The 57,628-nt window shown below is 71.0% G+C and carries 51 protein-coding genes and 1 riboswitch (1 of these 52 cut by a window edge); of the genes, 17 read left to right on the top strand and 34 right to left on the bottom strand.

Annotated elements, in window-relative coordinates; translation table 11 throughout:
• Positions 1–78 precede the first annotated feature (78 nt).
• The gene (locus tag DX116_RS20125; protein ID WP_199715987.1) at positions 79–294 is read left to right on the top strand and encodes a hypothetical protein; all 216 of its coding nucleotides are present in this window, start codon (positions 79–81) and stop codon (positions 292–294) included.
• On the opposite strand, the gene DX116_RS10095 is transcribed toward DX116_RS20125, so the two are convergent.
• A complete protein-coding gene (locus DX116_RS10095; protein ID WP_119703956.1) occupies positions 263–1,858 on the bottom strand; it encodes an AMP-binding protein in 1,596 nt (531 codons plus the stop codon). The genes DX116_RS20125 and DX116_RS10095 overlap by 32 nt on opposite strands.
• Before the next feature lie 182 nt (positions 1,859–2,040).
• Here DX116_RS10095 and DX116_RS10090 point away from each other — a divergent pair, with 182 nt between their 5' ends.
• Positions 2,041–2,559 (top strand): calcium-binding protein, encoded by a 519-nt coding sequence (locus tag DX116_RS10090; protein WP_158591967.1) that lies wholly within the window; start codon positions 2,041–2,043, stop codon positions 2,557–2,559.
• A 37-nt stretch (positions 2,560–2,596) separates the two neighbouring features.
• On the opposite strand, the gene DX116_RS10085 is transcribed toward DX116_RS10090, so the two are convergent.
• The 4 genes from DX116_RS10085 to DX116_RS10070 form a co-directional block, all read right to left on the bottom strand.
• Complete coding sequence (locus DX116_RS10085; RefSeq protein WP_119703954.1) at positions 2,597–4,021, bottom strand: sugar transferase; 1,425 nt, start codon at positions 4,019–4,021, stop codon at positions 2,597–2,599.
• On the bottom strand, positions 4,021–4,962 hold the full coding sequence (locus DX116_RS10080; RefSeq protein WP_158591966.1) for a glycosyltransferase family 2 protein: 942 nt from the start codon (positions 4,960–4,962) through the stop codon (positions 4,021–4,023). The genes DX116_RS10085 and DX116_RS10080 overlap by 1 nt, the downstream gene beginning before the upstream one ends.
• Before the next feature lie 2 nt (positions 4,963–4,964).
• On the bottom strand, positions 4,965–5,408 hold the full coding sequence (locus tag DX116_RS10075; protein WP_233556641.1) for an adenylyltransferase/cytidyltransferase family protein: 444 nt from the start codon (positions 5,406–5,408) through the stop codon (positions 4,965–4,967).
• A 113-nt stretch (positions 5,409–5,521) separates the two neighbouring features.
• Positions 5,522–6,853, bottom strand: coding sequence for a sigma-70 family RNA polymerase sigma factor (locus DX116_RS10070; protein WP_158591965.1), 1,332 nt, complete (start codon positions 6,851–6,853; stop codon positions 5,522–5,524).
• 414 nt (positions 6,854–7,267) lie between these two features.
• Between DX116_RS10070 and DX116_RS10065 the strand changes: the two genes are divergently transcribed.
• On the top strand, positions 7,268–8,560 hold the full coding sequence (locus DX116_RS10065; protein ID WP_119703951.1) for a Wzz/FepE/Etk N-terminal domain-containing protein: 1,293 nt from the start codon (positions 7,268–7,270) through the stop codon (positions 8,558–8,560).
• Between the two features lie 95 nt (positions 8,561–8,655).
• On the opposite strand, the gene DX116_RS10060 is transcribed toward DX116_RS10065, so the two are convergent.
• From DX116_RS10060 to DX116_RS10025, 8 genes are all read right to left on the bottom strand, one after another.
• Positions 8,656–10,155 (bottom strand): lipopolysaccharide biosynthesis protein, encoded by a 1,500-nt coding sequence (locus tag DX116_RS10060; protein WP_119703950.1) that lies wholly within the window; start codon positions 10,153–10,155, stop codon positions 8,656–8,658.
• Entirely contained in the window at positions 10,148–11,449 is a 1,302-nt protein-coding gene (locus DX116_RS10055; RefSeq protein WP_119703949.1) for an O-antigen ligase family protein, read from the bottom strand. The genes DX116_RS10060 and DX116_RS10055 overlap by 8 nt, the downstream gene beginning before the upstream one ends.
• On the bottom strand, positions 11,446–12,189 hold the full coding sequence (locus DX116_RS10050; protein WP_233556639.1) for a CDP-alcohol phosphatidyltransferase family protein: 744 nt from the start codon (positions 12,187–12,189) through the stop codon (positions 11,446–11,448). Before DX116_RS10050 ends, DX116_RS10055 begins: the two co-directional genes overlap by 4 nt.
• On the bottom strand, positions 12,186–15,071 hold the full coding sequence (locus DX116_RS10045; RefSeq protein ID WP_119703948.1) for a delta-60 repeat domain-containing protein: 2,886 nt from the start codon (positions 15,069–15,071) through the stop codon (positions 12,186–12,188). Before DX116_RS10045 ends, DX116_RS10050 begins: the two co-directional genes overlap by 4 nt.
• 133 nt (positions 15,072–15,204) lie before the next feature.
• A complete protein-coding gene (locus tag DX116_RS10040) occupies positions 15,205–15,594 on the bottom strand; it encodes a DUF779 domain-containing protein (protein WP_119703947.1) in 390 nt (129 codons plus the stop codon).
• Between the two features lie 10 nt (positions 15,595–15,604).
• A complete protein-coding gene (gene exaC, locus DX116_RS10035; RefSeq protein WP_119703946.1) occupies positions 15,605–17,128 on the bottom strand; it encodes an acetaldehyde dehydrogenase ExaC in 1,524 nt (507 codons plus the stop codon).
• A gap of 95 nt (positions 17,129–17,223) precedes the next feature.
• Positions 17,224–18,510 (bottom strand): GAF domain-containing protein, encoded by a 1,287-nt coding sequence (locus DX116_RS10030; RefSeq protein ID WP_119703945.1) that lies wholly within the window; start codon positions 18,508–18,510, stop codon positions 17,224–17,226.
• A gap of 84 nt (positions 18,511–18,594) precedes the next feature.
• The gene (locus DX116_RS10025) at positions 18,595–20,436 is read right to left on the bottom strand and encodes a glycosyltransferase family 4 protein (RefSeq protein ID WP_158591964.1); all 1,842 of its coding nucleotides are present in this window, start codon (positions 20,434–20,436) and stop codon (positions 18,595–18,597) included.
• Between the two features lie 471 nt (positions 20,437–20,907).
• Between DX116_RS10025 and DX116_RS20120 the strand changes: the two genes are divergently transcribed.
• Both DX116_RS20120 and DX116_RS10020 read left to right on the top strand, forming a co-directional pair.
• Positions 20,908–21,297: a hypothetical protein gene (locus DX116_RS20120; RefSeq protein ID WP_199715986.1), complete on the top strand. Its 390-nt coding sequence runs from the start codon at positions 20,908–20,910 to the stop codon at positions 21,295–21,297.
• Positions 21,294–22,883: a glycosyltransferase family 2 protein gene (locus DX116_RS10020; protein ID WP_199715985.1), complete on the top strand. Its 1,590-nt coding sequence runs from the start codon at positions 21,294–21,296 to the stop codon at positions 22,881–22,883. Before DX116_RS20120 ends, DX116_RS10020 begins: the two co-directional genes overlap by 4 nt.
• A gap of 6 nt (positions 22,884–22,889) precedes the next feature.
• On the opposite strand, the gene DX116_RS10015 is transcribed toward DX116_RS10020, so the two are convergent.
• From DX116_RS10015 to DX116_RS10005, 3 genes are read right to left on the bottom strand one after another with little or no spacing between them, the layout of a single operon-like run.
• On the bottom strand, positions 22,890–23,594 hold the full coding sequence (locus tag DX116_RS10015; RefSeq protein WP_119703942.1) for an acyltransferase: 705 nt from the start codon (positions 23,592–23,594) through the stop codon (positions 22,890–22,892).
• A complete protein-coding gene (locus DX116_RS10010; protein WP_119703941.1) occupies positions 23,594–24,412 on the bottom strand; it encodes a hypothetical protein in 819 nt (272 codons plus the stop codon). The genes DX116_RS10015 and DX116_RS10010 overlap by 1 nt, the downstream gene beginning before the upstream one ends.
• Entirely contained in the window at positions 24,409–25,338 is a 930-nt protein-coding gene (locus DX116_RS10005) for an ATP-binding cassette domain-containing protein (RefSeq protein WP_119703940.1), read from the bottom strand. The genes DX116_RS10010 and DX116_RS10005 overlap by 4 nt, the downstream gene beginning before the upstream one ends.
• 41 nt (positions 25,339–25,379) lie before the next feature.
• On the opposite strand from DX116_RS10005, the gene DX116_RS10000 reads away from it, so the two are divergent.
• Complete coding sequence (locus DX116_RS10000) at positions 25,380–26,222, top strand: tryptophan 2,3-dioxygenase (protein ID WP_119703939.1); 843 nt, start codon at positions 25,380–25,382, stop codon at positions 26,220–26,222.
• Between the two features lie 110 nt (positions 26,223–26,332).
• On the opposite strand, the gene DX116_RS09995 is transcribed toward DX116_RS10000, so the two are convergent.
• From DX116_RS09995 to DX116_RS09925, 15 genes are all read right to left on the bottom strand, one after another.
• A complete protein-coding gene (locus tag DX116_RS09995; RefSeq protein ID WP_119703938.1) occupies positions 26,333–26,992 on the bottom strand; it encodes a methionine ABC transporter permease in 660 nt (219 codons plus the stop codon).
• Positions 26,992–28,020, bottom strand: a complete 1,029-nt coding sequence (locus DX116_RS09990) for a methionine ABC transporter ATP-binding protein (RefSeq protein WP_119703937.1) — start codon at positions 28,018–28,020, stop codon at positions 26,992–26,994. Before DX116_RS09990 ends, DX116_RS09995 begins: the two co-directional genes overlap by 1 nt.
• A gap of 73 nt (positions 28,021–28,093) precedes the next feature.
• Positions 28,094–29,029 carry a MetQ/NlpA family ABC transporter substrate-binding protein gene (locus DX116_RS09985; RefSeq protein WP_119703936.1) on the bottom strand — a complete coding sequence of 312 codons (936 nt, stop codon included), beginning with the start codon at positions 29,027–29,029 and terminating at the stop codon, positions 28,094–28,096.
• 335 nt (positions 29,030–29,364) lie between these two features.
• Positions 29,365–30,996: a chaperonin GroEL gene (gene groL / locus DX116_RS09980; protein WP_119703935.1), complete on the bottom strand. Its 1,632-nt coding sequence runs from the start codon at positions 30,994–30,996 to the stop codon at positions 29,365–29,367.
• 180 nt (positions 30,997–31,176) lie between these two features.
• Entirely contained in the window at positions 31,177–31,740 is a 564-nt protein-coding gene (locus DX116_RS09975; RefSeq protein WP_119703934.1) for a dihydrofolate reductase family protein, read from the bottom strand.
• A gap of 21 nt (positions 31,741–31,761) precedes the next feature.
• Positions 31,762–33,003 (bottom strand): hypothetical protein, encoded by a 1,242-nt coding sequence (locus DX116_RS09970; RefSeq protein WP_119703933.1) that lies wholly within the window; start codon positions 33,001–33,003, stop codon positions 31,762–31,764.
• Complete coding sequence (locus tag DX116_RS09965) at positions 33,000–33,464, bottom strand: cupredoxin domain-containing protein (protein ID WP_119703932.1); 465 nt, start codon at positions 33,462–33,464, stop codon at positions 33,000–33,002. Before DX116_RS09965 ends, DX116_RS09970 begins: the two co-directional genes overlap by 4 nt.
• Positions 33,461–33,652 (bottom strand): hypothetical protein, encoded by a 192-nt coding sequence (locus tag DX116_RS09960; RefSeq protein ID WP_119703931.1) that lies wholly within the window; start codon positions 33,650–33,652, stop codon positions 33,461–33,463. Before DX116_RS09960 ends, DX116_RS09965 begins: the two co-directional genes overlap by 4 nt.
• The gene (locus tag DX116_RS09955; RefSeq protein ID WP_119703930.1) at positions 33,649–35,502 is read right to left on the bottom strand and encodes a hypothetical protein; all 1,854 of its coding nucleotides are present in this window, start codon (positions 35,500–35,502) and stop codon (positions 33,649–33,651) included. Before DX116_RS09955 ends, DX116_RS09960 begins: the two co-directional genes overlap by 4 nt.
• A gap of 102 nt (positions 35,503–35,604) precedes the next feature.
• A complete protein-coding gene (locus DX116_RS09950; protein WP_119703929.1) occupies positions 35,605–35,805 on the bottom strand; it encodes a cold-shock protein in 201 nt (66 codons plus the stop codon).
• A gap of 119 nt (positions 35,806–35,924) precedes the next feature.
• A complete protein-coding gene (locus DX116_RS09945) occupies positions 35,925–36,203 on the bottom strand; it encodes a MoaD/ThiS family protein (protein ID WP_119703928.1) in 279 nt (92 codons plus the stop codon).
• A gap of 26 nt (positions 36,204–36,229) precedes the next feature.
• Positions 36,230–37,513 carry a threonine synthase gene (thrC, locus tag DX116_RS09940; RefSeq protein WP_119703927.1) on the bottom strand — a complete coding sequence of 428 codons (1,284 nt, stop codon included), beginning with the start codon at positions 37,511–37,513 and terminating at the stop codon, positions 36,230–36,232.
• 10 nt (positions 37,514–37,523) lie between these two features.
• A riboswitch (SAM riboswitch) is annotated at positions 37,524–37,638 on the bottom strand.
• A 104-nt stretch (positions 37,639–37,742) separates the two neighbouring features.
• Positions 37,743–38,588: a trehalose-phosphatase gene (gene otsB, locus DX116_RS09935; protein ID WP_119703926.1), complete on the bottom strand. Its 846-nt coding sequence runs from the start codon at positions 38,586–38,588 to the stop codon at positions 37,743–37,745.
• 8 nt (positions 38,589–38,596) lie between these two features.
• Positions 38,597–39,169: a LytR C-terminal domain-containing protein gene (locus DX116_RS09930; protein WP_119703925.1), complete on the bottom strand. Its 573-nt coding sequence runs from the start codon at positions 39,167–39,169 to the stop codon at positions 38,597–38,599.
• Between the two features lie 7 nt (positions 39,170–39,176).
• Positions 39,177–39,473: a DUF3263 domain-containing protein gene (locus DX116_RS09925; RefSeq protein WP_119703924.1), complete on the bottom strand. Its 297-nt coding sequence runs from the start codon at positions 39,471–39,473 to the stop codon at positions 39,177–39,179.
• Between the two features lie 81 nt (positions 39,474–39,554).
• Between DX116_RS09925 and DX116_RS09920 the strand changes: the two genes are divergently transcribed.
• The 3 genes from DX116_RS09920 (at position 39,555) to DX116_RS20425 (ending at position 46,552) form a co-directional block, all read left to right on the top strand.
• On the top strand, positions 39,555–40,550 hold the full coding sequence (locus DX116_RS09920) for a Gfo/Idh/MocA family protein (RefSeq protein WP_119704223.1): 996 nt from the start codon (positions 39,555–39,557) through the stop codon (positions 40,548–40,550).
• A 29-nt stretch (positions 40,551–40,579) separates the two neighbouring features.
• Entirely contained in the window at positions 40,580–42,007 is a 1,428-nt protein-coding gene (locus DX116_RS09915; RefSeq protein WP_119703923.1) for an alpha,alpha-trehalose-phosphate synthase (UDP-forming), read from the top strand.
• 216 nt (positions 42,008–42,223) lie between these two features.
• A complete protein-coding gene (locus DX116_RS20425; RefSeq protein WP_199715984.1) occupies positions 42,224–46,552 on the top strand; it encodes a phosphodiester glycosidase family protein in 4,329 nt (1,442 codons plus the stop codon).
• 84 nt (positions 46,553–46,636) lie between these two features.
• On the opposite strand, the gene DX116_RS09905 is transcribed toward DX116_RS20425, so the two are convergent.
• Complete coding sequence (locus DX116_RS09905; RefSeq protein WP_119703922.1) at positions 46,637–48,274, bottom strand: ABC-F family ATP-binding cassette domain-containing protein; 1,638 nt, start codon at positions 48,272–48,274, stop codon at positions 46,637–46,639.
• Between the two features lie 44 nt (positions 48,275–48,318).
• Between DX116_RS09905 and DX116_RS09900 the strand changes: the two genes are divergently transcribed.
• From DX116_RS09900 to DX116_RS09875, 6 genes are read left to right on the top strand one after another with little or no spacing between them, the layout of a single operon-like run.
• Positions 48,319–49,659 carry an MFS transporter gene (locus DX116_RS09900; RefSeq protein WP_119703921.1) on the top strand — a complete coding sequence of 447 codons (1,341 nt, stop codon included), beginning with the start codon at positions 48,319–48,321 and terminating at the stop codon, positions 49,657–49,659.
• A complete protein-coding gene (locus DX116_RS09895) occupies positions 49,646–51,073 on the top strand; it encodes a pyridoxal phosphate-dependent decarboxylase family protein (protein ID WP_119703920.1) in 1,428 nt (475 codons plus the stop codon). Before DX116_RS09900 ends, DX116_RS09895 begins: the two co-directional genes overlap by 14 nt.
• Positions 51,070–51,564 carry an ASCH domain-containing protein gene (locus DX116_RS09890; RefSeq protein ID WP_119703919.1) on the top strand — a complete coding sequence of 165 codons (495 nt, stop codon included), beginning with the start codon at positions 51,070–51,072 and terminating at the stop codon, positions 51,562–51,564. The genes DX116_RS09895 and DX116_RS09890 overlap by 4 nt, the downstream gene beginning before the upstream one ends.
• A gap of 36 nt (positions 51,565–51,600) precedes the next feature.
• Positions 51,601–52,101, top strand: coding sequence for an ASCH domain-containing protein (locus tag DX116_RS09885; protein ID WP_119703918.1), 501 nt, complete (start codon positions 51,601–51,603; stop codon positions 52,099–52,101).
• 23 nt (positions 52,102–52,124) lie between these two features.
• Complete coding sequence (locus tag DX116_RS09880; RefSeq protein ID WP_119703917.1) at positions 52,125–52,724, top strand: GNAT family N-acetyltransferase; 600 nt, start codon at positions 52,125–52,127, stop codon at positions 52,722–52,724.
• Positions 52,725–52,741: 17 nt separating this feature from the next.
• The gene (locus tag DX116_RS09875) at positions 52,742–53,779 is read left to right on the top strand and encodes a GNAT family N-acetyltransferase (RefSeq protein ID WP_119704221.1); all 1,038 of its coding nucleotides are present in this window, start codon (positions 52,742–52,744) and stop codon (positions 53,777–53,779) included.
• 54 nt (positions 53,780–53,833) lie between these two features.
• Here DX116_RS09875 and DX116_RS09870 read toward each other — a convergent pair whose 3' ends face one another.
• The gene (locus DX116_RS09870) at positions 53,834–54,301 is read right to left on the bottom strand and encodes an Lrp/AsnC family transcriptional regulator (protein WP_233556635.1); all 468 of its coding nucleotides are present in this window, start codon (positions 54,299–54,301) and stop codon (positions 53,834–53,836) included.
• 133 nt (positions 54,302–54,434) lie between these two features.
• Here DX116_RS09870 and ald point away from each other — a divergent pair, with 133 nt between their 5' ends.
• On the top strand, positions 54,435–55,544 hold the full coding sequence (gene ald, locus DX116_RS09865; protein ID WP_119703915.1) for an alanine dehydrogenase: 1,110 nt from the start codon (positions 54,435–54,437) through the stop codon (positions 55,542–55,544).
• A gap of 86 nt (positions 55,545–55,630) precedes the next feature.
• On the opposite strand, the gene DX116_RS09860 is transcribed toward ald, so the two are convergent.
• Complete coding sequence (locus DX116_RS09860; RefSeq protein ID WP_119703914.1) at positions 55,631–56,854, bottom strand: MFS transporter; 1,224 nt, start codon at positions 56,852–56,854, stop codon at positions 55,631–55,633.
• Positions 56,855–56,912: 58 nt separating this feature from the next.
• Here DX116_RS09860 and DX116_RS09855 point away from each other — a divergent pair, with 58 nt between their 5' ends.
• On the top strand, positions 56,913–57,628 hold the 5' portion of the coding sequence (locus tag DX116_RS09855) for an MFS transporter (RefSeq protein ID WP_233556633.1). Its footprint extends 427 nt past the window's final position; the window shows 716 of its 1,143 coding nt (coding positions 1–716); it begins with the start codon at positions 56,913–56,915; its stop codon lies off the right edge, out of view.

Below are 57,628 nucleotides of genomic sequence, written 5' to 3'. Positions count from 1 at the left end.
CCGGCCGCGCGGGGGGGGTGTGGGGGGCTCCCCCCCGCGGGGGGGGCCCCCGGGGCGGCGCCCGGGGCCCCCGACGCCGTGGCACAGGCCTATCTCGCCGTCAGGTCGCTCGAGCCCATCGGCGCACACGACGCGGGCGTCGAGGGCCGGGTCGTCGATCCGGCACGCACGCCCACGGCACCGTCCGGGCCCGGGCTGCTGCCGCTGACCGTCGCGTCGACCACCCTGGGCCTGCTGGCCGGCGCGCCGATCGCCGCCAGGCCTACTCGAAGTCGGGCAGCTCGCGCTTCATGACCTTGCCCGTCGGGTTGCGGGGCAGCTCGTCGAGGAACATCAGCCGACCGGGCACGGCGAAGCGCGCCACGTGCGTCTTGGCGTACTGCTTGACGTCGTCCTCCGACAGCGAGGCACCGTCCCTGACCACGACGTACGCGGCCAGCACCTGCCCGAACGTCTGGTCGGGCACGCCCGTCACCACGACGTCGGTGATGTCGGGGTGATCGATCAGCGCGTCCTCGAGCTCACGCGGGAAGACGTTCTCGCCGCCGGAGACGATCATGTCGTCGTCGCGGCCCGAGACGAACAGGCGACCGTCCTCGTCGAAGTAGCCGACGTCGCCGGAGTGCATGAGGCCCTCGGCGAACGACTTGGTGTTGCCGTCGGTGTAGCCGCCGAACGGCATGTCGTTGCCGACGTGGATGACACCGGTCTCGCCCTGCGGGACCTCCCGGCCGTCGGGGTCGAGGATCTTGACCGTCGTGCGGAACGGCGGCCGGCCGGCGGTTCCGGGCGCCTCGCGCAGGTCGGTGGGGCTCGCGATCGTGACCCAGCCCGTCTCGGTCGCGCCGTAGAAGTTGTAGACCGAGTCGGTGAACAGGTCCATGTAGCGGTTGGCCAGGTCGCCAGCCAGCGCCGAGCCGCTGCTGGCCGTGATGCGCAGCGACGACACGTCGGCCTTCTCGACGACCGCCGGGTCGAGGTCGATCATGCGCTGCATCATCAGCGGGACGACCACGAGCACCTCGGCGCGGTATCTCTCGACGTCCTGGAGCACCTGCTGCGGCGAGAACTTGCGTCGCAGCACGTAGGTCGGCGCCGTCGACAGGCCGAAGGCGAAGTTGATCAGCCCCCACGAGTGGAACAGCGGCGCGGCGATCACGACCGTCGAGTTGCCGCGGTACGGGATGGCGCCGAAGAAGGCGATGAGCGGCTTGAGGTCCTTCGGCTCCTCGCGGCGCGCCCCCTTGGGCAGGCCCGTCGTTCCCGAGGTGAAGATGATGATCTGGCCGTGCCGCGACGGCTTGGCGTGAGCGGAGGTCGGCTGCCCCGCCATCAGGCTCGCCACGGACGGCAGGTCGTCGGGTGCGTCGTCGTCGGCCCAGCCCAGCACGACCAGCGACCGGTCGACGTCCTGGGCGACCTCGAGGAACTCCTGGTCGACGATGACGAGGCTGGCGTCCTCGCGCCGGGCGAGCTCGCCCAGCTGCGACCGGCTGGCCATCGTGTTGAGCATCAGCACCCGGCCGCCGGCCTGCATGACCGCCACGATCGCGACGATCATGTAGCGGTGGTTGCGCGACAGCACCGCGATGGAGTCTCCGGGCTCGACGCCGCGCTCCTTGAGCGCCTGCGTGAGCTGGTTGACCTGGCCGGCCAGCTCGGACCACGTGATCTCGCCGGCGTCGTCGATGATCGCCGTCTGCTTCGGGAAGCGCTTGGCAGCGGCGTTGACGCCCGACGGAAGACCGGGACCCCACTTGGCCAGCTGCAGCCCGGCGCCCAGGAGCCGGTGAGGCGCGACCGGCTTGAGCAGCCCGATCTGCTTGAAGACCTTCAGGCTGTAGCTCACGTCGTTCATGAAACTCCGTTCGATGCGATGGCTCGACCGTAACGCTGCCGAGACGACGCATCGAGAGTAACAACGAGTTACACCTGTGGCTCGCTTCCATGAGAAGGCTCTCATCGACGGCTCACGCGACCCTCATGGGCGATGGCTGGAGTGAGGTCATCACATCGACCCCAGCGAACTGGAGACATCCCATGCGCACGCCCAGCCGTTCTGCCGCAGCACTCACCCTCGCCGGCCTCGGTCTCGCCACCGTGGCCGTGGCCGGCCTCGCCACCCCCGCCTCCGCCGCGGGCCCCACCTGCCAGGGCGTCGCCGCGACGATCGTCGGCACCGCAGGGCCCGACGAGATCGACGGCACCCCGGGCCGTGACGTCATCGTCGGCCTCGCCGGCCACGACGAGATCGATGGCGGGGGCGGCAACGACCTCATCTGCGGCGGATCGGGCGACGACGAGATCGACGGCGGACGCGGTGCCGACCGCATCGACGCCGGCGCGGGCCGCGACGACGTCGACGGCGAGTCGGGGCCCGACCGCATCTGGGGCCGGGCCGGCAACGACGACCTGGCCGGCGGATCGGGCAACGACCGCATCTGGGGCGGCAACGGACGCGACACGATCGAGGGCGAGCGCGGCTCCGACCGTCTCAAGGGCGGCTCCGGCGCCGACCGCGTCTACCAGGGCAGCGAGCCCGACCGCGACGACGACTGAGGCATCTGCGGCCGACACGACCGGCCGGCCGACCTGGCTAGTGCGCGCCGTCCCGGGACAGGACCGCCCGGACGGTGCGCGCCAGGATCGCCAGGTCGAGGCGCAGGTTCCAGTTGTTGACGTACTGCAGGTCCATGCGGATCGAGTCGTCCCACGACAGCGTCGACCGGCCGCTCACCTGCCACAGGCCGGTGAGGCCGGGCCTCACGTGGAGGCGGCGCCACACCCACTCGCTGTACTGGGACGTCTCGGCCGGCAGCGCCGGGCGGGGCCCGACCAAGGACATGTCGCCCTTGACGACGTTGAACAGCTGCGGCAGCTCGTCGATCGACAGGCTGCGAAGCACCCGCCCGATGCGCGTGATGCGCGGGTCGTCGCGCAGCTTGAACAGCGGCCCGGCACCTTCGTTGTGGTTGCGCAGGTCGACCAGACGCGCCTCGGCGTCGACCACCATGGTGCGGAACTTGTACATCACGAACGGACGGCCGTCCTGACCCGAGCGCACCTGGCGGAAGATCGCGGGCCCGCGGGAGCCGAGCCGGATCATGAGCGCGACGGCCAGCAGCACCGGGGACAGCAGCACGAGCGCCAGCGCCGCGCAGACCCGGTCGAACACCGACTTGGCCATCAACGACATCAGGTGGTCGTTGGGGGCGCGCAGCGACAGCGCGATCTGGTCTCCGACCCGCCGCGGGCTGAGGTACTCGACGTGATCGCTCATGTCGGCCACCACGAGGCACTCGACCTCGGCTCGCTGCAGCGCCCACGCGAGGTGCCGCAGGGCGGGGTTGGTGAAGGCGCGTCCGCTGGCGATCACGACCGAGGTGGCGTGCCGCTCGGCGACCGCCGACAGCACCTCTCGGACCACCTCGTCGAAGCTGTGGTCGGAGACGGCGCTGGCCGGGGCGAGCTCGTGCGGCGATCGCCACGAGCACGTCGCCACGACGTCGACGTCCTTGCGGCCGGCCCATCGCTTCTGCAGGCGCTGCACCGACTCGACCTGGCCGACCAGGATCGTCGGCGTGCTCCGCAGCAGCTGACGGTGCACGACCGACGACGCGGCGAGCACCGCGGGGCCCGCCAGCACCGCCACCAGGCCCTGACGCACCATCGTGGAGTTGTCGGCCCCGGCGATGACGAGGCCGAAGGTGCCGATGCCGAGCATCTCGACCAGGCGGATCGACGGCTTGAACGACCGGGCCCGCTCGAACGCCGGCAGCGCCGCGAAGCTGTAGAGCAGCCAGGTGCCCACGAGGGCGACGACGACCGACGTCCACTCGGGGGGCAGCTCGAAGCGTCGGGCCGCGAGCAGCCACGGCACGGCGAGGGCACCGACGTAGCCGACGACGCCCTGACGCAGCACCGCCCCGCCGAACCGGTGCAGCGTGCGCCGCTTGGGCACCGACGCCTGCCGCTCGGTGCGCAGCCCCCGCAGGGGCTGGTTGATGTTCATGACGGCCATCAGATGCCCTTGCCGACGAGGTTGGCCACGCGCGCGACGAACCGCGCCGACAGCAGCCGGTAGGAGATCAGCACGCCCAGCCAGGCTCGGACGTTGAGCGGCTGGAGACGCAGCGACCGCCGCAGCCACGTGCGCGCGGGTCGCCCCGCGCCGTCGGCGGCGAGAGCGAAGCCGATCTGCGAGCTGATGCGGGAGTAGGCGTAGTCGTCGGCGCGAAGGTCGGCGTGCTTGTCGAGCAGGTAGACGTGTCCCTCGGCGTAGGGACCCCAGTGCCCGTAGAAGTACGAGTCGCCGGACCACCGCACGGCGACCAGGGGCCGGTTGACCAGGCGTACCGGCGCGAGGCGGGAGACCGTGAGCAGGACGTCGTAGTCCTCGCCGTGGGCACCGGGGAGCCGCTCGTCGATCATCCCGATGCGGTCGAGGACGTCGCGACGGAACACGAAGCTGCTCGAGTGGAGGCCCGCGATGCGGTCGTGCACCAGGTCGGCGTGGGTCACGACCGTGCTGGGTGCGAGGCGGTCGTGCATCGCACGCCCGTCGTCGACCCGCATCGCCGTGCCGACCAGGCCGGCCTCGGGATGCTGGTCGAACAGCACCATCTGCGCCTCGAGCTTGCCGTCGAGCCAGACGTCGTCGTCGTCGAGGAAGGCGACGAAGTCGTGCTCGGCGGCCACGATGCCGCTGTTGCGGGCACCGGCCAGGCCCCGCACCCGGTCGTTGGGGATGCCGCGCAGGACACGTCCGGCCGGCAGGTCGACATCGGGCAGCGCGACGTCGCACGCGTCGAACACGACGATGATCTCGATGTCGCCGGGATAGGACTGCTGCGCGACGCTGTCGACCGCCTCACGCATGCGCTGGGGCCGGCGGTGCGTCGGGATGACCGCCGTGACGCCGGGAGGACGCGGCGCGACGGCCTCCGTGCGCGGCTCGCGCACGCTCATTCGAGCGTCCCGCCCTCGGTGAGGAACGAGCGCAGCATCGAGCTGGAGGTGTGACGGGTGTACGGGAAGTAGACGACCTCGGCGCCGACGCTCTGCATGGCGTGCTCGAGGCGGTAGCCCTTGGGCGTGCCCTGCCAGTCGCTGCCCTTGAAGATCGCGTCGAAGGGGCGCTGGTGCCACATCGCGAGCTTGTCCTCGGACCGGTCGATCACGACCTCGTCGACGATGCCGAGGGCCGAGATGATGTCGATGCGCTCGTCGCACGGCACGACCGACGGCCTGCCCTTGAGGTGCTCGACGTACTCGTCGCTGGCCACGCCCACCACGAGGTGGCGGCAGTGGGTGCGAGCCCTGCGCAGGAGGTTGAGGTGGCCGACGTGGAACATGTCGAACACGCCGCTGGAGTAGCCCACGTCGAACCTGGGTCGTGCATCGATCACGGGCTCCCTGTCCTTCCGTCGGTCTCACCATGGAAGAGCACCCTGACCGCCGATCGTGACGAGGTGCGAACAGATTTCCGGCGACGCCCGACGCGCCCCTTCGAACGGGACTCCTACTGGGCGGCGGACAACGACACGAGCCCGTCGGACCCGCCCACCGTCAGCTCGAGCGCCCCGACGTTCGCCGTGAGCCGCGGTGCGGCGACGCCGTCGGGCGACGTGGGCGTGTCGATGCGGACGCCGACCTGGGGGACGACGGACGGGACCGGGACGCCCGGCGCGGCGGTCGGCGCCGGCGGGATCTTCGCCGCCGGCCTGGTCGCGGCCGGGACCGTCGGTGCTGCGGTCTCGGGGGCGGCCGCAGCGGCCGGTCGCTGGGCCTGCGAGACCACCGGGCGCGCCGGCGACGTCGCCGCGGACGTCGCCGTGCCGGAGCGAGGTGCCTCGGCGCGCGGTTCAACGGCCGGGGTATGGGACTGCTCGGTCGCGCCGCGGTCGGATGATCCGGTGTCGACGCTGGCCAGCGAGAACCGCGCCGGATCGGGTGCGCCCGAGGGGATGCTGATGATGGCCGCCGAGGCGATCGCGGCAGCCGCCGCCGGAGGCACGAGCACGGCGAGCACGGCCTTGAGCAGCACGGAGAGATGCGCACCTACCGAGGCCAGCGAGAGACCCACCGCGCCCAGCACGACGGTCGTGCCGGAGACGAGACCGACCTCGCGGTTGACCTCTTGGAGGTCGAGGTAGATCGCCATGCAGTCGCCGCACGACTCGAGATGGGTGTGGACGCGCTCCTGGTCGCGCGCCGACGCGGTGCGTCGCACGAAGGCCGAGAGCTTGGCCCGGTGCTCGGAGCAGGTGCGGCTGTCTCCGGGCTGCTCGTCCTTGACGTGCTGCTGCAGGTAGGCCTCGCGCAGACCCGCCCGGGCCCGGTAGACCAGCGCCGAGACGCTGTTGGGCGACAGGTCGAGCAGCGGACCGAGCTCGTGCGGCTTGCGTCCCTCGACGTCGAGGTGCCACAGGACCGTCCGCCAGCGCGCAGGCAGCGACTCGTAGGCCGAGCGGATGGCCGAGCGCTCGAAGTCGTCCAGGTTGCCGTTGCCGAAGGCCACGGGTGTATCGATCTGCTGCAGGTCGTCGGTGGGCACGACGCGCTTGCGCGCCTTGGCCCGGCGGGCGCACTCGTGGCGGACCGTCGTGAAGAGATACGCACGGAACGCCGTCTCGGGGCCCTTGCCACGCCCCAGCAGGTCGAGGACCTGCGCGAACGCCTCCGAGACGACGTCGTCGGAGTCCTCCTTCTGCCCGAGGTGGCGAGCGAGCCGGTGGGCTGCGTAGCTGTACCGCGAGAAGAGCGCGGCGTAGGCCTCGGAGCTGCCCGAACGTGCCATGGCGAGCAACGAGCCGTCGTCGAGATCGACGAGTGCGAGCCCTGCTCCAGACACGTCGACAGCGTCAACGTTGTGCATCTGGTCCCCTGGATGTTGATCGCCCGTCACCTCTGTGGAGGCACCGAACCGTATGTAACCGTGGTTGACGGTCCTCCCGAGCATGGCACGCGACGATGCGGGGCACCAGACGGGAACGCAGCATTTTTCGCTGCAATCCGAGAGAAGAATAAATAATACGCCGTTGTCCACCACGGTGTGACGACGCCTCAGACAACTGGTGGCGGGCCATCCCCGGCCCGACGCATTGTTTTTTCCGGTCTGTCCACAGGAGGAGCCGAGGCAGAATTGTAACTGTGATTTACCCGACATTCAACAAAATGGACGGCCTGCCGTCATAGCGTCCGGAGGGTCTGCTCCTTGCTAGTAGAGGTCCCATCCGGGATCTTGTGAGACGCAAGGACGACCTCGATGGCCACTGCACCACAGCCCGTACAGCTCACCGACCTGGCGGGCTCTCTCCGGCGTCACTGGACCGTCGTCGCCCTCACCGCGGTGATCGGGCTCGTGCTGGGTGTGCTCGTGTCGTTCGTCCTGCCCTCCAGCTACGAGGCCACCGCATCGGTCGCCGTGAACCCGATGAACGCCGACCCGGTCGGCACGTCCGCCGATGCGAGCCGCACGGTCAGCATGCCGACCGAGGTCGGGACGGCGACGTCCGCCAAGGTGGCTGCCGCGGCCGCGAAGACGCTCGCACCGGCGTACTCGCTGTCGGCCAGCGACGTCCGCGAGGCCACGCACGTCGAGTCGCCCGACGACTCGCTCATCCTCGACATCCGCTACTCGGGCGGCTCGGCCAAGGAGGCCGCGGCCGGCGCCGAGGCCGTCGCCAAGGCCTACCTCTCGGTGCGTCGGGCCGACGCCGAGGCGCAGATCCAGCGTCTGAAGGCCGCCACCGAGCAGCAGATCTCGGCCGTGCAGGCGCAGTCGGTGCTTCCGGAGTTCGCCGGCGGCGTGCAGCAGCGGTCGATCTCGCTCCAGGCCGACGCCTTGGGCACTCGGCTGGCCGAGCTGGGCGGGGTCGACCTCACGCCCGGCCAGATCGTGGGCAGCCCCGAGGTGCCGACGAGCCCCTCGACCCCCGGGCCGCTCGCACTGGGTCTGGCCGGCCTCTTCCTCGGCCTGCTCGCCGGCATCCCCCTCGCCGCGACCAAGAAGGAGGAGGACTCCGAGATCGGCGGCGTCGAGGGCCTGCAGGCCATCGGCGACCAGATCGTGCTCGACGGCACCAAGGACACCAACCGGGCCGACACCTGGGACATCGCAGCGTTCATGCTCAAGATCCCCGTCGACATCGGCATCGAGGACCCGTTCTTGATCATGGTCGACGCCGAGGAGCAGCACGGCCGAGCCATCACCCCGGGCCAGGAGCTCGTCGACGCCCTGTCGCGACGCGGACGATCGGCACGGTTCGTCGACGCGGGCGCGATCAACGAGGGCAAGATCAGCCGCGGCTGGCCGACCGACAAGAAGCGCATCTCGTGGGCCGGCGAGATCATCATCATCGACACGACCAACCTGACCTCCGATGCGAACAAGGTCGCCCTGGCGACGCGGTCCGACTCGGTGCTGCTCGCCCGCTCCACCACCGACGACGCGGCGGCGGTCCGTCGCCTGGCCGGTCTGCTCCGCTCGAAGAACGTCGAGATCGCGCTGACGGCACTGTTCCCCCCGCGCCCCGAGCTGCTGACCCTCAACCGCTGATCCTCGCGGCGCCGCACCGCCGCACAGCATCCCGGAGCCGGACCGCCCCCGTGGCGGTCCGGCTCCCCTGCGTGCGCCAGGCTCCGCTGCGTCGGTCAGGCGCCCGAGCGGTGCCGCACCAGGTCGGTCAGCCCCAGCCGCGACCTCAGCGGGATGCTCGCGACGAGGTAGGCGAGCGCCGCGACGGCGGTGACCACCAGCATCGCCGGCAGGGACGAGCCGAGGAGGAGCCTGCCGCCCGCGGCGACGGTGCCGACCACCGCCACGCTCAGCCCGGCCGCGACGACCAGGTGCCGGCCGGCGGGACGCAGCCCCATGAGCCACTGCACCTGGTAGACCACGAGGGCCGTGTCGAGCAGGATCGTGACGGCCCACGCCACCGCGGCGCCCTCGATGCCCCACACCGGCACCAGCACCAGGTCGAGGACCAGGTTGACGGCCAACGCCGCGGTCTTGTCTCCGAGCTGCCAGCTGCTGCGCCCCCCCATGAGCAGGATGGTCTGCACCGTCCCCGCCGCGGTCGCGAGTGCCATCGCGACGCTCAGCACCGTCAGCGCCCTCGCCCCCTCCGCGAAGCCCTCGCCGAAGATCGCCAGCACGGAGTCGGAGAACACCGCGAGGACGATGAAGAACGGCCATGCCATCCAGATCATGGCCGCGGTGACGAGCCCGTAGATCTCGCCCGCCTCGCGGACGGCACCCCGCGCGAGTGCCGCGCTGACCTGCGGGCCCACCGCGACGCGAGCCGCCTGCTGCACGACCTCACCGGCGCGGGCGCACCGCGTGACGACCGCGTAGACGCCGGCCGCCTCGGCCGACGTCAGCGCACCGACCAGGATCACGTCGGCCCACTCGAGCAGGATCTCGACCGTCGCGGACACCCCGCGCACCGCGCTGAACGACCAGAAGTCGCGCCGGAGACGGCGATCGTGCTCCGCCGACGTCTCCGAGACCGGCGTGGTCGTGGCGTGCCTCCTGGTCGCGCGCAGGACGACCAGGCAGGCCGCCCCCAGCACGAGGGGGACGGGCGACATCCACGCGGCCAGGGCACCCAGCACCCCTCCCCCTGCCGTGACGACCGTCAGCACGGCCACCAGCCGGAGCACCGGCAGCCCGACGCCCTGCAGCAGCGGGTACGACACGACGTCGCCCATCCCGCGGGCGACCGCGAGCACCACGGCAATCATGCTCGCGAGCACCGCCGCGGCGGCCGCCGCCACGACCAGCCCGTCGTCGACCCCGGTCGCCGCGGGGCCGGGCAGGGCAACCCAGCAGGCGGCAGCGGCCACCACGACCACCCCGCCCATGGCGACCGGCCTGACCGCGATGGCGACCAGGCGTGGGATGTCGGCTGACCGTCCGGTCGCCCGCGCTGCCGACACGAAGCGGACGAGCCCCGTGTCGGCACCGAGCTCGGCGACGTTGGAGACGATCATGACCGCGGCCACGACCACGAAGTAGCTGCCCGCGCCCTCCGTCCCGAGCTGACGGCCCACGACGGCGGCCAGCACCAGTCCGATCAACGAGCCGGTGGCGCCGCCGACCAGGTTGACCAGGCCCGCCCAGGCGATCCCGCGCGAGGGACCCTCAGCCACCGGCGTCGGCGAGGTCGGCGGTGTCGATCCCGTGCCGTCGCCGCAGGAGCACCGCCGCCACCAGCATGATCGAGAGCATCTGCATGATGTCGAGGCCGTAGATGCCGATGACGACGCTGGCGACGACCAGCACGCTGTGCAGGACGAGGTCGACGTCGCCGGGCGCCCGCCACGTGCGCAGCGTCGTGCCCCACAGGAAGGTCAGGAAGAAGGCCAGGCCGACGAAGCCGAAGCTGAACATCAGCATCCACACGTAGCCCTGGGTGCCGGCCGAGATGAGCGGCTCGGTCGCCGACGGACGCGGCGCCCCGTGCCCGAGCAGGGGCGACTGCAGCGACCGCTCGAAGGTCTCTTGGTAGAGCGACCATCGGGTGCCCCACGAGTCGCCGTAGCGCTGACGGGTCTGGATCTGGCTCAGCAGGCCGTTGCCCAGCAAGACGGCCGCGCCGATGACGCCCAGCACCGCGATGGCGAGCACCGGGGCCGCACGGTCACGGATCGCGAGCCTCACGACGACGTAGACCGCCGCGAGCACGAGGCCGGCGAACATCCCTCGGTTGGAGGTGGCCAGCGCGGGAGCGATCATCGCGACGAGCCCGAGCACGATCACGACCCGGGCCAGGCGCGAGCGCGCCTGGAGGAAGCATGCGATCGCCACCGGCGTCAGCAGCACGATCGCGACGCCCCAGCTGTTGGCGTACGGGAACGGCGCCGACGGACGGACGAAGTCGACCGGCGACCCGAACGGCTGCTGCACCTCGGCCAGCGGCGGGAAGAACAGGTCGCGGACGTAGTCGTTGCCCGTCAGGGAGTCGGGCAGCAGCAGGCCGACCGGAGTCGTCAGGCGGGTCTCGGGCGACAGCATGCCGAGGATGCCGCCCACGATCGTGAACAGCCAGACGAAGGTCAGGGCGTCGACGATGCGGCGTCTGGTGAGGCGCCGACCGGCGCTGATCGTGTAGACGAACGCGGTGCCGACCACGAGCAGGATCGAGAACCGGTAGGCGTATCCGAGCATGCGCTCGGTCGAGTCGATCATGACGGCGCACGGCACGACCCACAGCACGAAGGCGCCGAACGCGTACACGCCCGGCACGAGTCGCGTGGCCCGGTAGTGCGCCAGGTACGAGAGCATGACGACCGTCAGGAATGACCCGGCGATGACGGTCGCTCCCAGCAGCCAGAACACCGGGAAGCCCCACAGGAGCGCGAGCACGGGCCAGGCCGGAAGCGCGTCGTGGACGCTGTCGACCTCCTCCGCCTCGCGGGTGGGCAGCGACGTCGCGGCGCTCATCCTGGAGCCCGACCCGTCGCGAGCGCCGACAGCTCACGGTGCCGCCGCACGCCGGTGGCCACCAGCAGCAGCACGTTGAGCGCTGCGAAGACGCCGTAGACCCAGAGGAAGGCCGAGGTCCAGGCCCACAGCAGCACCACCAGGTTGAGCAGACCGGTGTCGGCGGGTGCCTGGATCCACGGGCCGAACCGCGGCACCGACTCCGGCCCGGCCACGGGGTCGCGGCGGGCGAGCTGCTCGGCGAGGATCTGCGCGAAGAACCGCACGGACGACGCCAGGGCGAACGCCAGCGGAACCAGCAGCACGGCGTCGGGGACGTCGGCGAAGCGGTACAGGCCGATCAGGACGGCGAGGTGGAACAGCAGGTGGCGGACGGCGTCGACGACGTGGTCGAGCCACTCGCCGGCCGGCGAGCCGGCGCCCCTCAGCCGCGCCAGCTGCCCGTCGGCGGAGTCGAGGGCGAAGCCGAGCTGCAGCAGGACGGTGGCGCCGATCGCTGCCACGACCCCGGGCGACGGACCCAGGACCAGGCCCGCGCCTGCCAGGAAGGCCACGAAGCTGGCGATCGTCAGGTGGTCGGGCGTGACCCTCGTGGGTGCGACGAGCGCTGCGATGCCGCGCCCCAGCCGCCGGTTGACGACGCGCATGTACCACGGGACGCCGGCGCCGCTCTTCTGCGCGCGGGCCAGCTCGGCATAGCCGGCCCGTACCGCTGAGGTATCGACCAGCACGGACGTCACGACGTGCCCGTGAGGGTCAGGTCCATGCTCAACGATGGCGTGAGCCGGTAGTTGGAGTGCACCTCGACCGCGATCGTGTTGACACCGTCGACCAGCACGCTCGGCGGGACGTTCCACGACACGGGGCTCGCGACCGCCGTCGCCGTGCTGGCGGCCACCGTGGCGTAGGTGCCTCGGGTCAAGGCGCCCTCGGGCAGGTTGGCCCGGCCGACCTCCTTGCCGTTGACGTAGACCGCCACGCCGTCGTCAGCGCGCGTCGTCAGCAGGAGGCTCTTGATCGCGGCCCGGTTCGTGACGGTGACCTGCTGCCGGAAGTAGGACGTCAGCGGACGGGTCGCGCCGGCCGCCACGTCGATGTCGGTCGTGATCGGCCCCTTGCCCCAGCCGAGGACGGCCTTGCCGGTGGGCCACGCCCGGGCGTCGAAGGAGCCCGAGGTCCAGCTGCTCGGCACCGAGACGTTGTTGTCGACGAGGTACGACCAGGTGGAGCCCGAGGTCACGAGGTCCACGGGGGTGGTCGCGGGAGCGCTGGGCGGCCCGACGACGGCGGTCGACGCCGACCGGTTGCCCCAGCTGTCGGCCGCGCGCACGACGAACCGGTCCGAGCTGGACGAGCCGGCGACCGTCAGCTGCTTGCTCGTCGTGACGCCGATGACGCGGTCGTTGCGCAGCACCTCGAAGGTGCCGCCGGACGGCAGGCTGCCGCTCCAGGTCAGGGTCGCGGTGGTGCCGGACGTCGATGCGGCCAGGCCGCTGGGCTTGGCGGGCGCCGTGTGGGGCCGGACGGCGAAGCGGGCGAATCCGCCGACCCACTGGTTGGTGCCGTTCTCGCGCACCGCGCTGGTCAGGGTGCCGCCGGCCCAGAGCGTGCCGTCGGAGGCGACCATCAGCGCCCACACGCCACGCCCCTGGTCGGCCCTCATCTCGGGGGTGAACTCGGGCACGTAGTCGCCCGTGGTGGCGTCCCAGGCACCGACGTAGTAGATCTTGTCGGCCTGCGACCACGTGACGTTGGTCGAGCCGGGCGACGTCGAGTCGTACTGGGTCGTGTCGGAGTAGTTCCACTGCTCGCAGTGGCATCCGCCGAAGGCCAGGCCGTTGCCACCGGTGATGGCCTGGAAGTCGCCACCGTCCTTGGTGATGTGAGCGTTCTCGAGGGCGAAGGTCGTGGGGTCGTACGAGAACATGCTGTGCTGCGAGCCGCCGAGCCACACCTTGCCGGCGACCTGCTTGACGGCCTGCTGGTAGCGCGCGGAGCCGGCCGTGCTGAACGTCGGCTGCCACGCCTTGGCCTGGGCTGCGCCGGTCGCCGTGCTGATGGCCGCCGCCCGGTCGGCGGTCTGCCCGCCGCGCATCTGGGTGAAGTAGCCCGAGAAGTAGACGGCCGTGCCGTCGTCGCTGGCGTCGACCGCGGTGCCGGTGCCGTTGAAGTCGGGGTTCCACTTGGCGTCCGCCAAGCCCGTCGAGAGGTCGATGCGCGCACCGCCCTTGGCGTAGCGTTCGCCCGCCGACGGGTGGGTGAAGTGCGTGAACGCGCCCGTCACGTAGAGATAGCTGCCGCCGACGTCGAGCCCCCGCACCGAGACCTTGCCACCGGTGAGACGGTTCTCGACATTGGTCTTGTACGAGGTGTCGAGGGCGCCCGTCGACGGGTTGAGCACCACCAGCCCGGCACGACTCGACCCGCCGACCGACGTGAACTCGCCGCCGACCGCCAGGCGTCCGTCGGGCAGCGCGGCGAGCGCCTTGACCTGGTTGTTCAGCTGCGGCTTGAACGACGGCACGGGCTCGCCCGTCGTCGCGTCGAAGGCCGCGAGGTAGGGCTGGGCGACCTTGTCGCTGCCGGTGGCCGAGCCGCCCTTCTGCACCGTCGTGAAGTTGCCGCCGACGTAGACGGTGCCGCCGATCTGCGCGAAGGCCTGCACCTCGCCGGCGTTCTCGGTGGTGCCGCCGGCGCCGAGACCCGTGACGCCCCACGAGGTGGGCAGGGCGCCGCTGCGAGGAGCCGCCCGGATGGTCTCGGGTGCCGTGCCACCGGCCGGGATGGCCGTGAACGACAGCTGCGAGCTGAGCAGCTTCGGTCTGATGTACACCTGGGTGAAGGGGACGGCGTAGGCCCCGCCGGCGTTCTTGGAGTAGAGGTAGCTCGAGCTGGACGTCGAGCCGGTGACGGTCGAGCCGTACGTGAACCCTCGGACGTAGCTGTTGGCCGGGTCCTCAGCCGTCCAGACGCGGCGGAACCCGTCGTCGGTGCCGAAGTTGCGGGTCGTCGCCTCGGTGCCGCCGCTGCCGCCGATCGAGAACGAGGCGAGCGGGAGCCCCGCACCCAGGGCCCAGGTCCAGCGGTCGCGCGAGTCTGCCTTGAACGTGAACCGGGACTCCTGCCACGTGGCACCCGCGGGGTCCGTCGCCCGGCGCAGCCGCACGCCGCTGCCGTAGGTGGGGTCGTCGATGCGCTTGCCGCCCATCAGCGCGGTGACGGTCGCGCCGCTGAGCTGGCGCGGCGAGAAGGCGCCCGTGCCGGTGACCTGGTCGGCGACGTCGGCCGCCGTGCCCTTGCCGTCGTAGTTGTACGTCCAGTTCTCGCGGCCACGACCGATCAGGGCCCAGCCGCCACCGTCGGTGGTCTGGTCGCAGTAGATCCTGGTGGGCACCTTCAGCTGGGGCGTGAGGATCCAGTAGGCGCCGCTCGGGGCCGAGCCGTTGAGCTGCTTGACCTCCCAGCACGACGCCGCGGCCGTGGCCTGCGTCAGCCCGTCCACGGCAGGTGCCGCTGCGGCCGGCGAGGGCGCCGACACAGCTGCCAGCCCTGCCGCCACGACGGACGTCGCGAGGACGGCCCGCAGGCTCGTGGACAGGGACCGTCGAACAGATGAGCGCACGTGAAGAATTCCTCGGTCGTCTCGAGAGCGGGCACGACCTCGCGTCGCGCCCTTCCCCCGTGCAGAGACACGAGCCTCCCGAGCATGACGCCGCCCCGCGCACGAGTGTGCGCGGGGCGGCGGCTCGGACCGCCTACCGGGCGGGCTCGGCCTCGAGCAGGGCCGTCTCGGCCTCGGTGAACACCCGCGAGCGGATGATGAACCGACGACCGGTCGGGCCCTCGATCGAGAAGCCGGCGCCGCGGCCCGGGACGACGTCGATCGTGATGTGCGTGTGCGACCAGTACGCGAACTGCTCGCGCGAGATCCACACCGGTGCCACCTCGGGCGCCCCGTACTCGAGATCGCCGAGGTGGACGTCCTGGTGCCCGGTCAGGAACGTCCCCTGCGTGAAGCACATCGGAGCCGACCCGTCGCAGCACCCGCCCGACTGGTGGAACATCAACGGCTTGTCGTGCAACACCCGGAGCTCACGGAGCAGCTCCGCGGCCTCCGGGGTCAGCGCGACGCGCTCGACGGTCACCGGCTGCCCATCAGAAGAAGCCGAGCTTGTTCTCGTCGTACGAGACCAGCAGGTTCTTGGTCTGCTGGTAGTGGTCGAGCATCATCTTGTGGTTCTCGCGCCCGATGCCCGACGACTTGTAGCCGCCGAAGGCCGCGTGGGCCGGGTACTGGTGGTAGCAGTTGGTCCACACCCGGCCGGCCTGGATGTCGCGACCGGCCTTGTAGGCGGTGTTGGAGTCGCGCGACCACACGCCCGCGCCCAGCCCGTAGAGCGTGTCGTTGGCGATGTCGATGGCATCGGCGTAGTCGTCGAAGCCCGTGACCGAGACGACCGGCCCGAAGATCTCCTCCTGGAAGATGCGCATCTTGTTGTGGCCCTGGAAGATCGTCGGCGCCACGTAGTAGCCGCCCGACAGGTCTCCGCCGAGGTCGACGCGCTCGCCACCGGTGATGATGCGGGCGCCCTCCTGCACGCCGATCTCGAAGTACGACAAGATCTTCTCGAGCTGGTCGTTGCTGGCCTGGGCGCCGATCATGGTGTCGGTGTCGAGGGGGTTGCCCTGCACGATCGCCTTGACCCGCTCGGTCGCCGCGGGCAGGAACTGCTCGAGGATCGAGTTCTGGACCAGCCCGCGGCTGGGGCACGTGCACACCTCGCCCTGGTTGAGCGCGAACATCGCGAAGCCCTCGAGCGCCTTGTCGTAGAAGGCGTCGTCCTTGCTCGCGACGTCCTCGAAGAAGATGTTCGGGCTCTTGCCACCGAGCTCGAGCGTCGCGGGGATCAGGTTCTGGCTCGCGTACTGCGCGATCAGGCGTCCCGTGGTGGTCTCGCCGGTGAAGGCGATCTTGCGGATGCGCGAGCTCGACGCGAGCGGAGCGCCGGCCTCGACGCCGAAGCCGTTGACGATGTTGACGACGCCCGCGGGCAGCAGGTCGCCGATGAGCTCGATCAGCAGCATGATCGACGCCGGCGTCTGCTCGGCGGGCTTCAGCACCACCGCGTTGCCCGCCGCGAGGGCAGGCGCGAGCTTCCACGTGGCCATGAGCAGCGGGAAGTTCCAGGGGATGATCTGGCCGACGACGCCCAGCGGCTCGTGGAAGTGGTAGGCGACGGTCTGCTCGTCGAGCTGCGAGAGGCTGCCCTCCTGGGCACGGATCGCACCCGCGAAGTAGCGGAAGTGGTCGACCACGAGGGGCAGGTCGGCGGCGAGGCACTCGCGCACGGGCTTGCCGTTGTCCCACGTCTCGCCGACCGCGAGCATCTCGAGGTTCTGCTCGATGCGGTCGGCGATCTGGTTGAGGATGCCGGCACGCTCCGTGACGGACGTCTTGCCCCAGGCCGGCGCGGCCGCGTGGGCGGCGTCCAGCGCAGCCTCGATGTCCTCGGCGGTGCCGCGGGCGATCTCGGTGAAGACCTTGCCCGTGACCGGCGAGACGTTCTCGAAGTACTGGCCCTTGACCGGCGCGACGTACTCGCCGCCGATCCAGTGGTCGTAGCGCGGCTTGTAGGAGACGACGCTTCCGTCGGTTCCTGGCTGGGCGTACACAGGCATGGCTGCTCCTAGGGGTTCGGGGATGCTGTGACCGTAGTCACAGCACCGTTGCCCCAACGTTGCAGCGCTGACCAGCGCACCAGGTCACGCGCAGGTCAGCCGAGCTCGTCGTCGAGGGCGGCGACGTGGGCCAGCACCTGGGCATGGCGCGGGGACGTGAGCGGGAGGATCGAGAGCACCCGCTCCCACACCTCGAGGTCATCGCGCCCGTGCGCCGTGTCGGCGAACGTCAGCAACGCATCGGCGTCATCGCTGGCCAGCAGCCTCGATCGCACGTGCATGTGCAGCTCGTCGCGGAGCAGCGCGACGGCCGGGGCCGACGACGCCGGCAGCACTGCTCCGCGGTAGCGGGCCACGGCACGTCGCAACCGGCCGCGCTCGAGGTCGTCGCGCACCGCGGCGACATCGGTGTCGACGGCGTTCTTCAGCCGGTAGGGTCGCGACGCCAGCTCGATCGGGCCGAGCACGGCGCGCAGCCGCGAGAGCTCGGCCCGCACCGTGACCTGCGCCTGCTCGTCGTCGCTCAGCGCCACGGCCAGCTCGGCGGTCGTCATGCCGTCGGTCGACTCCGACAGCAGGAGAAGGATCTCGCTGTGCCGCAGGCTCAGCCGTGTGGTCGTCGAGCCGTGACGCAGGGTCGCCCCGTGCCCGCCGAGCACCTCGAGAGCAGGCGCCTGCCAGCCTCGCGAGGCGACCGAGGTGCGAGGCGCCGGGCTGAGCCGCTCGATCCGCAGCTCGGCCTCGACCGCCGCGACCGTGGCCTTCACCAGCGCCAGGCTCTGCGGCGTGACGACCTCATCGCCACCCGTGAGGTCGAGCACTCCAAGGACGGCTCCTGTGTCTGGGTCGTGGATCGGGGCGGCGGAGCAGCTCCATGGTGTGACCTGACGGGCCAGGTGCTCGGCGCCGAAGATCTGCACCGGCTGTCCGAGGGCCAGGGCCGTTCCTGGCGCGTTCGTGCCCGCACTGGCCTCGCTCCAATCGGCGCCAGCGACGAAGTGCATCTGCTCGGCCATCGATCGCAGGCCCGCGTCACCCTCGACCCACAGCAGCTGGCCGGCGGCGTCACTGACGGCCACGAGCAATCCGGCGTCCGACGCACCGTCGACCAGCAGCCGCCGGATGACGGGCATGCCCGCCGCGAGCGGGTGCTGGTCGCGGATGGCCGCGAGCTCGGCGTCGTCAAGTCGGATCGTAGCCATGACCTGCTCCGGGTCGAGCCCTCCCTCGACGCTGCGCCGCCACGACTCCTGCACGAGTCGCCGCACGGCCGGGTCGGTGGAGCCTGTCGCGACGAAGTCGTCGTGTGCTCGGTTGAGGTATCGCGAGAGCGCGGCCGGATCGACGCCTGGAGGCCTCGCGAGGTCCACTGGTCGACCCATGAACCGAGTGTACGACCCAGTGTGATGCGAGTCACGTGACACTTCCTCATCGGTCGCGCCCGCAACCGGCCCGTGCCGCAGCGTTCAGCTGTAGCTCGCGAGCCACGTGTCGACGCGATCGGCGAAGTGCCGGACGTAGCCGTCGGGGTCGTGCCGCTCCCGCACGAGATCGCTGGCCGCGGCGCCGAGTGCGTCCAAGGCGGCCTGATCGGTCCCGATCACGCGACGCAGCATGTCCGTGAGCGAGACGAGGTCGAGCGGCTCGCAGACGAAGCCCGTCGAGCCTTCGACGACCAGCTCGCCGACTCCGAACACGGCCGTGGCCGCCACGGGCCTGCCCACCGCCATGGCCTCGAGCATCGTGCGTGGCAACGACTCCACGTCCGACGCCGACACCAGCACGTCCGCCGCGACGTGCCAGCGCAGGACGTCGCGGTCGACGTCCACCAGCCGGACCCCCTGGAGAGCGGCGGTCTCGACGAACCGGCGGATCGCGTCGGCGTATGGGCCGGCGCCCATGCCCACCAGGACGAGCTCGGTCCTCTCACGCACCTCGTCCGGCAACCGCGAGAACGCGCGAACCAGGGCCAGCTGTCCCTTGCGCGGCTCGACCATGCCGACGCACACCAGGACCCGAGCTTCCTGGTCGAGGCCGAGGTCGGCGCGCACCCCGCGCCTGTCGTGGGTCGCCAGGTAGGCGTCGGTCTCCTCCAGGTCGACACCGTAGGGCACCACGAACGCACGCCCGGCGGGCACGTGGTCGCGGTAGAGATCGAGAGTCGCGCCGGCCACGAACACCACCTCGTCGGACCGCCGCAGCGCATCGAGGGCAACGTCGACCACTGCGTCGGGCACACGTTCTCCGTAGTACTGCCGGAAGAAGGACGCAGGCTCGAAGCTCTCGTGGATCGCCCACGTCGTCGGGAGCCCCAGCTGCTGGAGAGCACGGACCGCGGGATACGCCAGGATCGTGTTGGCCAGCCCACCGACCACCCGCTGCTCCTCGGCGAAGGTCGAGATCCGCCTCACGTACGCGTCGAGGCCGGCGCGGTCGATCGGCGCAGGTCCCGTCACCAGCACGGGGACGCCCATGCCCTCGAGCTCCGATGCCAAGGGCCCACCCGCGCCGGAGACGACGCAGAGCTGCACTCCGCGCGCGATCAGGGCCTCGACCACCAGGTGCAGGTACAGCTGGGCACCGCCGATTCCGAGGTCGTGCGTGGCGACGAGGATGCGCCGCGGTCCCTGCCCCGGATCGCCCAGGACAGCCGCGTGACGCGCAGCCCGAGCTTCTGTCACCGTCGACGCCGTTGCCTCGAGAAGCATGTCGGGGGGTGGCGGCTCGACACTGACGTCGATCGGGTTCAGCGCCACGGTCGTGCCGTCCGCTCCCGTCACCTCGACCGCGATGACCACCTGCTCCTCGCCCCTCGGGATCTCGACGAACGCCTGGAAGCCAGCCACGTCCGACTCCCCGGATCCCGTCGACGAGGTGACGCCGTGAACCCGTCCGGGAAGCGAGTGGCGCGCGCGGACCGGCCGACCGCCCGCCACCGTCACTTCGACACGCGCGAGCGACCCGGGGTGCGTCGCGGTCCCGGACACGGACACGAACCCAGGAAGCACGGGGTCCATCGCGGCGATCGCACCGAACTCGGAGGCATTGGTCGTGCCGAGGACAGTGACTGCGGCAAATCGTGTGAGGAGACCCAGCTCGCCCTCGACGAGATCGTCGGTCTCGACCAGCGCATACGCGCCGACGTCGATCGGCCCCTCGAGGATCCGCGGGTAGTCGACCTCGACGGTCCAGCCGGACCGACCCGACGACTCATGACGTGGGTGTGCCGCGTGGACGTCGGGACGAGGCTCGCCCGTCGCGGCGAGCGCCACCGGTTCGCCGTTGTAGGTGACGACGACGTGACGCACGGGGTGTGCTTCGTGGAAGACCCACCCCCCGACGATCTGTCTGCCCGGCGTGGCGAGCTCGGTGCGCGGCGCATCGATACCGCCCCGCAGCTCACCGCGACGTTCTCGGTCTGCTGACGGCCGGGTCCGGCCGGGCGGTCCCTGTGCAGGATCTGCTGACATGTCAGTGCGATTCCGCCGCCCGAAGATCCCGCCCACCGTTGCCCCTTGCGTAGTACTCGACCCCGTCGACCGCTAGCTCTCATCATGCCAGCACGCGCAACAACAGTCAGGTGGCCAGGCGCGGCGAGTGGACGGAGAGCACGCCGTCTCGCGCATCTCGAGACGGGACACGGCCGCGCGGCGTCGATGGGGCACCCGCACCGGCTGCTTCGCTTGATACCGTCGGCTTCAACGGTCAATGTGTCACGTCGACCAGATCGTGGTGCACGTTGCCGGCGCACCGTCGACAAAACCATCGAAGGAGCCGCGATGCCAGTCAGCCAGTCCGGGGGCGACGGCCTGACCACCGAGTCCTCCCCACGAACGGCTGACGCCGCCCACATGTCGGTCGAGGAGCTCCGGACGGCATGGGTGTCCGTCTCCGACGAGAACGACCGGCTCCGGCAGCAGGTCGACGACCTGCGGGTGGAGCAGCGGCACGCTGCACTGGTGCACCGCGACCACGCCATCGGCATCACGGCCGAGCTCGAGACGTTGCGGGAGCGTCACGCCATGGCGCAGACGCAGCTTCGCAAGGCTCGGGACAAGGCGACGCGGTTGCAGAAGAGCGTGACAGACATGCGGGCCTCGATGAGCTGGCGCCTCGGCCGCAGGCTCGTCCGCCCCTTCGCGCGGCTTCGGGGTCGGTCTCGCTCGTGACCTCACCGCTGTTCACGATCGTCACCCCTGTCTACGACACACCGCTCGACGTGCTCGCCGAAACCGTCGATTCCGTGCGCGCGCAACGATTCCGCGAGTGGGAGTGGATCCTGGTCGACGACCGGTCGCCCGACCCCGCGATCGTCCCGGCGCTCGAGCGCCACTCCGCGGCCGACGATCGCATCCGGGTCATCCGCCGTGACGCCAACGGCGGTATCGTGGCGGCGTCGAACGATGCCGTCGCCGCGGCGACCGGCACGTTCATCGCTCTCCTCGACCACGACGACCTGCTGACCCCGGACGCCCTCGCCGTCATGGCCGCTGCGATTGCTCAGAACCCTGACGACGTCGACTACCTCTACAGCGACGAGGACAAGGTCCTGCCCGACGGCGCGTTCGGGCACGCATTCCTCAAGCCGGACTGGTCGCCCGAGCGGTTCAGGCACCAGATGTACACCAGCCACCTGTCGGTGCTTCGCACCAGCCTGGTGCGCGAGGTCGGCGGGTTCCGTGCCGGATTCGACGGCTCGCAGGATTGGGACCTCGTGCTCCGGGTCACCGAGCGCGCTCGACGCATCCATCACGTGCCCCGAGTCCTCTACCACTGGCGCATGATCGCCGGCTCGACGTCGATGGATGCCGGCGCCAAGCCGTACGCGCTGGAGGCCGGCGCCAGGGCCGTCGCCGGCCAGTTCGAGCGCCTCGGGATCGACGCCACGATCCAGCATCGCCCCGACCTCGGCGTCTACGAGGTGACACGTGCACCAGATCTGACGACCTCCACCAGCATCATCATCCCGACCCGCGGCACGGCCGGCCGGGCATGGGGATCGCTGAGGACGTACGTCGTCGACGCCGTCCGCTCCGTGCGCGAGCGCACGGCCCACGTCGATCTCGAGTTCGTCGTCGTCTACGACGATCCGTCCACACCTCAACACGTCCTCGATGAGCTGTCGGCTCTTCCTGGCGTGGACCTCGTGCTGGTCCCGTTCGACAAGCCGTTCAACTTCAGCGAGAAGTGCAACGTCGGAGCGCTCCACGCTCGAGGAGACGTGCTCATCTTCCTGAACGACGACGTCGAGGCAGCATCGGACGAGGTCATCGGCCAGCTCATCGCCCCGTTGTCCGAGCCCGACGTCGGGATCACGGGCGCGAAGCTGCTGTTCGAGAACGGCCGCATCCAGCACGCCGGGGTCGAGTACGGCTCGTTGAACTCGGCCAAGGGCAGCATCCGCCACTCGATGTACCGCGCGTTGCCGTCGGCAGCCAAGGGCCCCGATCTTCACATGAACCGTGAGACGTCCGCACTGACCGGAGCTTGCATCGCGATGAGGGCCGATGTGTTCCACGATGCCGGCGGATTCACCGAGCAGCTGCCGATCAACTTCAACGACATAGATCTGTGCCTGAAGGTCCGTCGCAACGGGCTGCGGCTGGTCTGGCTGTGCCGCACGGTGCTGTGGCACTTCGAGTCGATCTCGCGCTCGACGACGGTGCACAAGTACGAGGTCGAGCTCATGGTCAAGCGGTGGGGTCCCTACGCATCTCGCCGGGAGAAGTTCTTCACGCGCAACAGGCTGGCCTGAGCCACCTCACGGCAGGTCGGCGTGGCTCCAGGTCACGTCCTCGCGCACGATGCGGGCGGGCCAGCCGGCGGCGACCGTGAACGGCGGCACCTTCTGCCCGCGCACCAGGCTGCGCATCCCGACGACCGAGCCTTCACCGATCTCGGCGTGACCCGTCACCACGGCATCGCGGCCGAGCCACACGCGGGGCCCGATGCGGATGGCGGCCCCGAACGGGTTGAGCCGCTCACCCGTCGCGCGGTCCTCGAGGCGGTGCATGTCGTCGGTCGCGACGTAGGTGCCCGCGGCCCACAGCTGGTCGGGGCCGGCGACGATGCTGCCGCCGTTGCGCGCGTCGACGATCGCGCTCCGCGTGGCCACGAGAGGGCCGTTCAGCACGATGCTCGAGCGCCCGCCGCAGTAGATCTCGCCGGCGGTCAGCACGCACGCCCTGCCGATGAAGATCGTCGCGGCGTCGCCCCCGACGTGCAGGGACGACAGCCACTCCATCGGCGAGCCGACCGCGATCAGCACGTCGCTGACGGGGAAGACGCCCAGACCGGCGACGACCTGGTCGGGCAGCCACGCGCCCGGTGCCGCGTAGAGGACGTTGCCCTGGTCGCGCCACCACGCCGGCAACCCGTCGACGACCGGCTCCCACGACTGCGCGTCGACGAGCTCGGGATGCGCGCCGGCCGCGACCAGGCGCTCACGGTGCTCCGCGGCCAGCATCAGGCGTCACGCCGGACGAACAGCGCGTAGGCGCCGCCGAGGAGCAGAGCCACGAACACCCCCATGACGACGCCGCCCCCCACGGCACCGAACGGCTCGGCCCCGATGGCTCGCTGGACGAATCCGCTGACCGACGACTGCACGAACATCTGGCTGCCCGCGTCGTACGGCAGGTAGCGCAAGATGACCGTGATGCCGCCCTCGCCCTGCGGATCGGACGAGTTGGTCTTGATGAGCACGACGACGCTCTGGATGATGAACTCGAACAGGCTCGGCACCAGCATCAGCACCGCGACGGCTGCCGTCTGGTTGCGCAGGATCGCCGCGAAGGCCAGCCCCGACAGCGCGAAGAGCGTCACGAACAGCACGATGCCGGCCGACACCTCGACGAAGGCCGACCCGCTGGGCATGTCGAGGCCGAACATCGCGATCGCCAGCAGGGCGATCAGCACGCACATCACCGAGGTCAGTGCCGCCAGGACCGCGATCGAGACGACCTTGGCGACGAACACGTGCGTGCGGTGCGGGATGGCGGTCAACGTGGCTCGGATCATCCCGTGGCGGTACTCGTGCCCTGTCGAGAAGACGCCGAGCAGCCCGACGATGTAGGCCATCAGCAGCGGCGCGCCGGTGGATCCGCCGATCGTCGCGAGGATCTCGAAGGTCTCGTCGCCGCCGCCGAACGTCGACGAGGACGCCAGCGACAGGGCGATCAGCACCGCGAAGACGAGCTGGAAGACCAGGGCGGACCCGATCAGCCAGTAGGTCGAGCCGATCGTCCGCAGCCGGACGTACTCGTAGCGGAGCGCGTCGATCACCGCTGCCCTCCCTCGCTCGGGCGGTGGGTGCCGCGGAACTCCTCGGAGAGGCCGGTCGCCTCGAGGAAGGCCTCCTCGAGCGTGGCCTCGTGCGTCGCCAGCTGGTGCAGCCGCAGGCCTGCGGCGTGCGCGGCGTCGCCGACCTGCTCGGCCGTGACCCCTCGCACGACGATGCCGCCGTCGGCGGCGGCGACGGACGCCCCGATCGCCTCCAGGGCCGGGGCCAGGGCGCCGAGGTCGGGTGAGCGGACCGTCACGCTGCCGAGCGAGCTGTGCGAGATGAAGTCGTGCACCGGGCCGTTGGCCAGCATGCGGCCTCGCCCGATGACCACGAGCTCGTCGGCCAGCAGGGCCATCTCCTGGAGCAGGTGGCTGGACACGAAGACCGAGCGGCCCTGCTGCGCCAGGTGCTTGAGCAGGTTGCGCAGCCAGGTGATGCCTTGCGGGTCGAGGCCGTTGCTCGGCTCGTCGAGGATCAGGGTGTGGGGGTCGCCGAGCAGCGCAGCGGCGATGCCCAGCCGCTGCCCCATGCCGAGGCTGAACTTGCCCGGACGTCCACCCCTGACGCCCGTGAGGCCCACCATGTCGATGACCTCGTCGACCCTGCGGTCGTCGATGCCGTTGGGCGCGGCGAGCATCCGCAGGTGGTTGCGGGCCTTGCGCGTCGGGTGGAACGGCTTGGCCTCCAGCAGCGCCCCGACGTGGCGCATCGGGTGGTCGAGGCCGGTGAACGGCACGCCGTCGAACGTCGTGATGCCCTCGCCCCGGTCGAGGCCGAGCATGAGGCGCATCGTCGTGGACTTGCCCGAGCCGTTGGGTCCGAGGAAGCCGGTGACGCTGCCGGGACGCACCGTGAACGACAGGTCGTCGACTGCCCGGTGCGCACCGAAGGTCTTGCCGAGCGACCGAGCTTCGATGAGCGCCATGTGCTCACCCTTTCACGACCGCGACGGCATACGGTTCAGGCATGACGGATCCTTCTGCGGTGCGACCGATCGAGGACGGGGTCGCGACCGACCTGCGCGGCGAGATGACGTACGCCGGCTACCTGCAGCTGCCCACGCTGCTGGCGGCGCAGCAGCCGGTCTCGGACCATCACGACGAGATGCTGTTCATCATCCAGCACCAGGTCACCGAGCTGTGGCTCAAGCAGCTGATCCACGAGCTGCGGTCGGCGATCTCGCTCGTCGAGGCCGACGACCTGTCACCGGCGCTGAAGCGGCTGGCACGGGTCAAGACGATCCAGCGGCAGATGTTCGAGCAGTGGTCGGTGCTCGCGACCCTGACGCCGGTCGAGTACGTCCAGTTCAGGGACGACCTCGGCAAGGCGTCGGGCTTCCAGTCGCCGCAGTACCGCACCGTCGAGTTCCTGCTCGGCAACAAGAACCCCGCGATGATCGCCGTGTTCGACCACGACCCGGTGCTGCGCGACGCGCTGCTCGCCGATCTGGCGTCGCCGAGCATCTACGACGCGTTCCTGGGCTTCCTCGCGCGGCGCGGCCACGAGGTGCCGGCGGCGGTGCTCGAGCGCGATCTCGCCCAGCCGTACGTCGCCGACGCCGGCGTGACCGAGGTGCTGCGCCGCGTCTACGCCGACCCCGACACCCACTGGGACGCGTACGAGATGTGCGAGGAGCTCGTCGACGTCGAGGAGAGCTTCCAGCTGTGGCGGTTCAGGCACCTCAAGACCGTCGAGCGGATCATCGGCTTCAAGCGTGGCACCGGCGGGTCGTCGGGCGTCCACTTCTTGCAGAAGGCCCTCGAGCTGACCTTCTTCCCCGAGCTGCGGGACGTCCGCACCCACCTCTGACCCCCGCCCACCGACGCCGCGAGTGGTGCGTCCTGGACGAAGTGGGACGGCGTGTCTGACCACGACGCACCACTCGGGGACGGGAGTGCACCACTCGCGAACGGGTGCGGCTAGCGGCGCAGCACCTTGCGGGCCCAGGCGTTGCCGGCGAACTGACCGATCTGCACGATCACGATGATGATGAGGATCGCGACGGCGGTGACGGTCCAGTCGAACTGCCGCAGCCCGTACGTCAGCGCGACGTAGCCGAGCGAGTGGACGCCGATGATGCCGGCGAGGGTCGTCATGTCGACGATCGCGACGAGTGCGTAGGTGAAGCCCAGGATCAGCGAGCCACACGCCTCGGGCAGCAGGACCGTCCGGACGACCCGCCACCGGCTCGCGCCCATCGCCCGGGCTGCCTCGAGCACGCCCGGGTCGACCGCCACGAGGTTCTGCTCGACGATGCGCGCGATGCCGAACGCCGAGGCGAACACGATCGTCACGACGGCGTGTCCCTCGCTGATGCCGGAGATGCCGAACCACCGCGACACCGGCTGCAGCACGATCAGGATCAGCACGAACGGGATGGGCCGCATGATGTTGACCAGCACGTTCAGGATGACGCTGACGGGCCGGCTCGGCACGATGCCGCGCGTCCGCGAGACGTAGAGCGCCGTGCCGATGGCCAGGCCGATCGCGCCGCCGACGAACAGCCCTGCGGCAGCCAGCCGCAGGGTCACGATCAGACCCTCGACGAACTCGGGGCGCAGCTCGACCACGCGATCCATCACGCCACCTCCGTCGTCTCGACCAAGGCCCCGACGGCCCTGACGGCCTCGTCGACCGCCGCGGCGTCACCGCGCAGCTCGAGCGTCAGGTGCCCGAACGAGCGACCCCGGACGTCCTCGATACCACCGAAGACGAGCTCGAACTCGACCCCGCGGCCGATGATCTCGGCGAACACCGCCGACTGGCTGACCGACTCGTCGCGGAACGACAGCGTCAGCAGACGTCCGCCGTGCGTGCGCCGCAGGCCCTCGATCTCGACGGCGTCCGGCACGGCGTCGACGAGGGTCGCGACGAAGCGCCGCGTGGCCTGCTCGCGGGGAGCCGAGAAGATCTCGAACACCGGCCCCTGCTCGACGATGCGACCCTGCTCCATCACGACGACGCGGTCGGCGATCGTCTTGACGACGTCCATCTCGTGCGTGATGACGACGATCGTGATGCCGAGCTCGGTGTTGACCTTCGCGAGCAGTCGCAGCACCTCGACGGTCGTCTCGGGGTCGAGCGCGCTCGTGGCCTCGTCGGCGAGCAGGATCTTCGGGGACGTCGCGAGGGCGCGGGCGATGCCGACGCGCTGCTTCTGGCCGCCCGAGAGCTCCTCGGGCCACGCGTGGGCCTTGTCGGCGAGACCGACGAAGTTGAGCAGGTCGGAGATGCGGCGCTGGTGCTCGGCCTTCGGCACCCCGGCCACCTCGAGCGGGTACGCGACATTGCCCCAGACGGTCCGCGACTGCAGCAGGTTGAACTGCTGGAAGATCATGCCGATGTCGAGCCGCACCTTCTGCAGCTGCCGCTCGCCCAGCGTCGTCAGGTCGGTGCCGTCGACGAACAGCTGGCCCGACGTCGCCGGCTCGAGCGCGTTGACGAGGCGCACCAGCGTCGACTTGCCGGCGCCCGAGTAGCCGACGATGCCGACGATCTCGCCCGCCTCGACGGAGAGGTCGACGTCGCGCACGGCGTGGACGGGCTCGCCGCCCTTGCGCGTCGGCGGGAACGTCTTGGAGACGCCCCGGAGCTCGATGAGTGTCATGCGTGGTCCCTCTCTCGCACGCGGACGGTCCCGGGACGCAGGATCGCTGCGTCCCGGGACTGCCGCGGGCCGGTCACTTGGTGGCTGCCGTGTCCTTCTCGACATCGGCGAGCAGCGACTGCAGGTCGGCGGCCGGCTCCTTGACGAGCACGGCGGTGTCGCCCGAGACGTCCTGCAGACTGTCGGTCACGGCCTTGGTGTCCTGGAAGATCTCGACGAGCTTGCGGTACGTCTTGTTGTCCTTGTCGGCGTCGCGGGCCGCGAAGACGTTGACGTAGGGCGCGGCACCCGGCTCGGACGGTCCGTCCTTCGCGATGGCGTCGGCGAACGTCAGGCCGGCCTTCTCGACGAAGTCGTTGTTGATGATCGCGGCCGCGACGTCGTCGAGGCTCGTGGCGGTGATGTCGGCCGACAGGTCCTTGACCTTGACCTTCGACGCGCTCGTGTCGACGCCCGACAGGTCGGAGAAGATCGTCCCGCCGTCCTTGAGCGTGATGAGTCCGGCCGTCTGCAGCAGCCGCAGGCCGCGCGCCTGGTTGCTGGCGTCGTCGGGCACCGCGACGGTCGCACCCGCGGGGATCTCGTCGACCGACGAGTACTCCTTCGAGTACAGGCCCAAGGGGTAGACCGCGGTCGAGCCGACCGGCACGAGCTTCTTGCCGTTCGCGACGTTGTAGTCCGCGAGGTACACCAGGTGCTGGAACTGGTTGAGGTCGAGCTCGTCGGCGTCGAGCGCCGGGTTGGGCTGCGTGTAGTCGGTGAAGTCGACGATGTCGACGTCGATGCCCTCGTCGGCGGCGGCCTTCTTGTAGACCGTCCAGTAGGGATCGCTGGCGCCGACGACACCGATGCGGACGGTCTTGCCGCTCGTGCCCGAGGCCGAGGAGTCGTCGTCACCCGACGTCAGGACGTAGGCGAGCGCCGCGACGATCGCGATCACGACGACGGCGACGGCCGCGATCAGGCCGCCCCTCTTCTTCCGGGGGGCCTCGATGAGCTGGTCGGACATGGTGGTTCCTTTCGTGCCGGCTGGTGGCCGGGGGTGTTGTCAGCGGCGGAGGGTTGCTCCGCGTGACTCCACGCTAGGAACGTCCGGTGCACCGTCCGGACGGTTCTCACCATCTGGGATCCGTCGCGAGACGTGGGTCTCACGCGGTATCGCGAGTGGCGCACACCGGCCCGCGAGTGGCGCAGGCTCGCGGGACTCGCCGTCTCAGAATCGCGAGATCGCACCAGTCGCGGGCCGGGGACGGACGAGGCCGGGGACGGACGAGGGCCCCGTCCCCACGCGGTGCGTGGAGCCGGGGCCCTCGGTGGTGCAGGTGGTGCGTCAGCGGAGTGGGCTCAGAAGCCCATGCCGCCCATGTCGCCCATGTCGGGGGCGCCACCGCCGGCCGGAGCGGGCTCCGGCTTGTCGGCGACGACGGCCTCCGTGGTGAGGAACAGGGCCGCGATCGACGCTGCGTTCTGCAGCGCGGAGCGCGTGACCTTGGCCGGGTCGATGATGCCGGCGGCGATGAGGTCGACGTACTCGCCGGTCGCGGCGTTGAGGCCGTGTCCGTCGGGCAGGTTGGTGACCTTCTCGGCGACGACTCCGCCCTCGAGACCGGCGTTGACCGCGATCTGCTTGAGCGGCGCCGAGGCGGCGACGCGCACGATGTTGGCACCCGTGGCCTCGTCGCCCGACAGCTCGAGCTTCTCGAACACGGCGGCAGTGGCCTGGACGAGCGCGACGCCACCACCGGCGACGATGCCCTCCTCGACCGCGGCCTTGGCGTTGCGGACCGCGTCTTCGATGCGGTGCTTGCGCTCCTTGAGCTCGACCTCGGTGGCCGCGCCGACCTTGATGACGGCGACGCCGCCGGCGAGCTTGGCCAGACGCTCCTGGAGCTTCTCGCGGTCGTAGTCGGAGTCGCTGTTCTCGATCTCGGCCTTGATCTGGTTGACGCGGCCCAGGATCTGGTCCTCGGAGCCACCGCCCTCGACGATCGTGGTCTCGTCCTTGGTCGTGACGACCTTGCGGGCGGTACCGAGCAGCGTCAGGTCGGCGTTCTCGAGCTTGAGACCGACTTCCTCGCTGATGACCTCACCACCGGTGAGGATGGCGATGTCGGCCAGCATGGCCTTGCGGCGATCGCCGAAGCCCGGAGCCTTGACGGCGACCGACTTGAAGGTGCCGCGCATCTTGTTGACGATCAGCGTCGCGAGGGCCTCGCCCTCGATGTCCTCGGCGATGATGACGAGCGGCTTGCCCGACGCCATGACCTTCTCGAGGACGGGGACCATGTCCTTGACCGACGTGATCTTGGAGTTGACGATCAGGATGTAGGGATCGTCGAGGACGGTCTCCTGACGCTCCGGGTCGGTGACGAAGTAGCCCGACAGGTGACCCTTGTCGAAGCGCATGCCCTCGGTCAGCTCGAGGTCGACGCCGAACGTGTTCGACTCCTCGACCGTGATGACGCCTTCCTTGCCGACCTTGTCCATCGCCTCGGCGATGATCTCGCCGACCGTGGTGTCAGCAGCGGAGATCGAGGCGGTCGCCGCGATCTGCTCCTTGGTCTCGATGTCCTTGGCCATGCCGAGCAGCTGGGCCGAGATGGCTTCGACAGCGGTCTCGATGCCCTTCTTCAGACCCATCGGGTTGGCGCCGGCCGCGACGTTGCGCAGACCCTCGCGCACCAGCGCCTGGGCGAGGACCGTGGCCGTCGTCGTGCCGTCACCGGCGACGTCGTCGGTCTTCTTGGCGACCTCCTTGACGAGCTCGGCGCCGATCTTCTCGTAGGGGTCCTCGAGCTCGATCTCACGGGCGATGCTGACGCCGTCGTTGGTGATCGTGGGAGCTCCCCACTTCTTCTCCAGGACGACGTTGCGACCCTTGGGGCCGAGCGTCACCTTGACGGCGTCGGCGAGCTGGTTCATACCGCGCTCGAGGCCGCGACGGGCTTCCTCGTTGAAAGCAATGGTTTTTGCCATGGTTGAGTTTCTCCGACTTGGTTGTCGACGTGGGGATGGTCAGGCGATGCCCGCGACGGACGAGTGCGGCGTGTGGCGAACCCTTCTCGCCGCGGCCCGCACCCTCATCGATCTGACCGGTGCTTCCAGACGTTCATGTCTGGCACTCTCACTATACGAGTGCTAATCAACGCAACGCAATCAGGCAGGTGCGGCGACGTCGTACGTCAGCTCGGCGAACGGCCCGCGGCGCTCGACCGATCGGAGGGTCAGGCGATCGGAGCGGATGTCGCGCGGCAGCAGCGGAGCCCCCGCGCCGAGGGTCACCGGGGCGATCGTGACGGTGACGCGGTCGAGCAGCCCGCGATCGGCGAGCTGACCGGCGAGGTCGCCGCCTCCCATCAGCCAGACGTCGCGGTCGCCGGCCGCAGCGACCATCTCGGCGTGGGCCTGCTCCACCGGCGCGCGGGTGAATCGGATGTCGGCCCCGACGACGACGGGAAGATCGCGCGTCGTGAAGACCCAGCACGGCCGGTCGCCGTACCAGGCCGTCCAGGTCTCGGGACGTTCGAGGAGCGACTCGTGCTCGACGACCCACTCGTAGGTCGACGAGCCCATGGCCAGGGCCCCGACCCCGTCGAGGAAGTCGCCGATGCCGCCCTCTTCGTCGTCCGCGCCGGGCACGTCGAAGAGCCACTGCAGCGAGTGGTCGGGGGTCGCCAGGAAGCCGTCGAGGCTCGTCGCGGTGTTGTAGATCGTCGCCATGGTGTGACCGTAGCGCCGGGGTCAGACGGAGAACAGCAGGTACAGGCCCGTGAAGGTGTAGGCGACCATCAGCACCAGCATCGCGAGCTGGCCGCTCAGCCGGTGCGCCCTCGGCAGCAGCACCAGGGCGCGGTCGTGCGCCGCGACGACCGCCAGCACGTGGCCCGCGACCACGAAGGTCACCTTGAGGGCCGCGAGCATCGACGGGTGGTCCGACAGGACGTACGAGATCGACGGGTCGCCGAGCGGCGTCCAGCCACGGCCCAACGGGTCGAGCAGGGCGTGGAAGGCGCCCTGCCCCTTCTCGACCAGGTAGGTCAGGTAGTGCGCGAACACGTAGCCGACGACGATCGGCACGAGGGAGTGGGCGAGCAGGCCGGGCAGGCGTCGCCGCTCCTCGCGGGTGACTCCCCCGGTCGCCGACGCCGCGACCGCGAACAGCACGCCGACGACGAGGCAGAAGCCCAGCAGCGTCGCGCTGTGCTGCAGCGTCGACAGGGCTCGTCCTTGCCAGAACGGGGACGCCGAGAAGCTGTCGTAGGCCGTCGACCCGAGCAGCACCGCCAGCAGCGCGACCAGCCCAGGACCGACCGGGATCGTGGTCAGGCCGCGCAAGGGGTTGCGCGAGAGCCGTCCGTCACGGGCGACTGGCGACAGGCGGGCGACGATCGCGCTGTAGACGTCGAACGGATCGGCGCGGTCGAACCAGCGCGGACCGAACGCGGCCCCGCCGGCGAGCATCGCGACGACGTAGACCGCCACCCACGTGCGCATCGCGTCGACCGAGCCAGGGTCGGGCGAGGCCAGCTCGAGCCACACGAAGGCGAACAGTCCCGCGACCGCCGGCCAGTAGCCGAGGCGTTCGGGGTAGGTCCAGCGCCCACGGCCCGTGAGCGTCCGCCAGGGCGAGAGGTCGCGCCACACGTGTCCGGCCACGAGCGCCAGCGGCACCAGGCCTACCCACACGAAGATGTAGACCGCCTGCAGCCCTCCGTTGGAGGCGTCGTCAGGGCCGGCGTAGAGCGCGACGAGGATCCACGCGGTCAGCGCCATGCCGAGGACGGCCAGCCACGGGCGGCGACGACCGGGCTCGCTCGTCCACGAGCCCTGCAGCCGGGGCGTCCGCCAGGCCAGCGCCAGCACCGCGAACGAGATCGTCAGCGCCCACGAGGCCCCGACCATCGCGTAGAGGAACGGGATCGGCAGATCGGTCGAGCCTCCGACGCCGTGCGCCGCCAGGGTCGGCGCTGCCGCCAGGGTCACCGGACGACGAGCTGCACGATCGTCGCGTCCAGGTGGTGCGCCTCGACCGCGACCTGCCCCGGGGTGTCGATCGTGAAGGACTTCTCGATCGATCCGCCGGCCTTCACCTGATAGGTGTGCTCGGGGTCGGAGTGCACGTGGATCTCCTCGTCGGCGTCGGACGTGACGAGCAGCGTGATCCTCTGGCCCTTCTTCACCTCGACCCGCTCGCCCCGGGGCGTGACTTCGCCGTCCTTGATCGTGATCGTGACGCGCTGGCCCCGCTGCTTCTCCGCCTCGTCGCCGACGGCCTCGGCGAGCTCGTCGTCGGCAGCCGCCTTCTGCTCAGCCTGCTCCTTGGCCTGCCGGCTCTGGTCCTCGGCCGCCGACGTGGTCTGCTTCGGCGCAGGCGCGTCGTCGGACGAGCCGCTGCACCCTGCGAGGAGCAGGCCGACGGCCAGGGCGATGGTGACGGTCTTCATTCGGTCTCCTGGTCGAAGGCGCGCTCGATGATCTCGCGCTCCTCACGTTCTTCTCGTCGGTCCTTGCGAGCGATGTAGAGCACCACGCCCACCACGATCACGGCCGGCACGATCGCCGGGATGGCCAGCAGCGCGACGTGGTGGGCCAGCAGCACGTCGAGGAGGGGCGGCGTCCCGGCAGGCGTCATGACGTCAGCGTAGGGGCACGGCCTGCCCTCTCCGCCGCCTCGTGCTCCTCGATCTTGCGGGACACCCGCGACACCGACATGCAGATGCCGAGGATGATCGCCAGGCTGCACAGCAGCACCACCATGTTGGCGACCGTCCAGATCCATGCCGGGTGCTCGTCGGTGCGCTCGCGCTGAAGGATGTCGATCTCGGGCACGAAGTCGCGGGTGAAGGTCGCGTCGGCCGGCAGCTCCTCGGCGCCGAGAGGGCCGTCGGCCGGCAGGTAGATCGGCACGGCGGCCAGCGTGCGGCCGTCCTGCACCCGCAGCAGCGTCTTCCAGTTGCCACCGACCGGCACCGGCCTGGTCGACACGTACCGAGGTGCACCCGCGCTGTCGACGCCCGCGCGTCGCAGCCGGTCGGTGACCACGCCCTCTCCCCCGCCCTGCCAGGCCGTGATCTGCACCCACGTCGGGTCGCCGTCGATGACGCCGGCGTCGATCGTGACCTCGGCGGTGACCTCGGGCTCGGCGGCTGTGCCGACCTGCGTCAGCGCGAACGTCGCCGAGGCGTCCTTCGGCACGGTGGCGTGCAGCCCGTTGGCGACGGCCGCCGACAGCACGACGACCGAGGCGACGACGATGACGCGTCCGACGTTCTTGGCCGGCAGACGCCCCATCAGCCCCAGGGCGAACAGCGATCCGCACAGGCCCGACGCGATCGCGACGGGAACCGCCATGAGCAGCCCCTCGACCCACATGTCCTGCGTCCACGGGAACGCGAAGACCTGGTCGTTCCAGAGCTTCTCGACTACCAGGCCGACCGTGCCGATCAGCAGGCCGGCGATCGCACCGAACCAGAGAGGTGACCGGCGCAGACGCGAGAACGCCAGCAGCTCGACGATGACGGCGCTGCCCAGGTAGAGCGGGAACACGTGGTGGGCCTCGCCCATGACGTCGGTGACGATGAACGAGATGATGCCGCGCATGAGCAGGAAGAACACGACGGCGCCGACCGCCGCTCCGGGGCCGATGTAGAGGCGTGCCGCGACCAGCGTGATGCCGGCCGCCGCGACGATCATGAGCGGCGCGAACACCATGCGGAACTGGGCGATGCCGAAGTCGAACTCGGCCTGGAAGACCGACAGGCCGATCAGCAGCGCACCGAAGGCCGTGGACGTCATGATCGTCTTGAGCCAGGTGGGGACGGCCTTGCCGCGCTGGCGCATCGCGACCTCGGCCTCGCGGTTGAGCAGGATGATGCCGGCCGTCGACAGCCCGGCGCCGCCGATGAGCATCAGGTGCGTCGGGCCCCACAGGGTGACGTCCTGGCCGAACAGCCGGTGCCAGACGTCGTCGAGCGGGAAGCCGATCAGGGCGTACAGGCCGCAGGCGGCGATGAAGATGCCGCTGACGGGCGCGTACCAGTGGCGGGTGATGCGCACGGCCGCGACACCGGGACGTTCGCCGTCGCGCGGGTAGACGATCGCCGACATGCCCGCGACGAACAGGGCGAACAGCCCGTAGAGGATCAGGTAGTGCGCCGGGTTGGCCAGCGGACCGGCGTCGCGGCCCCGGCCGGCGTGCAGGCTGACGTCCCACATGAATCCCAGCAGCGCCACGATCAACGAGCTCCCGACGAACATCGTGGGGATGGTCGACCAGCCGGGCTCGCCGTGCTGGGCGCCGAGACGACGCCCGAGGCGGTCGAACCACTCGATGCGGTGCGTGCGGTGGGCCCAGGCGATGACCAGCAGCACGATCGTGACGACCGTGGCCGCGACCGAGAGCCAGATGACCTGCTGGAGCTCCGCTCCCCCGACTGGCGCGGTCACGGGCTCGGCTGCGGTGATGACGCTGTCGACGAACATTCCCGGAGTATGTCAGTGCCGATGAGCCATGACAAGTGTCAGATAGAAAGGTGTAGGCAGATGCGCGGCGACCCGGCCGCTCGGACCGGGTCGCGCGGGGGCTCAGTGCCCGATGACCTCGTGCGCCTCGCGGCCCTTGGGGCCGTCGACGACCTCGAACTCGACCTTCTGGCCGTCGTCGAGGGTCTTGTAGCCATCGGAGGCGATCTTGGACCAGTGGACGAACACATCGTCCTGGCCCTCGATCTCGATGAATCCGTAGCCCTTGTCCGCGTTGAACCACTTGACGGTGCCATGCACCATGCCGCCACTCCCACCTGTCACGAACGAACCCACCTGCCGAGGGGCCGATGGGCTGAGCCTATCGGGCCACGCGCCCACCGGCTACGGCGGGACATCGCCCCGCCCGAGCCCCGAGGGGCTCAGCAACCCCCGGCAACAGCGGGGATAATCGAGACCTGGGCGCCGTCCGGGGTCGGCGTGTCGAGGCCCTGCGAGAAGCGGACGTCCTCCTCGGCGACGTAGATGTTGACGAAGCGCCGCAGCTTGCCCTCGTCGTCGACGACGCGCGCCTTGATGCCCGGGAAGGCTGCCTCGAGCGAGTCGAGGACGTCGGTGAGGGTGCCCCCCTCCGCGGTCACCTGCGACTGGTCGTTCGTGTAGGTGCGCAGGATCGTGGGGATGCGGACCGCTACTGACATGTGCTTGCTCCTCGGCTGGGGGTGGTTCAGGCGATGTTCGCGTCGACGAACGCCTGGTAGGTCGGTGCGATGGTGGCGGCGGGCCCGACGAGGTCGGAGACGGCGTCGAGCGTCTTGAGCCCGTGGCCCGTGTTGATCACGACGGTCTCGAGGCTCGTGTCGAGCTGACCGGTCTCGACGAGCTTCTTGAGCACGCCGACCGTGGTGCCGCCGGCGGTCTCGGTGAAGATGCCCTCGGTACGGGCCAGCAGGACGATGCCCTCGCGCACCTCGTCGTCGCTGATGTCGGCGACGGCGCCACCGGTCTGCCGGCAGATGTCGAGGACGTAGATGCCATCGGCGGGATTGCCGATCGCCAACGACTTGGCGATCGTGTCGGGACGCTGCGGCCGGACGACGTCCCAGCCCTCGCGGAACGCCTCGGAGACCGGCGAGCATCCCGTGGCCTGGGCGCCGAAGATCTTGACGGGCTTGTCGTCGACGAGCCCGAGCTCGACCAGCTCGCGGAAGGCCTTGTGCACCTTGGTCAGCTGCGAGCCCGACGCGACGGGGATGACGATCTGGTCGGGCAGGCGCCAGCCCAGCTGCTCGGCGATCTCGTAGCCCAGGGTCTTGGACCCCTCGGCGTAGAAGGGGCGGACGTTGACGTTGACGAAGGCCCAGCCGTCCTCCTCGCCGGCGATCTCGCTGGCGAGCTTGTTGACGTCGTCGTAGTTGCCCTCGACCGCGATGAGGTTCTCGGTGTAGACCGCCGAGTTGACCTTCTTGGGGGTCTCGAGGTTGCTGGGGATGAACACGACGGTCTTGATGCCGGCCCGGGCTCCCGCCGCGGCGACCGCGTTGGCCAGGTTGCCGGTGGAGGGGCAGGCGAAGACCGTGCTGCCGAACTCGCGGGCAGCGCTGAGGGCACAGGCCACGACGCGGTCCTTGAACGAGTTGGTGGGGTTGGTGCTGTCGTCCTTGACCCACAGCTTGGTCAGGCCGAGCTCGGCGGCCAGGTTCTTGGCCTCGAGCAGGCGGGTGAACCCGGGCTCGAGGTTGGGGCTGGTCTCGATGTCGTCCGGGACGGGGAGCAGAGCCTTGTAGCGCCAGATGTTGGCCGGCCCCGCCTCGATCTGCTCGCGCGTGACGGCCGGGAAGTCGTACGTGATCTCGAGGGGGCCGAAGCAGTCGGTGCACACGTAGTGCGGGCCGATGTCCTGGGTGGCGCCGCACTCGCGGCAGACCAGGTCGGTCGCGTGACCGAAGGCCCCCTCGCGGATCGACGTGCTGGCGGGTGCGGCGGCGGTGCGGTCGGCGGTGAGGCTCACGCGATTCTCCTGGTCATCTTTCCCGGATCGACTGTCGTCCGGGACGGATTGAGCACCTGGTCGCATCGTGCGACTGGTTGCTGGGGTGTCGTCGGGCCGTGTCCCTGTACCCCTCTGGATGAGTGGCTCAAGCGTACGCACGCGTCTCACGATGTGTCTACTTGGTCCACATCGTGGACTGATTCGTCCGCTGGCTGAACACCACGAGACCGTGGGAGACCGGCAGGGGTCAGGCGGGGACGAGCTCGTCGGCGAGCTCCTGGAGCCAGGCGGCCACGGCGTCGGGGCCGTCGAGGACGATGTCGGCGCGGGCCACCAGGGCGTCCTGCTCGGCGGAGGCCGAGCACAGCAGCAGGCCTCCGACGCCCTGCGTCCTGAGCTGCTCGACCGCCGCGAACGCCGGCAGGTCGCCGAGGTCGTCGCCGCCGAAGATCACCTGCCGGGCGCCCGACTCGGCGGCGAGCGCCAGCAGGGCGTCGCCCTTGTCATGGCCCAGCCCGCGCAGCTCGATCACCTGACGCCCCGGCTCGACGGCGAGACCGAGCGCGGCGGCCAGCCGGTCGACGGGCTCGCGCAGCTCGTCGAGCAGCCGCGGGTCGATGCCCCGCGTGTGCAGCGCGATCGCGAGCCCCTTGTCCTCGATGCGGACGTCCTGCGCACCGTGCTCCACCAGCCAGTCCGGCAGCGTCGACGCGAGCTCGGCCACGGCCGCGGGACGATCGGGCTCGGACGTGCGGCCGTCCGCGGCGTCCCAGCGCTCGGCCCCGTACTGGCCGAGGATGACCAGGCGCTCGAGACCGGCCCGCCCCTCGAAGCCTCCGAGGTCGAGCGCCTGCCGCACGGGGCGCCCCGTGATGATCGCGAGCTGCCCGAGCACCGAGCCCAGACGCCCGAGCGCCTCGACCGAGTCGGGGTGGGCGTAGGCACGGGTGGGGTCGTCGACGATGTGCGAGAGCGTTCCGTCGAAGTCGAGGGCCAGCAGCGTGCCGGCTGGATCGGCCACCACGGAGGCGCGGGCGGCGGCCGCACGGGAAGCTGCTTCACCGGAGGCTGCGACACGAGAGGATGCGGTCATGCCCTAGATCATTGCGCTCCGGACAAGATGATGGTCAACCGGTCCGTCCGCATGGGCGAGACGCTGGGTCGCACCCGGCTGATGCCGACGTCGTCGGCCAGCAGCTCGGCCTGCGACTGCAGGCTCGGCGGGTAGTAGACGGTGTTGGCCGGGATCGACCCGCTCCAGTTGCCGATGCCCGACAGCGTCCAGCCGGCGCCCGTGACCTTGGCCGAGAACGTGCGGGCCGCGCCGACGACGCCGGAGTTGTTGAGCACCGAGACCCGGGCGCTGCGCCGGGTCGCGGGCTCGTCGGCGGCGTCGGGGCTGTCGGACGTCTCGTCCGGGTCAGGCTCGGACGAGGCCTCCGGCGCCGGAGTGCTCGACGGCGCGGACGGCGACGGGGTCACGGGGGTCGTCACCGGGGGCTTGGTCGAAGCGGCCGTCGGGGCCGCGGCGTCGGACGGGCTCGAGCCGTCGCCGACCACGAGCCAGCCGAGCCATCCTCCGGCACCGACGACGAGCATCACCGACAGGACGATGAACCAGGTCGACGGAACGTACGCCCGCGGGGCGGGGACGTTCTTGCGATGCGCCACCATCGCGCGGTCAGAGGTCGATGCCGAGGCGCCTGGCCGAACGGCTGCGCTGGCGCTGCGCGCGGAGGCGACGAAGACGCTTGACCAGCAGCGGGTCGAACGCCAGCGCGTCCTCGCGGTCGATCAGCGCGTTGAGCACCTGGTAGTAGCGGGTCGCGGACATGTCGAACTTGTCGCGGATCGCCTGCTCCTTGGCGCCGGCGTACTGCCACCACAGACGCTCGAGGGCCAGGATCTCGCGGTCACGCTCAGACAGGGACGCGGCAACGGCCGTGCCCTGCGCGTCCGACCTCTCCACAGCACTCATGCCTGCATCCTAGGTCATGAATAACACCTGTGTCATTCGCTTGTCGCGGCCGATCGGTGCGCCGATGGCACAGTGGGACGCATGACGATCACGACACCCGTCCGCTGGGGCATCCTCGCCACCGGCGGAATCGCCGAGAAGTTCGCCAACGACCTGGCCCTCGTCGCCGACAACGAGCTGGTCGCCGTCGGCTCGCGACGCATCGAGGCCGCACGCGACTTCGCCGACCGACACGGCGCGACCCGCGCCCACGGCTCGTACGAGGAGCTCGTCGCCGATCCCGACGTCGACGTCGTCTACGTCGCGACCCCCCACGGACGCCACCTCGAGGACGTCCGCCTGTGCTTCGCGGCCGGCAAGCACGTGCTGTGCGAGAAGGCCCTGACCCTCACCGCCGACGACTCGGCAGCCCTGGTGTCCGAGGCCGCCGAGCGCGGGCTGTTCTTCGCCGAGGCGATGTGGATGCGCACCAACCCCAACGTCCGCCGGATGCTCGAGATCGTGCGCAGCGGCGACCTCGGCGACGTGCTGCAGGTGCGCGCCGAGCTCGGCTTCGTGGGCCGCCCCGACGTCGCACGCCTGTGGGACGTCGCACTCGGCGCCAGCTCGCTGCTCGACGTCGGCATCTATCCGCTGACGTTCGCCCACATGGTGCTGGGCGAGCCCGTCCGGATCGCGGCGGCCGGCGTCGTGTCCGACACCGGGGTCGACCTCAGCGGCGGCGCCACCCTCACGTATCCGTCGGGGGCGGTCGCCAGCATCGCCTGGACGCAGGTCGCGCTCGGCGACAACCGTGCCGTCATCGCCGGCGACCGCGGTCGCATCGAGGTGCCCGGCCGCTTCCACCACGCGGACGGGTTCACGGTCGTGCGCGGCGACGACCGCGAGGAGGTCGCGCTGCCCGTCACGGGACGCGGGTACTCCCACGAGATCGAGGAGGTCGCCGCCTGCCTGCGTGCCGGCGCGACGACGTCCGCGGTGCTGCCGCTCGACGAGACCGTGTCGATCCAGCGGCAGATGGACGAGATCCTCCAGCAGGTCGACGCGCCCGCGAGTCGATCCGGCGCAGCCCGGTGACGGCCCCCATTCGACGCTAGGGTGACGACATGGCCACAGGCACCGCAGACTTCGTGGTGATCGCCAACCGACTTCCGGTCGACCGCGTCACCGCACCCAACGGCGACACGTTGTGGCGCACCTCCCCCGGCGGGCTCGTGACGGCTCTCGAGCCGGTCATGAAGAGCAACGGCGGAGCGTGGATCGGCTGGCACGGAGCCGCCGACGAGAAGGTCAAGCCCTTCGACCACAACGGCATGCACCTCGTGCCCGTGCCGCTGAGCAACGACGAGGTCGAGGAGTACTACGAGGGCTTCTCAAACGCGACGCTGTGGCCGCTGTACCACGACGTCGTCGCGCCGCCGGAGTTCCACCGCGAGTGGTGGGACGCCTACGTGCGCGTCAACCGGCGGTTCGCCGAGAAGGCCGCCACGGTGGCCAACGAGGGCGCCGTCGTGTGGGTGCAGGACTACCAGCTGCAGCTCGTCCCGACGATGCTGCGCGAGCTGCGTCCCGACCTGCGCATCGGCTTCTTCCTGCACATCCCGTTCCCTCCCACCGAGCTGTTCCAGCAGCTTCCGTGGCGCCGCGAGATCCTCGAGGGCCTGCTCGGCGCCGACCTGGTCGGCTTCCAGATGCCCGGTGCGGCGCAGAACTTCGTCCGCCTGGTGCGCCAGCGCGTCGGTCACAAGACGCACCGCGACATGATCTACCTGCCCGACGGGCGCACCGTCCTGGCCAAGGCGTACCCCATCTCGATCGACGCCGCCGGCTTCGAAGAGCTCGCCCGCACGCCCGAGGTCATCGCCCGGGCCGCCGAGATCCGCGAGAGCCTCGGCAACCCCAGGACGATCCTGCTCGGCATCGACCGGCTCGACTACACCAAGGGGCTGCGACAGCGCCTGCGCGCGTTCGGCGAGCTCATCTCCGAGGGGTCCGTCCACGTCGACGACGCCGTCTTCGTGCAGGTGGCCACGCCGTCGCGCGAGCGCGTCCAGCAGTACAAGCTGCTGCGCGACGACATCAACCGGCTCGTCGGACGCATCAACGGCGACGTCGGACGCATCGGCCAGCAGCCCGTCACCTACCTGCACGCCTCGTACCCCCGGCAGGAGATGGCCGCGCTCTACCGCGCCGCCGACGTCATGGTCGTCACGCCGCTGCGCGACGGCATGAACCTCGTGGCCAAGGAGTACGTGGCCTGCCGCTACGACGACCAGGGCGCCCTGGTGCTCAGCGAGTTCGCCGGCGCGGCGTCCGAGCTGAAGTCGGCCTACCAGGTCAACCCGCACGACATCAACGGCATGAAGAGCATGATGCTGGCGGCGATCAACGCCAGCCCGCGCGAGAACGGTCGCCGCATGAAGGCGATGCGCAAGCAGGTCATGGAGAACGACATCGAGCTGTGGGCCAACAACTTCCTCGAGGAGCTCACGTCCGATCGCGAGCTGCACGAGAAGAACCCCCGCCCGGTCTAGATCCAGCCCACGTCTGCGGAGGACCGAACCTCTCTGCCGCGGCGGAAGCGACCGCTTCTCCGCGCGTCTGGCACGGGTAGGAGTCACCCAGACTGACATCCTTTCGCCAGGCGTCACCCTGTGGGGGGCGAGTGGACGTCTGGTGTTGGTGACGGGCTGCGTGAATGCGTCTGGCCGCGAGCGCGGCCGTGACCCACTCACCCCCTGAGGACCCGAATGATCCCCAGCAGCACGCGATCGGGCCGACCCCGGCTCCGGTCGTCCCTCTCCGCCGTCGTCGTCTCGACGCTGGCGGCCGGCGCTCTCGGCGTCGGCCCGGCGGCCGCCGCACCGGCGTCCGCCTCCCCTCCCCTCGCCGCCGCGCCGACCGACCGCGCGACCTTGAAGGACGCCCTCTCGCTGGTCGACGAGACCGAGCCGATCGGCCCCGGCATCACGCTGCGCAGCCTCACCTCGGTCACGCCGAGCGGCTGGTACGACCAACGCGTCCTGAGCGTCGACCTGGCCAACCCGGCCGTGACCAGCGACCTGCTCTCCGGCGACACCGTGACGGAGCGCAACCCGATCTCGTCGAAGGCGAACAAGGCCGGAGCCGTCGCCGGCGTCAACGGCGACTTCTTCGACATCAACAGCTCGGGCGCTCCTCTCGGCGCCGAGGTCAAGGGCGGCGAGCTGCTCAAGTCGTCCGACGTCGGTGCCTGGTCGCACGTCGGTGTCGGCACGGACGGCATCGGGCGCGCGGTCGACATGACCCTCGACGCGAAGGCCACCTTCGCCGGCACCGACCACCCCGTCGCCTCGATCAACGCCGCCAACACGCTGGCCGGCTCGCCGAAGGACGCGATCGTCGCCTACACCCCGCGATGGGGCACGTACGGCCGCTCGATCGGCGTCGGTGGAGCGTCCGACGTCGCCTCGGTGCTGGTGCAGGACGGCATCGTGGCCTCCGTCGACGTCGCCGCCGCGGGTGCCGGCCAGATCCCCGCGGACGCGTTCGTCCTCGTCGGGCGCGAGGCCGGCGCCAGCGCGATCCGCGCCCTGGCCCCCGGCGACACCGTCGCCCTGGCCTACGACCTGCGCGACGACGTCGCCGAGCAGATGAAGTTCGTCATCGGCTCCAACCGCGAGCTGGTGCGCGACGGCGTCGCCCGGCCCGACGGCGAGCTCGACAACGACGTCCACCCCCGCACCGTCATCGGTTTCAAGGACAGCGGGAAGACCATGCTGCTCGTGACCAACGACGGTCGGCAGGCACCCGTCAACGGCATGACGATGCGCGAGCTCGCCGCGTTCATGGTGAGCGAGGGCGCCGAGACGGCCTGGAACCTCGACGGCGGCGGATCGACCACGATGGTGGCCCGCTCGCTGGGCGAGACCACAGCGACCGTCCGCAACAGCCCGTCCGACGGCGCCGAGCGCCTCGACCCCAACGGCGTGGGCGTCTTCGTGTCGCCCGGCTCGGGCAGGGCCGAGGACCTCGTCATCACCCCCGGAACCGGCGACGCCAAGGTCTTCCCGGGCCTGCACCGGACGCTGACGGTCAAGGCCGTCGACGACCACCTCGCCCCCGTCCCGCTGGCCCGCGGCGACGTCCGCTGGAGCACGTCCGCCGGGACGGTCGACAACGGCCTGCTCGCCGTACCCGCCGACGCGACCGGCACCATCACGGTCAAGGGCACGGCAGACGACACGCAGGGCGACACCCGCGTGCAGGTGCTGCGCCGGCTGCGGACCCTCGAGCTGTCGCAGACCCGCCTCGCCATCACCGACCCGATCGCGGCCAACGCCGTGAAGGTGAAGGTCACGGGCCGTGACGGCCAGGGCTTCACGGCCCCCGTCGAGTCGGCCGACCTCGACCTCGACTACGACCGCTCGATCGTCAAGGTCACCCCGTCGGGCACGGGACTCAAGATCACGCCGCTGACCGACGGCGGGACGGTGCTGGTGCTGAAGGCCGGCGGCCAGACCGCCAGGCTGCCCATCACGGTGGGCGTCCAGACCGTCAAGCCGTACGCGTTCGACGACGCGGCCGCCGGCACCGGCCGCTGGACCGGCAACCCGACCAGCGCCGTCACCGGCATCACGAAGGTCGCCGACGGCGTGCGCCTGGACTTCCCGGCGGCTCGCAACAAGGGCATCACCGCCGCGAGCGTCCCGGCCCGCTGGGTCGAGATCCCCGGCCAGCCGCTGCGCGTCCGGCTCAAGGTCAAGTCGGACGTCCTCGTGCCGTCGGGCCTGACCTACGCGGGCTTCTGGGACTCCACCATGAAGTCGTACGGCCTCTACGGCACCGGGCTGCAGCCGCTGGGCGTCGGCGCGGACGACCCGTGGCAGTACGTGACGTTCACGATCCCCGCGACCGCGACGTTCCCGGTGCGCTGGAACTCCTTCCAGGGCATCAACACCGCGCCCGACCAGCAGAAGGCCGGCTCGATGATCTTCGGCGGCGTCGAGGCCGACGTCCCGTCCGAGATCGAGCTGCCCGGCCAGGAGCCGCTGAGGTCCGATCCGCTGTTCTCGCCGGACGGCGCCACGGACCCCGACACCGACTGGAGCTTCGCGACCCTCTCGGACGTGCAGTTCACGGCGGCCCAGCCCGAGCTCACGAAGGTCGCGATCGCGGCGCTGGCACGCATCCGCGCCCAGGACCCCGACCTGATCGTGCTCAACGGCGACATCGTCGACCGTGGTCTGCCCGAGGACATCGCGCTCGCGCGCAAGACCCTCGAGGAGGGCGGCTGCGACCTGATCGGGCTCGGCCAGGAGCCGGACGAGGAGAGCACGCCCGACCCGTCGAAGGGCACCGTCCCCTGCTACTACGTGCCGGGCAACCACGAGTCGTACGGCCTCGGCAACGTCCAGTCGACCCTCGCCGCGTGGGAGGCCGAGTTCGGCCAGCCCTACCGCACCTTCGACCACAAGGGGACGCGGTTCGTGCTGCTCAACAGCGCGCTGGGCAGCCTGCGCGGCTCCGACTGGGACCAGCTGCCGATGCTGCAGAAGGCACTGACCGGCGCCAAGGAGGACCCGGCGATCCGCAACGTCATGGTCTTCGCCCACCACCCCGCCAACGACCCTGCCGAGACCGACTCCAGCCAGCTGACCGACCGCACCGAGGTGCGCCTCGTCCAGAAGCTGCTGACGGACTTCCGCACCGAGAGCGACAAGGGCGTCGCGATGGTGGGTTCGCACGCGCAGATCGCGAACGTCGACCGCGTCGAGGGCGTGCCGTTCGTCGTGCTGCCGTCGTCCGGCAAGTCGCCGTACGGCACGCCCGACCGCGGCGGGCTCACGGGCTGGCTGAAGTGGGACGTCGACCGTGATGCGTCGGCCGGTGGGCAGTGGCTCACCGCCGATGTCCGCGCCTTCTCGCAGGAGACCGTCGTCGACGCTCCCGAGACGATCGAGGTCGGCGGCACCGCGACGGTCGGCGGACACGTCGTCCAGCCGTCGGGCGTCGTCGCGGGCAGCCGGGTCGTGCCGCTGGCCTACCCGGTCTCGGTGCACTGGTCCGGCGACTCGTCGCTGGCGATCGGATCGGGGGACGCCGCGGTGAGCGCGGCGCGCTCGGCCAAGAAGGTCGCGATCCTCGACCCCGAGACGCGCCGGCTGACGGGCCTGCGCACGGGCGAGGTGACGCTGTCGGTCACCAACGACTCGATGCGCGAGCTGACCGATGCGGCGTCCACCGCACCGGTCGTGGGACGTCGGACGGTCACGGTCGTGGCCGACCAGGGACCCGGACCGCGCATCGACGCACCGGCCCCGGTCTTCGCCTCGCAGCCCGTCGGCACCACCGGCGCGGGCCAGCGCGTGATCGTGACCAACCGGGGCGACGAGCCCCTGCGGGTCTCGCGCGTCAGCATCGCCGCGACGGGCTCGAGCCCGTCCGGGGAGTTCGTGCTGGCCGGCGAGAAGTGCGTCGGCGACGCGATCGCGCCGGGCGCCTCGTGCGAGGTGCTGGTCCGCTTCTCGCCGTCCGTGGCGGAGAGGACCTCGACGGCAGAGCTCGTCATCGAGGCCAACACGCCCGAGGGTCAGGTCGAGGTGCCCCTCACCGGGCTCAGCACCGTCCCGCCGAAGGGCGACACCGGACCCGAGGGAGCCACCGGACCCGTTGGTCCGACCGGCCCCCAGGGACCCGGCGGCGAGTCGGGGACGCCGGGAGCCACCGGGCCCCAAGGACCGCAGGGACCTGCCGGTCCTCGCGGACCGCAGGGGCCGACGGGGACCGTCGGGTTCCGCTCGTCGAGCAGCGTCGTGACGGTCGAGCAGGGAGATCGGGCGCGCCTGACCTTCTCGCTCAGCAACCGCACCGGCGCCACGCTGCGGTCGACCGTGAGGGCGACACCTGCCAAGGCGCTGCGGGCGTCCGGCCGCAGGACCGTCACGGTCAAGGGGCTGCGGTCCGGATCGACGCGGAAGCTGTCGTTCAAGCTCTCGATCGGCCGGAAGGCCAGGATCGGCAAGCACACCGTGCGCGTGCGGATGACGGTCGGCGACCGCACCGTGACCCGCACGGTCACGGTGCGGGTGGTGCGCTGACCACCTGATCCGTCCGACCCAGAAGTGCGGAGGACCGGACCTTCTCGCCGCGGCGAGTGGGGCCGGTTCTCCGCACTTCTGGGCTCAGGTGGTGGTGACCTGGCCGTCCTCGACGTGCCACCGCTGGTGGAGGTCGACGTTGTCGAGCAGGCGGCGGTCGTGCGACACCAGCAGCAGCGCACCGTCGTACGCGGCCAGCGCCTGCTCGAGCTGCTCGATCGCCGGCAGGTCGAGGTGGTTGGTGGGCTCGTCGAGCACCAGGACGTTGACGGCCCGCGCCTGCAGCAGCGCCATCGCCGCCCGCGTGCGCTCGCCGGGTGACAGACGTCCGACGACGCTGCCGACCTGATCGGCCTTGAGGCCGAACTTGGCCATCACGGTGCGGGCGTCCGCCGGCGACAGATCGGGCACCGCCGCCTCGAACGCGTCGGCCAGGGTCCGGTCGTCGGGCAGGACGCCCCGCGCCTGGTCGATCACGCCGACCGCGAGCGACGCTCCCTGGGACGCCCGCCCGTCGTCGGGCTCGATGTCGCCGAGCAGCAGGCGCAGCAGCGTCGTCTTGCCGGCGCCGTTGGGGCCCGTGATGCCGATGCGCTCGCCGGCGTCGACCTGCAGCGAGACCGGCCCGAGCCTGAAGTCGCCGCGTCGCACCACCGCCCCGTCGAGGGTCGCCACCACCCCGCTCGAGCGGGGCGCGGCCGCGATCTCGAAGCGCAGCTCCCACTCCTTGCGGGGCTCCTCGACCTCGTCGAGACGGGCGATCCGCGACTCCATCTGGCGCACCTTCTGCGCCTGCTTCTCCGACGACTCGCTCTGCGCGCGACGGCGGATCTTGTCGTTGTCGGGGCTCTTCTTCATCGCGTTGCGGACGCCCTGCGAGCTCCACTCCCTCGTCGTGCGGGCCCGTGCGACGAGATCGGCCTTCGTGCCGGCGAACTGCTCGTAGGCCTCGCGGGCGTGGCGCCGGGCGATCTCGCGCTCCTGCAGGAACGAGTCGTAGTCGCCGTCGTGGACGCGCACCAGGTTCTGGGCCAGGTCGAGCTCGACGACCCGGGTGACGCACCGCGACAGGAACTCGCGGTCGTGCGAGACCAGCACGATCCCGGCGCGCATGCCACCGACCAGCCGCTCGAGCCGGTCGAGCCCGTCGAGGTCGAGATCGTTGGTGGGCTCATCGAGCAGTGCGATGTCGAACCGGCTCAGCAGCAGGGCTGCCAGCCCGACCCGGGCCGCCTGGCCGCCCGACAGCGACGTCATCAGCGCATCGCCGTCGAGCCCGAGGCGCAGCTCGCCCAGCACGGCCGGGATGCGCTCGTCGAGGTCGGGTGCGCCCGACGCGAGCCAGCGGTCGAGGGCCGCGGCGTACTCGTCGTCGGCGCCCGCGGCACCGGAGCCCAGCGCGCCGGCCGTGCGCTCCATCGCCTCGGTGGCATCGGTCGCTCCGGTGCGACGGGCCAGGTACGCCGCCACGGTCTCGCCGGCGACCCGCTCGTGCTCCTGCGGCAGCCAGCCGACGAAGGCGTCTGCCGGGGCCGTCGACACCGTCCCGGCCAGCGGAGCGGTGCGGCCCGCGAGGATCTGGAGCAGCGTCGACTTGCCGGCGCCGTTCGCGCCGACGACGCCCACGACGTCGCCCGGGGCGACCGTCAGGTCGAGCCCCTCGAACAGGGTGCGGTGCGCGTGACCGCCGGACAGCGCCTTGGCGACCAGGGTGGCACTCACCCCGAGATCGTCCCACAGGGCCCGCCGTGCGCTAGACATGGTGCATGACAGACACCCTGACGCCGGCCGTCCGCCGTGGGTACGCCCTCGGGAGCGTCGCCACCGGCGCCTTCGGCACGGTGCCCGGTCTGCTGCTGCTGCCCTACCTGACCGACTCCCTCGGCATCGCGGCCGTCGTCGCCGGCTTCATCGTCTTCGTCCCCAAGGCGTGGGACGTCGTGCTCAACCCCATCGCCGGACGCATCAGCGACCGCCACGACTCACCCTCGGGACGTCGCCGGCCGTTCCTGCTGCGCGGGGGCCTGGCGCTGGCGGCGTGCTTCGCGCTGCTGTTCGCCGGCCCCTCCGATCCGTCGTGGCTGGCCGGCACGTGGGTCGTGTTCTGGTTCCTGGCGTGCGCGTCGGCCTACGCCTTCTTCCAGGTGCCGTACGTCTCGATGCCCGCCGAGATGACGCTCGACCCGGGCGAGCGGACGCGGCTCATGACATGGCGCGTGGCCGTGCTCGCGTTCGCGATCCTGCTCTCGGGGGCCACCGCGCCGATGATCGTCGACGCCGTCGGCGACGAGACGACACCCGCCGGGTACCGGGTCATGGGTCTGTACATCGCGCTGATCCTGGTGATCGGCGTGGTGGGCGTCTGGCGCGGGACGCGCGACGCCCCCGAGCACCGGGTCGAGACGGCAGCCGGATCGCTGCGCGCCCAGCTGCGTCTCGTCTCGGCGTCGCGCGCCTTCAGGGTGCTGCTGGCGACGTTCGTCCTGCAGGCGGTGGCGGTCGGGGCGATGCTGGCCGGCGTCGCCTACGCCGCCGACCACCTGCTCGACGACGCCGCGGCGTCCACGATCCTGTTCGTCGCCTTCGTCGGTCCGGCCCTGATCGTGACGCCGGGGTGGGAGCGGTACTCGGCGCGGCACGGCAAGAGGTCGGGCTACCTGCTCTCGTCGGTGTTCCTCGGCGTGGGCGCCGCGCTGCTGGTCGTGGCGCGCGGCGACCACGTCATCGTCGTCTACGTGGCGGCGGCCCTCGCCGGCGTCGGCTACGCCGGGGCCCAGGTGTTCCCGATGGCGATGATCCCCGACGTGGCCGCCGCCGACGCCGCGACGTCGGGCCAGAACCGCATCGGCGTGTTCACCGGCGTCTGGACGGCCGGCGAGACGCTCGGCCTCGCGATCGGGCCAGGACTGTTCGCCCTCGTGCTGGCCGCGGGCGGCTACGTGTCGTCGACCGACAGCTCGGCGGCGCAGCCGGACAGCGCCCTCGACGCCATCGCGCTGGGGTTCTCGATCGTCCCGGCCGTGCTGATCGCCGTCAGCATGCTGTTCCTGCGCCGGTACGACCTCGGCGACCTCACCGACCCCCAGGAGGACCATGTCGCCCGATGAGATCCTGCGCCGGCTCGACCGGCTGCGCGCCGACGACCTGCCCACGCACGGCGGCCGCACCCTCGCCTACGTCTACGACTCGGGCCTGGCCGACGCCGACGAGGTGGGACGCGCCGCGGTGGCCATGTACTCCTCGACCAACGGGCTCGACCCGACCGCGTTCCCGAGCCTGCTGACGATGGAGCGCGACCTCGTGACGTTCGCGCGTCCCCTGGTGCACGGCGACGACCAGGTGGTCGGCACCGTGACGTCGGGCGGCACCGAGTCGATCCTGCTGGCGGTGCAGACCGCGCGCGACGCCCGACCCGACGTGGACGCGCCCGTCATGATCGTGCCCACCACGATCCACGCGGCGTTCCACAAGGCCTCGCACTACTTCGGCGTCGAGCGCGTCGCCGTGCCCGTCGACCCGTCGACGTACCGCGCCGACCCCGAGGCGATGGCCCGCGCGATGGACGAGCACGGCGACCGCGTCGTGCTCGTGGTGGCGTCCGCGCCGTCGTACGCCCACGGCGTCGTCGACCCGATCGGCGCGATCGCGGAGCACACCCGGCAGCGGGGCCTGCGCCTGCACGTCGACGCCTGCATCGGCGGCTGGGTGCTGCCGTGGGCCGCCCGGCTGGGGCATCCCGTCGAGCCGTGGGACTTCGCCGTCGACGGCGTCACGAGCATCTCCGCCGACCTGCACAAGTACGCGTACACACCCAAGGGCGTCTCGCTGCTGCTGCACGCGACCCCCGACCTGCGCCGGCCCCAGTTCTTCGCGAGCGCCGACTGGCCCGGCTACACGATGCTGAACGCCACGACGCAGTCGACCAAGTCGGGCGGGCCGCTGGCCGCGGCATGGGCCGTCGTGCACCTGATCGGCGACGACGGCTACCTCGATCTCGTGCGCACGACGCTGGCGGGCACCGCCCGTCTGGTCGACGGCATCGAGCGCCAGCCCCACGTGCGACTCGTCGCCCAGCCCGACTCGACCCTCGTCACGATCGAGACGGACGGCACCTGCGACGTGTTCACGCTCAGCGACGAGATGCTCGACCGCGGATGGTTCGTGCAGCCGCAGATGAGCTTCGGCGACATGCCGGCGTCGCTGCACCTGACCGTCAGCGCCGCCACGGCGCCCGCCGTGCCCGAGTTCCTCGAGGCGCTGTCGGCGTCGGTCGAGGCCGCGGTGGCCGCGGGCCCGGTCGTGATCGAGCCGTCGCTGCGCGAGGCGGCCGCGGCCCTCGACCCGGCCACGCTCGACGACGCCGCCTTCGACGGGCTGCTCGCGCTGGCGGGGCTGGGGTCCGGTGGCGGCGAGGTGACGGTGCCCGACAGGATGGCTCCCGTGAACGCCCTGCTCGACGTGGCACCCCCCGCCCTGCGCGAGGCCCTGCTCGTCGCCTTCCTCGACCGACTCTCGCGATGAGCACGGATGAGCACACGCTGACGGGCACCGCCGAGATCGAGGCGTTCTGGAGCATCGCACGCCGGCACATCCGCACCGACCCGCCCTCCGGCGACGCCCCCGTGCCGCCCGCGTGGGGCTTCGGAGCCACCCCCGAGCACGCCGACAACCTGCTGGCGCTGGTGCTCGCCGGCACCAAGACGGCGATGTCGACCGCCCTGTGGGACTTCGCGCACGAGGACGAGCCCCTGCCGCAGGTCGGCGACCTCGCGATCATCCTCGACGGCGAGGAGCGTCCGCGCGCGCTGATCGAGATCGTCCGCGTCGACACGGTGCCGTTCGACGAGGTCGACGCCGAGCACGCCCGCCTCGAGGGCGAGGGCGACCGCTCGTACGAGTACTGGCGCGACGTCCACCAGCGCTACTTCGACGTCCACTCCACCAACGGCCGCGGCTTCTCGCCGTCGATGCCCGTCGTGCTCGAGCGGTTCCGGCTGCTCCACCCGCGCTGACGTGCACCAGCGCCCGACGTGGCCGTGCCTGACAGGATGGCTCCCGTGACCGCCGACGAGATCGACGCGTTCTGGAGCGTCGCACGCCACCAGACACGCACCAACCCCGTGCCCGGCTACCTGGGTGCGTACTCGGGCGAGGCGCTCGCGCCGCCGGCATGGGCCTTCGGCGCGACGACCGCGCAGGCCGACGAGCTCATCGGCCTGGTACTCGCCGGCACCAAGACCGCGACGGCCGGTGCCCAGTGGGACTACGAGCACGAGGGCGAGAGCCTGCCCCGGGTCGGCGACCTCGCGATCCTGCTCGACGGCTCCGAGCACCCGCGCGCCCTCATCGAGGTGACGCACGTCGACGTCGTGCCGTTCGAGGACGTCGACGCCGAGCACGCCCGCCTCGAGGGCGAGGGCGATCGCTCGCTCGCGCACTGGCGTGCCGTGCACGAGCGCTTCTTCACCGATCACGCGACCCACGACCTCGGCTTCGCCCCGACGATGCCGGTGGTGCTCGAGCGGTTCCGGGTGCTGTACCCGCGCTGACGGCGCCCTGAGAGGGTTGACGCATGGTCGAGCCCCTCACGGACTTCCACGCCGCTCCCGTGCTGGCGGGCACCCATGTCCGGCTCGAGCCCCTGACGCCCGAGCATGCCGCTGCCCTGCTGGCCGCCGCCGACGACGACGCGGTGTTCGCGCACCTGACCTTCCTGCGTCCGCGGACCCTCGCGGACGCCGAGGCGCTCGTCGCGCGGTACCTCTCGGGCCCCCAGGTGCCGTGGGTGCAGGTCGAGGTGGCGACCGGCGAGGTCGTCGGCATGACCTCCTATTACGAGGTCGACGCCGCCCAGCGCACCGTGGCGATCGGGTGGACCTGGCTCGCGCGCCGCGTCTGGCGCACAGGCGTCAACACCGAGGCCAAGCTGCTCCTGCTGAGGCGGGCCTTCGACGACCTCGGGTGCGTGCGGGTCGTGTGGCACACCGACATCCGCAACGAGCGGTCGCAGGCCGCGATCGCCCGGCTCGGCGCTCGGCGCGAGGGCGTCATGCGCAAGCACAGGCTGCGACCGGACGGCTCGTGGCGCGACACCGTCACCTTCTCGATGCTCGACGACGAGTGGCCCGCCGCACGGGCCTCGCTCGAGGACAGGCTCGCACGGCCAGCGTGATCGGTAGGGTGGTCGGGATGACCGAATCCCTCAGCGACAACCTCGACCTGCCCGTCCTGCCCGGTCCATGGACGGCTCGGGTGCCCGGCTACGGCGACATCGACGCCCTCGTCGCGCTGCGGCACCTCGACGAGCTGCAGGGCACCGGTGAGGCCCACATCGACCCGGCCGGCATCGAGTCGGAGGTCGCCGGACAGGCCTCCTGGACCCGCCGCCAGCTGGTCGCCGTCGGCGACGACGACGTGCCGCGCGCCTGGATCACGGTGCACGACCGGGCCGCCGGACGCGCCTTGGTGTGGGGCTACTTCGACCGCGACGTCCACGAGATCGACTCGATCGCCAGGATCTTCTACGCCTGGGCCGAGGAGACCGCGATCGGCATGGCCCGGCTGCGCGGCATCACCGAGACGCGTCTCGACGAGAGCCCCTTCGCCACCGACGCCCGCCAGGCGGGCTGGCTCGCGCTGGCCGGCTACGCCAAGCGCCGCACCTGGCTGCACATGAACCGCCCGGTGACGGCCGCCGACGCCGACCTCGCGCCGCGCGCGGGCGTCCTCGTGCGTCCGGTCGAGAAGCACGAGAACGGCTTCCCGGTGGCCTCCGACCTGCAGACCGTGCACCAGATGCTCGAGGAGTCGTTCGAGGACCACTTCAACTCCTACCGCGAGAGCTTCTCGGAGTTCGTCCAGCGCCTGCGCGAGGAGCCCGGCCACCGCTGGGACCACTGGTGGCTGGCCTACGTCGAGCCCGAGGACGGCGGGGAGCCCGTCGCCGCCGGCACCGTCGTGTGCTCGGTGCTGTCGGCTCCCGAGGGTGGTGTCGAGGGCTCCTACGTCGAGTACATCGGCGTCAACCGCGCGGCCCGCGGACGCGGGGTCGCCAAGTCGCTGCTCGCGACCGTCATCGCCGACGCGGCCCAGCGCGGACGCGACCGGGTGGGCCTCGAGGTCGACGCCGACTCCCCCACCAGCGCCGACCAGCTCTACCTGGGCCTCGGCTGGGTCACCGACTACGCGACCGACTCGTGGTTCAAGGACATCGCGATCACCGACTGAGCCGCCCCGCCTTCCCCTGAGCCGTCCCCGCCCCCTGAGCCTGTTGAAGGGCCCTCACTCGGCCAAGCGACCGCGCGTGTGCTCGAAGATCAGGTTGGTCTCGGTGAGGGCGACCTCGGGCGAGGCGCTGAGGTGGTCGACCACGAACGACCGCAGGTCGTCGGGGTCGCGAGCCGCGACGTGCACGTGGAAGTCGTCCGCGCCGGCCAGGAAGTACACATTGAGCACCTCGGGCAGCGCCGCCATGCGGTCGGCGAACGCACTGATGGTGTCGCGCGCGTCGCTGCGCAGCCGCACCGCGATCATCGCCTGGATGGGACGACCGAACCAGGCCGGGTCGACCTCGGCGTGGAAGCCCGAGATGACGCCGCGCTCGACCAGCGAACGGACGCGGGTCAGACACGTGGACGGCGCGATGCCGACGTCGGCCGCCAGCGCGTTGTTGGGCAGCCGGCCCTGACGCCGCAGCGCCGTCACGATGCGGGCGTCGACGTCGTCGAGGTCTCGAACATCCTTCGCCACGGGTGCTCCTGGAGGGGTCGGGATCGGCGCATGTCGTCGATCTGCGCCACCATACAGAATCTTGTGCGGATCGTTGCGTCCGGTTCCGCACTTACTTCACGATGGAGGCATTGTCGTCGTCGAAGGAGCAGCCATGCTGGTCGGGATCCCCCGCGAGATCAAGAACCACGAGTACCGCGTCGCCATCACGCCGGCCGGCGTGCACGAGCTGGTGCGGCACGGCCACGACGTCGTCATCGAGACCGGCGCCGGCCTCGGCTCGTCGATCCCCGACGACGAGTACGTCGCCGCCGGCGCGAAGATGCTCGACACCGCCGACGAGGTGTGGGCGTCGGCCGAGCTCGTGCTCAAGGTCAAGGAGCCGATCGCCGAGGAGTACGGCCGCATGCGCCGCGGCCAGACCCTGTTCACCTACCTGCACCTGGCGGCGAGCCGTCCGTGCACCGACGCGCTGCTCGCGTCCGGCACGACGTCGATCGCGTACGAGACCGTGCAGCTGCCCGACCGCTCGCTGCCCCTGCTGGCGCCGATGTCGGAGGTCGCCGGACGCCTGGCGCCCCAGGTCGGCTTCCAGCACCTGATGGCCAGCAACGGCGGACGCGGGGTGCTGCCCGGCGGCGTGCCCGGCGTCTACCCCGCCGACGTCGTCGTCATCGGTGCCGGCGTCTCGGGCGTCAACGCCGCCGAGGTCGCCCGCGGCATGGGTGCCCGGGTCGAGATCCTGGACCTCGACGTCGCCAAGCTGCGGGCCGTCGACGCCCGGTTCCAGGGCATGATCACGACCGTCGCCTCCAGCTCGTTCGCGGTCGAGAAGGCCGTCCGCGAGGCCGATCTGGTCATCGGGGCCGTCCTGGTGCCCGGTGCCAAGGCACCCACGATCGTCAGCGACGACCTGGTCGCGCAGATGCGTCCGGGCTCGGTGCTGGTCGACATCGCGATCGACCAGGGCGGCTGCTTCGAGAGCTCGCGCGCCACGACGCACGACGACCCGACCTTCCGGGTGCACGACTCGATCTTCTACTGCGTCGCGAACATGCCGGGTGCCGTGCCGCGCACGTCGACCTACGCGCTGACCAACGTCACGCTCCCGTACGCGGTGGCGCTGGCGAACAAGGGCTGGAAGCAGGCCGTGACCGACGACGCCGCCCTGGCCGGCGGGCTCAGCACCCACGACGGCAAGCTCGTCAACGGACCCGTCGGCGAGGCCCTCGGCCTCGAGGTCACGCCGCTCAGCGCCCTCTGAGGCACCCCTCGGGCCCACTCGCCCCTCGAGCGTGTCGAAAGCCCTTTCGACACGCTCAAGGGGCGGGGGTGGCTCAAGGGGCGTTCTCAGTAGCCCTGGTCGACGGGGACGGCCTGACGCAGCGCACGGTTGGACGTCAGCGCGATGACGACCGCCAGGCCGGCCGCCGCGACCGTGACGCCGAAGGCCGCGGTGTGGCCGTTGGCATCGGCGAGCCGGCCGGCCAGGGCCGCACCGACCGCGTAGCCGATGCCCGTCGCACCGGCCAGCATCGTCATGGCGGCGCTGACGCGGTGCACCGGCACGAGGATGCCGGCCAGCGCGAAGTTGCTGATCATGTAGGGCGCGACGGCGAAGCCCAGCAGGGCGATGACGCCGATCAGCGACGGCAGCGAGTCGACCAGCAGCAGGGGCGCGGAGAGCACCAGCAGCCCGAGGGCCGCCACGGCCATGCGCGTCGCGTAGAGCACCCGCTCGGGCAGGCCCGTGACGGCCAGGCCAGCGATGACGCTGCCGATGCCGAGCACCGCGTGGATCAGGCCTGCCAGCCCCGCCTGGCCCTCGGCCGTGGCCAGCACCGTCGTGCCGGTCTGGACGCTGCCGAAGATCATGCCGATGCACACCTGCGCGAGCACGTGCACCAGGAACACCCCGGTCCACAGCGGCTCGCTGCCGCGGGCCGCGCCGGAGTCGGCGCGGCGCCCGACGAGCGCCGACGTGGGATGCACCGCGAACCACGAGCCGAACACCGCGAGCAGCACCGCGGCGGCCAGCAGCGCGCCGGCGGGCTCGGCGACGATCGCCAGCACGCCGATCGTCGCCGGGCCGAGGACGAACGAGGCCTCGTCGGCGGCGCCCTCGTACGAGAACGCGGCGTCGACGAGTCGGCGCTGGTCGCCGGTGTCACGGGTGATCGGACGCCACCTGACGCGTGCGAGCGGGCCGACCTGCGGCATCACGAAGCCCGTCAGGCTCGCGAGGGCGAAGATGACCGCCTGCGATGCGTCGGGGTGCGTGACCGCGACGATGCCGGCGAGCCCGGCGGCCCCGGCGAGCGACTGCACGAGCACGACGGGACGTTGGCCGATGCGGTCGGACAGCGAGCCGAACAGCGGCGAGCCGACCGCGTTGGAGATCGCGAGGATGCCGGCCGCGGCCCCGCCGACGCCGTAGCGGCCGGTCGAGCTGCTGACGAGCACCAGGACCCCGAGCTGGCTCATGGCAAGCGGGATCCGCCCGAGGAAGGCTACGAGGATGTAGGCGGGCCCGACGATCCGCAGGAGCGCGCGGTACGCGGCGATGGCTGACACAGCCGGACCAGCCTACCGTCGATCGTGCCGTGTCCCGGACGACGGATAGGCTCGTGCGGTGCAGCCCACCCGCGCCCGGATCGCGACCTTCGGGATCTTCGCCCTCAACGGCTTCACCCTCGGCATGTGGGTCGTCAACATCCCGACGATCAAGGACCGCACCGGCGTCGACCAGGCCACCCTCGGCCTCTTCCTCCTCGTGCTCGGGGGCACGGCGTGGGTCGGCATGCAGCTGGCCGGCCCGGCGATCGACCGCTTCGGCAGCAGGCCCGTCCTGACGTGCGCGGCGTGCGCCCTGGTGCTGACGGTGCCGGGCCCGGGCTTCGCGACCGACGCCACCCAGCTCGTCACGGCGCTGGCCGTGCTCGGCTTCGCCAACGGATTCATCGAGGTGTCGATGAACTCGCAGGCGGTCGTCGTCGAGCGCGCCTACAACCGGCCCATCATGGCCGCCTTCCACGCCTTCTTCTCGCTCGGCGGGCTGCTGGCCTCGGTGCTGGGCGGCTCGTTGATCGCGGCCGGCGTCGACGTGCGCGCGAGCCTGCTCGGCGTCACCGTCGCGGGGCTCCTGGTCGCGCTGTCGCTGCGCACCTCGTTCGTCGCCGCCGCTCCTCCGGCCGACGACGCACCGCCGCGCGGTCGCGTGCCCTGGACGTCACGGGTGCTGCTGCTCGGCCTGCTGGCGTTCGCGCTGCTGCTGGGCGAGGGCGTCGCCTACGACTGGACCACGGTGCACCTGCGCGACTCGTTGGGCTCGTCGGAGACCGTCGCGGC

Origin of the sequence: Aeromicrobium endophyticum (assembly GCF_003586285.1) — a bacterium.
GTDB lineage: Bacteria > Actinomycetota > Actinomycetes > Propionibacteriales > Nocardioidaceae > Aeromicrobium > Aeromicrobium endophyticum.
The sequence above is the reverse complement of the archived record's forward strand: the minus strand, read 5'-3'. Positions and strand labels throughout refer to the sequence as shown.

Bases quoted from the DNA above. Each gene is read 5' to 3' on its own strand.
- DX116_RS10095 (WP_119703956.1), bottom strand. From the start codon at position 1,858: ATGAACGACGTGAGCTACAGCCTGAAGGTCTTCAAGCAGATCGGGCTG.
- DX116_RS10090 (WP_158591967.1), top strand. From the start codon at position 2,041: ATGCGCACGCCCAGCCGTTCTGCCGCAGCACTCACCCTCGCCGGCCTC.
- DX116_RS10085 (WP_119703954.1), bottom strand. From the start codon at position 4,021: ATGGCCGTCATGAACATCAACCAGCCCCTGCGGGGGCTGCGCACCGAG.
- DX116_RS10065 (WP_119703951.1), top strand. From the start codon at position 7,268: ATGGCCACTGCACCACAGCCCGTACAGCTCACCGACCTGGCGGGCTCT.
- DX116_RS10055 (WP_119703949.1), bottom strand. From the start codon at position 11,449: ATGAGCGCCGCGACGTCGCTGCCCACCCGCGAGGCGGAGGAGGTCGAC.
- exaC (WP_119703946.1), bottom strand. From the start codon at position 17,128: ATGCCTGTGTACGCCCAGCCAGGAACCGACGGAAGCGTCGTCTCCTAC.
- DX116_RS10030 (WP_119703945.1), bottom strand. From the start codon at position 18,510: ATGGGTCGACCAGTGGACCTCGCGAGGCCTCCAGGCGTCGATCCGGCC.
- DX116_RS20120 (WP_199715986.1), top strand. From the start codon at position 20,908: ATGCCAGTCAGCCAGTCCGGGGGCGACGGCCTGACCACCGAGTCCTCC.
- DX116_RS10015 (WP_119703942.1), bottom strand. From the start codon at position 23,594: ATGCTGGCCGCGGAGCACCGTGAGCGCCTGGTCGCGGCCGGCGCGCAT.
- DX116_RS10005 (WP_119703940.1), bottom strand. From the start codon at position 25,338: ATGGCGCTCATCGAAGCTCGGTCGCTCGGCAAGACCTTCGGTGCGCAC.
- DX116_RS10000 (WP_119703939.1), top strand. From the start codon at position 25,380: ATGACGGATCCTTCTGCGGTGCGACCGATCGAGGACGGGGTCGCGACC.
- DX116_RS09995 (WP_119703938.1), bottom strand. From the start codon at position 26,992: ATGGATCGCGTGGTCGAGCTGCGCCCCGAGTTCGTCGAGGGTCTGATC.
- DX116_RS09990 (WP_119703937.1), bottom strand. From the start codon at position 28,020: ATGACACTCATCGAGCTCCGGGGCGTCTCCAAGACGTTCCCGCCGACG.
- DX116_RS09985 (WP_119703936.1), bottom strand. From the start codon at position 29,029: ATGTCCGACCAGCTCATCGAGGCCCCCCGGAAGAAGAGGGGCGGCCTG.
- groL (WP_119703935.1), bottom strand. From the start codon at position 30,996: ATGGCAAAAACCATTGCTTTCAACGAGGAAGCCCGTCGCGGCCTCGAG.
- DX116_RS09975 (WP_119703934.1), bottom strand. From the start codon at position 31,740: ATGGCGACGATCTACAACACCGCGACGAGCCTCGACGGCTTCCTGGCG.
- DX116_RS09965 (WP_119703932.1), bottom strand. From the start codon at position 33,464: ATGAAGACCGTCACCATCGCCCTGGCCGTCGGCCTGCTCCTCGCAGGG.
- DX116_RS09960 (WP_119703931.1), bottom strand. From the start codon at position 33,652: ATGACGCCTGCCGGGACGCCGCCCCTCCTCGACGTGCTGCTGGCCCAC.
- DX116_RS09955 (WP_119703930.1), bottom strand. From the start codon at position 35,502: ATGTTCGTCGACAGCGTCATCACCGCAGCCGAGCCCGTGACCGCGCCA.
- DX116_RS09950 (WP_119703929.1), bottom strand. From the start codon at position 35,805: ATGGTGCATGGCACCGTCAAGTGGTTCAACGCGGACAAGGGCTACGGA.
- DX116_RS09945 (WP_119703928.1), bottom strand. From the start codon at position 36,203: ATGTCAGTAGCGGTCCGCATCCCCACGATCCTGCGCACCTACACGAAC.
- otsB (WP_119703926.1), bottom strand. From the start codon at position 38,588: ATGACCGCATCCTCTCGTGTCGCAGCCTCCGGTGAAGCAGCTTCCCGT.
- DX116_RS09930 (WP_119703925.1), bottom strand. From the start codon at position 39,169: ATGGTGGCGCATCGCAAGAACGTCCCCGCCCCGCGGGCGTACGTTCCG.
- DX116_RS09925 (WP_119703924.1), bottom strand. From the start codon at position 39,473: ATGAGTGCTGTGGAGAGGTCGGACGCGCAGGGCACGGCCGTTGCCGCG.
- DX116_RS09920 (WP_119704223.1), top strand. From the start codon at position 39,555: ATGACGATCACGACACCCGTCCGCTGGGGCATCCTCGCCACCGGCGGA.
- DX116_RS09915 (WP_119703923.1), top strand. From the start codon at position 40,580: ATGGCCACAGGCACCGCAGACTTCGTGGTGATCGCCAACCGACTTCCG.
- DX116_RS20425 (WP_199715984.1), top strand. From the start codon at position 42,224: ATGATCCCCAGCAGCACGCGATCGGGCCGACCCCGGCTCCGGTCGTCC.
- DX116_RS09900 (WP_119703921.1), top strand. From the start codon at position 48,319: ATGACAGACACCCTGACGCCGGCCGTCCGCCGTGGGTACGCCCTCGGG.
- DX116_RS09895 (WP_119703920.1), top strand. From the start codon at position 49,646: ATGTCGCCCGATGAGATCCTGCGCCGGCTCGACCGGCTGCGCGCCGAC.
- DX116_RS09890 (WP_119703919.1), top strand. From the start codon at position 51,070: ATGAGCACGGATGAGCACACGCTGACGGGCACCGCCGAGATCGAGGCG.
- DX116_RS09885 (WP_119703918.1), top strand. From the start codon at position 51,601: ATGGCTCCCGTGACCGCCGACGAGATCGACGCGTTCTGGAGCGTCGCA.
- DX116_RS09880 (WP_119703917.1), top strand. From the start codon at position 52,125: ATGGTCGAGCCCCTCACGGACTTCCACGCCGCTCCCGTGCTGGCGGGC.
- DX116_RS09875 (WP_119704221.1), top strand. From the start codon at position 52,742: ATGACCGAATCCCTCAGCGACAACCTCGACCTGCCCGTCCTGCCCGGT.
- ald (WP_119703915.1), top strand. From the start codon at position 54,435: ATGCTGGTCGGGATCCCCCGCGAGATCAAGAACCACGAGTACCGCGTC.